The sequence below is a fragment of the Cupriavidus sp. 05N39 genome (assembly GCF_056397325.1).
Map to the genome: position 1 here is coordinate 1 of NZ_JBFTNE010000096.1, position 46,707 is coordinate 46,707.

Sequence of the window (46,707 nt, forward strand, 5' to 3'; positions counted from 1 at the left end):
CATGGGTCCCTCTTTTCCGCTCTTTTCGCCGGACATGGGTCCCTCTTTTCCGCTCTTTTCGCCGGATCCCGAGGCGCCCCATACAGCCTGGTACACCTTGACGGCTCGCTTCGCATCGCTTGGGGGGCTCGCTTCGCATCGCGCTGGGGCTACACAAACAACGTGTTGTTGGAGGTTCTTGGGTGGAGGCGCTTAGGGGGGCGGCCCGCCCTGCGCCTTCTGGTGCACGTGCAAGGCGGGGGCAGGGGGCGTTGGAAAAAGTATATGAGCATGGGCGGACGGCGTGCGCTCTGTTTCGCCGGAGCGTCATCGCCCGGCGGTGTGCAGTGCCGGCGCGGCGGCTGGTTCATGGCTCATGGCGAGTCCGCGAGCAGGGCGCGCAGTTGGTTCTTTGCCACTTTCTCCAGGGTGGACCGGGGCAGGCTCTCAACCAGCCTGATGTCATGCGGATGCTTGAAGCCCGCCAGTTGCGCCTTGCATGCGAACAGGATGCGCTCGGCCAGGGCCTGGCCGGTGCCGGCGTGCGGGATCACGAAGGCGACTGGCACTTCGTCCAGCATGGGATGCTTCTTGCCGACGACGGCGACTTCCGCTACGCCCTCGACCAGCGCGATGACGCGCTCGATTTCCGAGGCTGCCACGTTTTCCCCGCCGACCTTGAGCATGTCCTTGGCGCGGTCCGAGAAGTACAGGAAGCCGTCGTGGCCCAGGCGGACCCGGTCGCCGGTGATGAAGAGCCCGTCGTCGCGGAAGGCCGCCGCCGTCGCCGCCGGGTCGCCCGCATACTCCAGGAACAGGGAAACGCCACGCTGGCCGCCCACATGGAGGTTGCCTGTCTCGCCGGGGGAGACAGGCTGCCCGTCATCATCCAGCACGTGGATCGCATAGGCCTGGGACGGCCTGCCCATGGACATCGGGGCGTTTGCGAGGTGCGCGGAACCTATCGTGCCGTGGGTGATGGTTTCGGTCATTCCCCACCACCCGATCGTCCTGACCCCGAAGTGCGCATCCGTGGCCGGCGCGCAGACGCCGCTGCCCCAGAAGCGGTAGCTGTGGCGCGCCGGCCTGGGCTGGGTCAGCAGCGCCCGGACGCAGAACGGCACCATCGAGGTCCAGGTGCAACCATGCTTGACGGAGACTGGCCAGAAGCGTGATGCGGAGAACCGGGGTTGCACCACCACCGTGGCGCCCACCCAGAGCGCGGCTGCCACCGAGTAGATCTGCGCGTTGGTGTGGAACAGGGGGAGATGGACCAGGTGCACATCCTCGGGCCGCAGGTCCTCGTGCATGGCGGACAGGCGCGCGCCCCAGAGCGCGTTCGCATGGGTCCAGAGCACCGCCTTGGGCCGGGCCGTGGTGCCGGATGTGTACTGGATGCCGAACGGCGCCATCGGGTCGTGCGGGCGCTCGATCAGTTGCGCGGGATCGGCGGAGATGGCGGCGAACGGCTCGAACCCGGCGAGGTCCGGCCCGGCGGCGGCGCCGCAATCCGTCCCGGTGACGGCCAGCCAGGCCAGGGATGGGGCCGCGGCCTTTACCATGGCGGCGAAGCGCGGTTGGGTGATGGCGCCGACGGCGCCGCTGTGACTGGCGAAGTACGCGAGCTCGTCGGTGCTCGACCGGGTATTGGTCGACACGGCCACGGCACCCGCGTAAGCGCAGCCCAGCCAGGCGATGACCGCCTCCGGGCAGTTGTCCAGGTGGACCAGCACGCGATCCGCCGGCCGTACTCCTCGCGCCTGCAGGCCGGCCGCGAAGCGGCGCACGCCGTCGCCAAAGTCCGCATAGGTCCAGGTCCTGCCTTCGCCTTCAAAGGGTTCCCAGATCAGGAAGGGATGAGCGCCGCGACTGGCCATCCGTTCGTCGATCAGGGTGCGGAAGTCGCTGCCTTCGAAGGGCGTCAGCGGTTTGGGGCTCGTTTTGTCTGCGTGGCTCATGGCGCTCGGGCTTTCCATCGGCGGGCTGATTGGGGAAACCCGTTCAGTGTTGCGACCACCGAGTGCGTGCGCCTCGTCCAAAGCGACGAAACCTGCTTGATTGGCGTGAATCCGTGCAAGCTTTCCGCTTGCGCAGGCGCAGAGCGGGGTGAGCCGGATTCTGTCCCATCGATCCTGTAACGACGAATGAGCGGCACCGGGCGCATCCGGGTTGCTGCGTTCCCTTCCCCTGCTAGGGTCTGTCCCCGCTTTGCCGAGCCGTTACCATGGTTTCCGCCGCCGCCGCGCGGCCCGGGAAAAACGCAAGGCCGCGCACGGGCGAGATCACTGATCCTGCCAGGCGGAAGGCGTGTTTTGCCGAATGCACCGAGCCGGACGGCCGGGCAGGCGAGGGCACAAGACGCGCCCTGGCGGGCGCGACTGCCGGCCGGGCGGATAAGCCCAGCCGGCGGCTTTGGCGGAGGTGCGGCAGGCACGCGTGCAAGGGCAATGATTTTGCACGGCGCCCGGCGCTACCCCGGTGAATCAGCTCTTTGAGAAATTCAGTGCCGGCGGCGCGTTATTCGGCTTGAACGGCGAGATCGAAAGCGTCTTCCCGTCCAGGTCGAAATGCGCCAGGTCCACGACGCGCAGGGTCTGATCCTGATAGCTCTTGATGTAGTAGCGCTTTGCCCTGAGATCGGCGATCGACGACCATTGCGTATATTCGAGCTGCCCGCCTTTGGGCGCCGTGGAAATGGAGCCCACCGGAATATCGAAATTATTCAGGATATGCTCTGCGAGCTTGATCGTTTGCGGGCCGTCGGGAAGTTGTTTGGCCGACGCGACATAGCCGAGGGCCCGGATGAAGCGGGACGGCGGCGTGGGATCGCCTGGAATGCCAAGAAGACCGGATCCCTGGCCAAAAGGCTCGAAGGTTTGCCCGGCAATCTTCATCGGATCGGCATCGACAGGCGAAATCTTTACGTAATTCCTGACATTGTTGAGGTGCCAGTCAAAGGTCGGCGAGTTGGTGAGGACGCCGAGCGGGTTGTCGTAAACTTTGAACTGGCCGCCGATAGGCTCGATCACGATCGAGGCGCCGGTCGCATCATGCAGGGGAAAGTGGAAAGGCAATGCCATGTCCAGCACTGGCGCCTTGATGTCGACGATTGACACATTGTTGAGTGCCGCCTTGACTTCGGCGACAGTCGCAAAGTTTGTCAGCACCCAGGTCAGGAACTCCCAGGACGCGATGGATTTGGCCGGATCGGCCTTCGCCGGATCGGTATAGCCGGCGAAACCGGGGAAGTAGAGGTTGCCACCCGCAAGGCCCTTCTCGTTCATCCCGTCGGCAAGCACCGGCTGTCCGCCCGACATGACGCCCACCACAGCGTAACGCGACTTCCAGCGGATGCCAGGCTTGTTGCCCGGGCCGGTGCCGACATACTCGTAATTGCGGGGCACCACGACTACATCCGGCTGCAGCTCGAAGCTGTACTCCATGGTGCGCGCATAGACAGGCGTGCCGTCTGCCGCTTTCAGCAGGAAATTGGTGCAGGCATTTGCCTGTGCGCCAAAGGCGATCAGGCATGCCATTGCCGCCGCCTTCATACGACCCGAAACTTTGTGTGATTTATACGCCACGATTACCCCTTATTTTTATTTGAAGCTTGCCTGTTAGAACAACAAGAACAACATTGACGTCTCGCTAGCCGGCACCGTTCGCACACAAAGGGCAATCCGTCCCAGTCTCCAGATCATTGCGAAAACGGTGCATATGCCAAGCATGCGCATCATAGCGCATGCGCAGGAATCATCACTCAATAGGGTGGGGCTGAAGCTTGGGTCCTGGTGTTCATATGCCGTTCATAGCGTTGGTTTTGAAATGCACCGCCGGTGCCACATCGGTATTACGGCGGCGGCCAGGGTTTCTGAAACTCTGCTCGTAGTGGACTCGATAGAAGAACCGCATGATTGGTCCGTCGTGAGCGATGTGCGATATCCCGCTGCAGAAACGCCGCGACAAGGCACCGGACTCGCCAACTTGAAGAGATCCTTCCGCGCTGTGCAAGCCGCTCAATCCTTGCCAAAGCCCTGGTTGACCAGCTCGACGGCCGTCGCCAGCTTGCCGACCGCTGCCGGAATCTCCTGGTCACTGACCCCGCCATAGCCCAGGACCAGGCCGTTTTGCGAGCGTAGCGGACTGGCGTAGTAAGAAGAGAGGGGGCGCGCCACGACGCCGTGGGCAAGCGCGCAACGCGAGACCAGTTGATCATTGGCGTGGCGAAGTACCACGGTCAGGTGAAGCCCGGTATCCGTGCCGACGATCTCGGCCTCGTCACCGAGCTTGCGTCGCAGTTCCTGTGTCAGCATCGCTTGCCGTTCGCCATAGATCTTGCGCATGCGCCGCACATGCGCAGCGTAGTGGCCGTCCGCAATGAACTCGGCAAGCGCGGTCTGTACTGACAACTGTCCGCCCCGATGCAGTTCGGATTGCGCCAGCGCGAAGGCATCCACCAGGGCGGTCGGCACGATGAGGAAGCCGAGCCGCAGCCCGGGGTAGAGCACCTTTGAGAAGCTGCCGACATAGATGGTGTTTTGATGCGGGTCCAGGCCCTGGAGAGAAGGCAGGGGCGCGCCATGATAACGAAACTCGCTGTCGTAATCGTCTTCGATGATCCAGGCATTGTGCCGATGCGCCAGCTCGGTCAGCAGGCGGCGGCGTGCGAGGCTCATCACCACGCCGCTCGGGTATTGGTGAGATGGCGTGACAAAGATGAGCCTGGGGCTGACCTCGGGGGTGATCGGAGGCAGCATGCCATGCTCGTCGACCGGTACGGCATCCATCTGCAGGCTCGCCGCGCGAAACACGCTGCGCGCTCCCCAATAGCAAGGGTCTTCAATCCATACGCGATCGCCGGGATCGGCGAGCAATCGGGCGCAGAGATCGATCGCCTGGTGGCTGCCTTGCGTCACCACGATCTGCTCCGGCGCGCAATCGACCCCGCGCGCCAGTGCCAGGTACTCCGCCAGCGCACGCTTGAGCGGCCGGTAGCCATGCCGGCTGCCATAGCCCAGTTGTTCCTGGCTGGCTGACTTCCAGACCTTGGTAATCAGGCGTTGCCAGACGCCACGCGGGAATTGCCTGACATCCGGAATGCCGGGCACGAAAGCGCCTACCTGCAGGTCCGACGCGCCGGCACCCGCCAGCAACTCGCGCGCGCGCGCCGACAAGCGCGTTGCGTCGCTGGCTTGTTCAATCTTGTCCTGCTGGCTCAGATCCGGCACGCGGTCGAGCACGGCTGGGTCGGGGGCGGTATCGCCAACATAGGTGCCGCTGCCGCCGTGTGTCTGGGTATAGCCTTCGTCGGTGAGGCGCTCATACGCATACAACACGGTGTTGCGGGCAATGCGCAGTTCCCTGGCCAGTTCGCGCGTAGGGGGCAGGCGCGTACCCGGGGATAACTGGCCGGCGAGAATCGCTTCGCGGATGTCGTCAAACAACTGCCTGTTCAATGGAGCCCCTGATCGTTCGGGGTGGCTCCAGTGACTGCGCGCGAGAAGCCAGTCAATTAACGGCGTCTCTTTCAATTCCTTGGCTCCATCTGAAAATTTGTACCGGCACTATACAGTGGGGCCAGCGCGCTTGTAGAGTAGATCCCATCATGTCGCGGCATTACCACAGAAGAATTTCAATTGAATAACCGAGTGCCGCCGCAACCCGCATCCAGAGAAAATATTTACCGTCAGGTAGGTCGATGACTCGTTGTCGCGTTGCGTGGCCTCACCAGAATGGCGCATTTACCGTGCCCATTTTTGGGGTGTTTGCAGAGGCAATAAATGAAGCGTTTTGCAGTAGCAGGAATCCAGATGCCGGTTTCGGCATTTGAAGAGAATATCAGCCAGATGAACCGATACCTGGCGCATGTCAGGCACCGCTTTCCGTGGGTCGATATGGTGATGTTCTCCGAGTTGGCGGCGTATGGTCCGAGCCCGTCGAAGGCCGAGGAGATGCCCGGTGTGGCAGAAGCGCGGCTTTGCGGACTGGCGGCCAAGTACGGCCTGTGGCTGATCCCCGGATCGCTGTTCGAACGTCTGGACGGCCGTGTCTACAACACGGCGCCGGTCATCGATCCTGCGGGCAATGTGGTCGCGCGGTTTCGCAAGCTGTTCCCGTTCCGGCCTTACGAGCAGGGTATCGCCGCCGGCAATGAGTTTGTCGTGTTCGATGTGCCGGGCGCGGGCCGCTTTGGGATATCGATCTGCTATGACATGTGGTTTCCCGAAACCACCCGGACACTGGCCGCGATGGGTGCCGAGGTGATCTTGCATCCGACTATGACGGACACCATCGATCGCGACGTCGAACTGTCGATTGCGCGCGCGTCGGCGGCGACGAACCAGGTCTACTTCTTCGATATCAACGGGGTCGGGGACGGCGGGGTGGGGCGTTCGATCGTGGTCGATCCTTCCGGCTATGTGCTGCATGAGGCGGGGCCGGGCACGGCGGAGATCATTCCCGTGGAGATCGATTTCGAGAAAATCCGCCGCGAGCGCGAGCGCGGCTTGCGCGGCCTTGGCCAGGCGCTGAAGAGCTTCCGGGATCGCGAGGTCGAATTTCCGGTTTATCAGCGCGGGAGCGGCGCCGATGCGTATCTTCACACCCTTGGAAAACTCGTCAAGCCGGGGGCCATGGAAAACGCGGAGCCGGAAATAACCGGTCCCGTCGGAGAATAGATTCGCTTGCGGGAAGTCCGCCGGATTAACATTATTATGATTATAAGATTCAGGTGAATCCGCGGAGACCGCTGGATCATGGCGGGAGTGTTTTCATCAAATCGGATGGATATAATTCCTGATTGATAAGAATTAATCCAGATACAAACAAAAAAGTACCGTCATTCAATGAATTCGTTCGGAAATCCGAACGTTTTGTTGAGCCTATTTCGATAGCAGAGGAACACCATGGCACGCAGCACGGCACGCAAAGTAAAGACCGGGCAGAGTACTTCCCTGAACCGATACCGTAGCGTCTGGGAGATGCGCGCGGATGGTTGGATGAACCTGACCGACGATCTTGGACGGCTGGTCAATCTTGGGAAGGAGTGCAAGGAATTCATCGAGCGCCACGCCCGGGTGAAAGAGACGCTGACCACGCTTGAGCCGATCGAAAGGTTCTGGGCGTTTCCCGGGTACCGGCTGTTCGAGCAACTGATCCTCTGGTTCGAATCCGGTGACCTGATCCGGCTGAATATCGCGGTGCATCGCATCAATCGCATGCTGGCGAGCGATACCTATCGGCATCAGAAGCTGTCCCTGGATGCGGAATCGGAAGAGCCCTCCGAGATCGAGACCGAGGAGGAACTGCAGGCGCAGATCGCGCGGCCGTACTTTGAAGTGCTGATTGTCGACAATATGACGCGGGAAGACGAAGAAGCCCTGCGCCGGCGCGTGCAACGCAAGCAGCGCGTGGATGATCCCTTTGTCTGGGATATCGTTGTCGTGCCCAGTTTTGAAGATGCGCTGATTGCCACGCTGTTCAACTTCAATCTGCAGGCTTGCGTGATCCGGCATGGCTTTCCGTTCAAGTCGGAGTACGAGCTGGACCTGCTGCGCACGTTCCTGGAAGGCCTCGACGAGGGCATCGAAGAGCAACCCGAGTCCGAGCGTGGTCCTCTGCTGGGTCAGAAGATCGCGGAACTGCGGCCGGAGCTGGACCTGTACCTGGTCACGGACGTCAAGGCGGAAGAGATCGCGTCGCGCCTGGGTGAAGTCTTTCATCGGATCTTTTTCCGGGAAGAAGACCATACCGAGCTGTACATGTCGATCATGAAGGGCGTCTCGGAGCGCTACAAGACGCCGTTCTTCACCGCACTGAAGGAATACTCGAAGCAGCCGACGGGCGTGTTCCACGCCTTGCCCATCGCCCGCGGCAAGTCGATCATGAACTCCAACTGGATCCAGGACATGGCGCAGTTCTATGGCCTGAACCTGTTCATGGCCGAGACCTCGGCCACCTCCGGCGGGCTGGATTCGCTGCTCGATCCCATCGGCCCCATCAAGGTCGCGCAGGAGTATGCGGCCCGTGCCTTCGGCGCGCGGCGCACGTTCTTTGCCACCAACGGGACTTCCACGGCCAACAAGATCGTGGTCCAGGCGCTGATCAAGCCCGGCGACATCGTGATGGTGGACCGCAATTGCCACAAGTCGCACCACTACGGCATGGTGCTGGCGGGCGCCAAGGTCGCTTATCTCGACTCGTATCCGCTGGACGACTATTCGATGTATGGCGCGGTGCCGGTGTCCCAGATGAAGCGCACGCTGCTGCGCTTCAAGCAGGCAGGCACGCTCGACAAGGTGAAGATGGTCCTGCTCACCAACTGCACCTTCGATGGCGTGGTCTACGATGTGAAGCGGGTGATGGAGGAGTGCCTGGCAATCAAGCCGGATCTGATCTTCCTGTGGGACGAGGCCTGGTTCGCATTTGCGCGCTTTCACCCGACCTATCGCCAGCGTACCGGCATGGATTCCGCGTCGCGGCTGCGCCGCGAACTGGACAGCGAAGAGTACCGCCGCCGCTACGAAGCGTTCACCGAGTCGTTCTCCGGGACGGACTGGGACGATGAAGAGAAGGTCGTCGCGACGCGCCTGATGCCGGACCCGGATCGTGCGCGCGTGCGGGTCTACGCCACGCAATCCACCCACAAGACGCTGACCGCATTGCGGCAGGGGTCCATGATCCACGTCTGGGACCAGGATTTCAAGGACAAGGCCGAGGAAGCGTTTCATGAGGCATACATGACGCACACCTCAACCTCGCCGAACTACCAGATCCTGGCCTCGCTCGATGTCGGCCGCCGCCAGGTGGAGCTCGAAGGCTATGAACTGGTCCAGCGGCAGGTTGAACTGGCGATGACCTTGCGGGAATGGATTCATTCGCATCCGTTGCTGAAGAAGTACTTCCAGTTCCTCAATGTCTCGCGCGTGGTACCTGCCGCCTACCGGCCTTCGGGCATCGATGCGTACTACAGCCCCGAATCCGGCTGGGCGAATATGGAAGCCGCCTGGCGGGTCGACGAGTTCGCGCTGGATCCCACGCGCCTGACGCTGTCTATCGGCACATCCGGTATCGACGGCGACACCTTCAAGAACAAGTACTTGATGGACAAGTACGGCATCCAGATCAACAAGACCTCCAGGAATACGGTCCTGTTCATGACCAATATCGGCACCACGCGATCGTCCGTCGCCTACCTGATCGAGGTCTTGATCAAGATTGCCCGGGAGCTGGACGAGCGCACGGGGGATATGAGCATGATCGAGCGCCGCCTGCACGAAAAACGCGTGTCCTCGCTGACGAAGGAGCTGCCGCCGTTGCCGGACTTCTCGCATTTCCACTTCGCGTTTCGCAGCGTCTGCAACAGCGGCCAGATCGAGACGCCGGACGGCGATATCCGCAAGGCGTTCTTCATGTCCTACGACGAGGAGAACTGCGAGTACCTCAACATGGCCGAGGTGGCCAGGGCAATCGGCAAGGGGCGCGAAGTGGTATCGGCCTTGTTTGTCATCCCGTACCCGCCGGGATTCCCGATCCTGGTGCCGGGGCAGGTGATCAGCTCGGAAATCCTGGAGTTCATGCAAGCGTTGGATGTGCGCGAAATCCACGGCTACCGCCCGGAACTCGGGTTCCGCGTGTTCAACGATGGCGCGCTTCAACAGCTGGCGCTACAGGCCGCGGGTGAAGCCGCCGCAGCGGTTGCCGCCGCCGCGAAGGCGTCGGTTTCGACGGTCGTCGAGGTGTCCACGGCGACGGTGGATGAGGTTGCCTCGGCGGCGCCGGGAGACCGTCCGGCACCAAAAAAGTAGAGGCGCGGGAGGCCGGCATCGACGCCCGGCTTCCCGCGACAGAGCCGAAATCGAAAGAAGAAAAGTGCCGGACCTGGAATCCCAGGGGCCGCGGGATTCCCGCGTCCAGCCGGTGCGGCATTCGCCAGGAGAAAACCGCAATGGAAAAAGTCCGTAATGTGTCAGATCTGCGCCTGATGTTCCACCGGAACGAGAGGCCAATCTACTTTATCAGTGCCACGAACTTCAACCTCCTGGGCATCGACCAGTGGGTCAACCGCTTCAAGTACATCAACTACATCGACTGCTTCGACGGCCGCCATCCGAACGTCTTCGTCCCGCCAGCGCTGCCGCATGAAGAGTTCACCTCGATCGAGGATATCAACAACTATCTGCTCCAGCACAAGGATGTGGTGGAGTTGATCGAGCAGCGCGGCGGCAAGCCCGCCGCCACCTTCCTGATGTTCGACGAGAAGACGGAGGAGCTCGCCGACGAGCTGGGTCTCGACGTCTGGTTTCCCCCGGCGGCGCTGCGCAGCCGCTGCGACAACAAGATGGAAACCGTACGCATCGGCAACAAGGCCGGGGTGGCGTCGGTACCTAATGCGCTGGAGAAGGTCCAGAGCTATGCACATCTGATGCAGATCGCGGAACGTCACGGGCTGGGGCGCGATCTTGTGGTGCAAAGCGCATTCGGCGATTCCGGGCATACCACCTTTTTTATCGCGAACGAGGACGATTTCAACAAGCACAAGGATGAGATCGTCAACGACCCCGAAGTCAAGATCATGAAGCGCATCAACTGCCGGGGCGCGACGCTGGAAGCGTGCGCAACGCAGTCCGGCACGCTGGTCGGCCCGCTCCTGACGGAGGTGGTGGGCGCGCGGGAGCTGACCCCTTACAAGGGCGGCTGGTGCGGCAATGAGATCTTCCCTGGCGCCTTCTCCGAAGAGGTAAGGGCGAAGGCGCGCGACATGGCCTTCCGTTTCGGCAACCAGTTGCTGGAGGAGGGGTATCGCGGCTATTTCGATCTTGATTTCCTGATCGACGTCGATAGTGGCGAGGTGTATCTCGGCGAGCTGAATCCCCGCATCTGCGGCGCCAGCCCGATGACCAACCATGCGGCTTTCGCGTATGCGGATACGCCCCTGTTCCTGTTCCATCTGCTCGAGTTCTCGGGGGTGCCCTTCGATCTCAATGTGCGCGAGCTCAACGAGCGCTGGGCCGAGAAATCGTTTATCGACGGATGGTCCCAGCTCGTCATCAAGTACACCGATGACAATGTCGACGTGGTGACGCACGCGCCGCCGTCCGGCATCTACCGCATGGCTGCCGACAGCTCGGTGTCCTATCACCGCTTCGACTTCAACCGGCGCGAGATCGAGAGCGAGCGCGAGGCGTTCTTCCTGCGCATCACCGGTCCGGGCGACTACCGCTATGAGGGCGCGGACCTTGGCATCCTGATTACGCGCGGCCGCTCGATGGACGATGACTTCAAGCTCAACGAGCGCGCGCATCACTGGATCCGGGGCATCAAGCAGTACTACGCCGCCAAGCCCCTGGTGTCGTCGCAAGCCGAGATGGCGCCGCAGCCTGGTGCGTTCAAGATCTTGTAGGTCCAATCCCCCGGGGGTGAGACATTCATGCGTTGTACTTTCGAAGCGATCAGCGAGGATTTGCCCGGCGCGCAATGGCAGAACGTCTTCCGGCAGTTCTGGCCCGGATACCGGCAATGGTATCTGCGCGACGGGGACCGCGCCCGCCCGGGCTTCCTGATGTGTCGCAAAGCCTTGCGCAACCATATGCCGGAACTCGTTCCCACCTGGGAGCGGCTGGTTGAGCTTGCCGGCGGCGGCGACGTCGAGGCGCGTTTCCTGTCGATGTGGGGGCCGCCCCCCTACATCGCGGGTTGCGCACAGGCGGTCTGGTTGCCCGTGCCGGGCCGCCAGACCGCAGGCGCCACGCCGGCGCTACTGCGCAACTACGATTTCGCGCCAGCCCTGCTCGAAGGCGTGTGGCTCGCATCGAGATGGCATGGCCGTCGGGTCGTGGCGGTCAACGACTGCTTGTGGGGCGCGCTTGACGGCATCAACGAAAGCGGCCTTGCCGCTTCGCTGTCCTTCGGGGGCCGCCAGGCGGTCGGCCACGGCTTCGGCATTCCGCTGGTGCTGCGCTATGTGCTGGAGTTCGCCGAGAGCGTCGAGGATGCCGTGGAGATGCTCTCGCGCATTCCCGTGCACATGAGCTATACGGTGAGCCYGCTCGATCGCCGGGAGCACTGGGCCACGGTCTTCGTGACCCCGGACAAGCCGGTCGAAGTGGTACGCAAGCAGGCGGTGAGCAACCTGCAGCAGGGCGTCGAGTGGGCGGCGCACGCCACCGCGACGCGGGCCGAGATCAGGGAGGAAGCACTGGCGGTGGCGGTGCGGCAGGCCGAGGACTCCAAGGATGTCCTGCGCGCCTTGCTGCGGCCGCCCCTGCTTCAGACGTCCTACGGGCGCGGGCACGGCACTTTGTACACCGCGGTCTATCACCCCTATGACGGTTCCGTCGAAATGGTCTGGCCCGATTCCTTGTGGCGGCAATCATGCCAGCATTTCCTGCCGGGTGCCCGCATGATCGAGTTCGACCTGGAAGCCACGGCGCTGCCCCATGCGGTGGTGCCGGCACGCCGGTGGACGCTCGACGACGTCGGCAGCTTTCAATGAGCCTGGCGGGCGCGTAGCCATGGATGCATAGGAACGATCAAGTAGCGGCAAGGATGTGCAGCCAGGGTGCGCCCCGGCCACGCACCGGCCATCCATTACCTGGGACACAAGCAGGACGCGATCCGGACCGGACCGCGGGGGCCCCGTATTGCCTGCAAGACACGCGGTGGGTATCCACTGCGGATCACAGGCTGAAGAATATCCAAGGAGCAATCATGAAGAAGAAGCGTCCAATCACCACGTATATCGTCATTGCGATGATACTCGGCGTCCTTGTCGGCTACAGCTGTCACCAGGCATTCCCCGACCCCGGCACCGCCAAGGAGATCGCTGGCTATATCTCCGTCTTTACCGATATCTTCCTGCGGCTGATCAAGATGATCATCGCGCCGCTGGTGTTCTCGACGCTAGTGGTCGGCATCGCGCATATGGGCGACGCGAGCACGGTGGGCCGCGTTGGCGTGAAGGCGCTTGGCTGGTTTATCGTGGCTTCGTTCCTTTCGCTTTCGCTTGGGCTGGTACTCGCCACGGCCCTGCAGCCCGGACACAATATCGGCTTGCCGCTGCCGGACGTGGGCGCGGCGACCAATCTGAAGACCAACGCGTTCACGCTGAAAGACTTCATCACGCACCTGGTACCGAAGTCCGTGGCGGAGGCCATGGCCACCAATGAGATCCTGCAGATCGTGGTGTTCTCGATCTTCTTCGGCACCGCGCTGGCCGCGCTCGGGGAGACCGGCAAGCGGCTGGCCGGCGTGATCGACGATCTTGCGCAAACGATGCTCAAGATCACGGGCGCGGTGATGTGGATGGCGCCGCTGGCGGTGTTCGCGGCGATTGCCTCGACCGTGACCACGCAGGGCTTGGGCATCCTGATCACCTTCGCCAAGTTCATGGGCAGTTTCTACCTGGGTCTTCTGGTGCTCTGGGGCTTGCTGATCCTGGCTGGGGTCTTCTTCCTCGGCAAGCGGGTGTTCGCGCTGATCCGCCTGATCCGCGAACCCTTCCTGCTGTCGTTCTCCACCGCGAGTTCCGAGGCCGCTTACCCGAAGATGCTCGATGCGCTGGACCGCTTCGGGGTCAGCCGGAAGATCTCCAGCTTCGTGCTGCCAATGGGCTATTCGTTCAATCTGGACGGCACCATGATGTACTGCACGTTCGCCGTGCTGTTCATCGCCCAGGCGTACGACATTCATTTGCCGATCAGTACGCAGATCACCATGCTGCTGTTGCTGATGCTGACCTCCAAGGGCATGGCGGGTGTGCCGCGCGCATCGCTGGTGGTGATTGCGGCCACGCTGAACCAGTTCGGTATTCCGGAAGCCGGCCTGCTGTTGATCATGGGCGTCGACCAGTTCCTGGACATGGGGCGTTCGGCGACCAATGCAGTGGGCAATTCGATCGCCGCGGCGGTGGTTGCGAAATGGGAAGGCCAGCTGGCGAGCGAGTCGGAGCTGGAAGCCCAGGGCGGCGGAAATGTCCCGGATGCGCGGGCTCCGCTCGGCAAGCCGGGGGCGGCGCAGGCATAGCCGGTGCCGGTATCCGGGAGCAAACCGGGGCTGCCATATGCCATAGGCCATATCGGCAGCCTCGCGCCAACGATCAGCGTAGGAGAATCCATGCATTCCAACAAAGCACGCGGGCAAGGCCGATTCCGGCAAGCTGCGGTGTGGGCTGTCACCGCGCTGTGCGCGGTGCTCTTCACCGGAGCCGCTTTCGCGCAGCAGGCCGGGGAGCTTTCCGGTGCGCTCAAGAAGGCGAAGGAGGGCGGTACCCTGACGATTGCCTATCGCGAATCGTCCCTGCCGTTCTCATATCTCGACAAGCTGGGCAAACCTGTTGGCTATTCCATCGACATCTGCCGGGCGATCGTGCAGGCGGCGGCTGCCGAGGTGGGACGCGACGTGGGCATTCAATGGGTGGCGGTCACGTCGGAAAGCCGCTTCGACGCTGTCATCTCCGGCAAGGCCGACCTGGAGTGCGGCTCGACCACCAGGAACGGCGAGCGCCTGAAGCGCACGGCATTTTCCCCGGTGATCTTTGTCGCCGGGACCAAGCTTATGGTGCCGCGCGGCTCGCAGGTCAAGACCTTCCGGGACCTCAAGGGAAAGTCTGTCGTCGCCACCGGCGGTACTACCAATGTGGACGCGCTCGAACGGCTCTCCGCCCGTTTCGGCCTGCAGTTGAATATCATCAAGGCGCGGGATCACGCCGACGCTTTCCAGGTATTGCTGCACCATGGTGCGGATGCTTATGCGGGGGACGATGTGTTGCTGTACGGCTTTCTCAGCGGCGGTCCGGCGGCGGGGAAGTTTGTGGTGACGCGCGATTTCCTTTCGTACGACCCTTACGCGATCATGTTCCGCAAGGGCGATCCGCAGTTTGCCGCCGTGGTCGACAAGGCTGTCCGGGATCTTGCCGCGTCCGGGGAGTTGGAACGAATGTACAAGCAATGGTTCATGGACAAGCTGCCCACCGGCGAGCGCCTGGGCTTGCCGATGAGCGCGCAGCTCGATGAACTCATTCGCGCGACGCCGGATCGGGCGGAATAAGCGATGCGGCATGGCGGGACGGTCAGTCCCTCGCGCCATTCGGACGAATGATGAACAAGACAGAGCTTCTCTCAAGAATGGCGACGGGAGCCCGCCTGCGCATTTCGTGCAATCCCTGGGGCGTCCCGATCCAGGGGGCCTTCCTCGATGAGCCGGGGAGGCCGGGGGGACTGCTGCATATTCCGCAGTGGCAGATCCTCCGGCTGGTTCGTTCCGGCCTGCTGCGCTGGAGGCGCGAGCCACGGGCGGCGTCCAGCGAGCTGATTCTCAGCGCTTCCGGCCTGGCCGCCGCCAGCCGGAAGCCCGTTCCCCGGTAGCCGGGGAGCGGGGTCCCGCGGCTCAGCGGTGCCTGGCGATGAAATCGCGCAACTGCGGATAGATCTCCTCGCGCCACCGCCGTCCCGAAAAAATGCCGTAGTGACCGCAACCCGCCGCGGTGATGTGCTGTTTGCGCGTGGCCGGAATGCCGGCGCACAGGGCATGTGCGGCGGCTGTCTGGCCCGCACCTGTAATATCGTCCAGTTCCCCCTCGATGGTCAGTAGCGCCGCGCCCTTGATGTCAGCGGGGCGCACCGGCTTGCCATCGATTTCCCAGGTGCCTTCGGCAAGCCGGAATTCCTGGAACACGTCACGGATGGTGTCCAGGTAGTACTCGGCCGCCATGTCGAGGACGGCGTTGTACTCGTCATAGAAACTCACATGCGCCTGGGCGTCGTCGAGATCGCCCTCGACGAGGTTGCGGTAGTAGTCGTAGTGCGAGGAGAGGTGACGGTCGGGATTTGTCGCTACAAAGCCGGCATGCTGCAGGAACCCCGGGTAGACCTTGCGCCCGTGGCCCGGATAGTTGGCCGGCACGGTATGGATCACATTGTTCTCGAACCACCCGAAGGACTTGTCGGTGGCCAGCGTGTTCACCGCGGTCRGGCTGCGGCGCGCGTCGATCGGGCCGCCCATCATCGTCATGGTCCTGGGCGTCGTCTCGCCCGCCGAAGCCAGCAGGGAAATGGCCGCCAGCACGGGCACCGCTGGCTGGCATACCGAGATCACGTGCAGCTTCTCCGCGCCGATGTGACGGATAAAGTCCTGTATGTAGCGGACATAGTCGGTCAGGTGGAAGGCGCCTTCCTCGACGGGCACCATGCGGGCATCGACCCAGTCGGTCACATAGACCTTGTGGTTGCGCAGCAAGGTCCGCACCGTATCGCGCAACAGCGTCGCATGGTGGCCGGATAGCGGGGCGCACACCAGCACCACGGGCTCGTCCTTCAGCAGCCGGATGGTCGCAGGATCATCCGCATAGCGCTTGAAGCGTAGCAATTTGCAGAACGGCTTCTGGACAATGGTCTGCTCCACGATCGGGACGTCCCGATCGTGGCATTGCACCGACTTGATATCGAACGAGGGCTTCTTGTAATCCTTGCCCAGCCGGTAGAGCAGTTCATAGCCAGCCGCCAGCCGCGTGGCGCAAGGCACGAGCGAGAGCGGACTGAGGGGGTTGGTGAGGGTCCGCGACGTCGCTTGCGCCAGGGCGGTAAGCGGCAGCAGCATGGCGCTCTTGAGTTCGTGGAACTGGTACAGCATGAGAAATGCCTTGTGAAGATCTAGTGTGAGAAACGGGCCGGATTGCCGGCGTCAGCCGGCCGGCGGCGGGAAACGGATATGGGCTGGCGGAGTTCGGCCGCTACTCCTCCGCCTGCACCTTGTCGTAAGCGATCTGGAGCCGGCGCAGCTTGGAGTACAGCGTCTGCTTCGGTATGGACAGTGCCTTCGCGGTGGCGGCGACATCGCAGTTGTGGCGCTTGAGTTCCTCCATGACAACGACCCGTTCGAACTGCTCGAGCTGCTCGGGCAGGCTGTTGCCGGGTTCGCTGTGGCTGTGATGCAGATCGAAATCGTCGGACAAGAGGCCGAGCACGAAGCGGTCGGCGACATTGCGCAGCTCCCGCACATTGCCCGGCCAGGAATGGGATAGCAGCACGTCGAACTGGGCGTTCTCGAGCACAGGCGCCGGACGGCCGAAGCGCGTTGCCGCCTGCAGGATGAGGTGCTCGAACAGCAGCGGGATGTCTTCGCGGCGCTCGCGCAGGGGCGGCAGGTCGATGAAGGCGACGCCAATGCGATAGTACAGGTCGGCACGGAACTTCTTTTGCTCGCTGAGCAGTTTCAGGTCCTCCTTGCTGGCGGCGATCACGCGGCAATCCACCGCGATGGATTCGTTGGAGCCCACGCGCTCGATGGATCGCTCCTGCAGCGCCCGCAGGAACTTGACCTGCACCGACAACGGCATGCTCTCGATTTCGTCGAGGAACAGCGTCCCGCCTTGTGCATGCTCGAACTTGCCGCAGCGGCGGCGCGTGGCGCCGGTGAACGAGCCGACCTCGTGCCCGAACAGTTCGCTTTCGGCCAGCGCCTCCGGCAAGCCGCCGCAATTCAATGGCACGAAGTTGGCGCTCCGGCGCGCGCTGTGGTCATGTAGGCAGCGCGCGACGAGATCCTTGCCGGTCCCCGTCTCTCCGTAGATCACCACATCGGCGGGCGCATTGGCGAGGGCGCGTACCGCGCGGCGCACGCGCTCCATCTGGGCGGAACGGCCGATCAGGCAGGCCTGGATCCCGCGCCAGCCCTCCAGTTGCTCGCGCAGGCCGCGGACCTCCAGGCTGAGCTTGCGGCGGTCGGCCGCGCGCCTGACCACAGACACAAGATGATCGGACGAGCACGGTTTCTCGATAAAGTCATAGGCGCCCACGCGCATGGCTTGCACGGCCATGGAGATATCGCCATGGCCGGTCATCAGGATCACGGGCAGGTCGCTGTCGAGGCCCAGCAGCTCGCTTAGCCAGGCCACGCCGCTGATCCCCGGCAGCTTGACATCGCATACCACCACGGCGGGCGCGCCGAGGCTGATGCTGCTGCGCGCCTGCTCGACCGAGGCGAAGCCGTCGACCTCGAACCCTGCCAGCTCAAGTGCCTGCGAGCTGCCTATCAGCACATCCTCTTCGTCCTCGACGAAGATCACGCGGATGGGATGGGTGTCGGTCATTGATGTTCCCCTTTGGTGGGCGGCGCCAGCGGCAATTCGACGACGAATTCGGCACCTCCCTGCGCCAGGTTGCGGGCATACAAGCGGCCGCCGAACTCGCGCACGATGTGCGCCGAGATCATCAGGCCGAGTCCCAGGCCCTTGCCCGCCGGCTTGGTTGTCACGAATGGTTCGAACAGGCGCGGCAGCACATCGGGATGGATGCCGGCGCCCGAGTCGCGGATGGTGAGCTGGCATTGCCCCTCGTGCGCGGCCGCGTGGATGTCGATCCGCCTGGCCGCAGCGTCCGACAACGCATCCGCGGCATTGCCCAGCAGGTTAATCAGGACCTGCTCCACGCGTACGTCGTCGGCCAGCACGCTGATGTCATCCGGGGCAATCGCTACGTTGACGGTGATATCCAGTTCCCGCATCCGGCTGGTCACGACAAAGAGCGCGTCCTGTATCACCTGCCGTACTACGACCGGCCGCAAGGGTTCCTGGGACTTGTGCGCAAACACTTTCAGCTGTTGCGTCAGGCGGCCAAGACGGTTGATGAGGTTGGCAATGCGCTGGAGGTTGCCCGCGGCATCCTTGAGCCTGCCTTTTTCCAGCAGCACGGCAGCGTTGTCCGACAGCGTGCGCATTGCCGCCAGGGGCTGGTTCAGCTCGTGCACGACCCCGGCGGACATCTGCCCGAGCGCGGCCAGCTTGCCGGCATGGACGAGGTCGCTTTGCAGCGCGCGCAGTTCGGCCGTGCGTTCGAGCACCTTGGCCTCTAGGCTATCGTGGGCTTCCCGCAGCGCGCGCTGCGCGGCCTTTTGCTGTTGGGCGGCGCGCCGGCGCTGGGCAACGACGAGGATCAGCAGCAGCAGGACCATGCAGGCCAGCAGGGCGCCGATGGCGGCATTGCGGGCGAGTGTGCGCGCGGGCAGTTCGTCGTCCAGCAGCACGATGCGCCAGAGGCCGTGGTTCACCGTGCGCTCGGACGCCAGGTAGTCCACGGCATCCAGATGCACGCGGCGGGTGTGTTCGTCCAGCCTGGCGCGTACCTGCCATTCCAGCGGCATCAGGTCGGATTTGCCATAGGTTCGCGCCTGCGCGGCCTCGGCCAGCATTGCCGCCGTCATGGGCGCCAGGGGCCGCAGCCGCCATTGCGGCAGCGAGGCCAGGATCACCACATCGCGTGCGTCGACGACAAGAACCTTGCCGGGAATCTGTATCCAGTTCCGCTCCACGGCGTCGAGGTTGACCTTGACCGTGGCGACGCCGCGCTGCGTGCCGCCTTGCTGCAGCGCGTACGCGAGATAGTAGCCGGGCCGGCCGGAAGTAAACCCGACGCCATAGAAGCGGCCCTGGCCGTGCGCGAGCGCATCCCGCATGTAGGGGCGGAACGAAAGGTCGGCGCCCACTGGCGTTCCCGGCTGGTCCCAGTCCGCGGCGGCCAGCGTCATGCCGGAGCGTTGCGTCACGTACAGGTTGTCGGCGCCGGCGGTCGCGGTGATGCCGTGCAGGTAGCGGCTGACCTGATGTTTCAGCGCCGCGTCTTCGGGCCGGGCGAGCAGGTCGAAGACTTCGGTGGTGGATTCCAGCAGCGAGGGCAGGTAGTCGAACCGCGACAGTTCACCGTCCAGCCGTGCGGCGACGACGTCAAGCCGATGCTGTGCCGCAACGCGCAATTGATCGAGACCGACGCGCAACGCCATGGCATAGGAGAGCCAGGCGGACAGAGCGATCGCAATCAATGCCATACCGCACCCGATCATCATGCGCATACGGCCCAGATTCATGTCGCGTGCCCTTTCTCCGCGGTCCTCGAACTCGCAGGATGGTTCGTCCCGGTACTGGGGGGGGAGGTACAACCCTTGTCCGCCCTGATACAAGTCATGCAAGTCATGCAAATCAGGATGATCAAGTGTACTCCCGGAACCTCCCCGGGCAGCACCCGGGTAGAACCCGAAGACAGGATCTTGCGCGGTGTCGCGATGCAGCATTCTTGCGGCCCGGCTAAGCGTAGTGGAGTTCGCGCGTCTTGCCGCGGAACACCCGGTACGAGAACACCGTGTAGCCGGCGATCGCGGGCACCGAGATGCAAACGCCCACCAGGATCACCTTCAGGGCTTCCGGGCTGCTGGCGGCCTGCCAGATCGTCAAGCGGTGGATGACGACATAGGGGAAGATGCTGTAGGCCAGGCCGATGAAGCTGAGTACAAAGACAGCGATCAGCAGCACGAAGGGCAGCCAAGCCACAGGCCCGCGCACCAGCCGGGTCTTCAGCAACAAGCGCACGGCCATCAGCATGACGCCGGTTGCCATCGGGATGGCAAGCAGCGCGATGATCTGCGGCAGCACGAACCAGCGCTCGCGCACCACGGCGCTGATCCAGGGGGTGGCCACGGAGATCAGCGCGAGTCCGCAGGCCATTGGCGCCCATGCGATCTTCGCCCACTGTATGGCGCGCTGCTGCAGTTCGCCCTCCGTTTTCATGATGAGCCAGCACGCGCCGAGCAGCACATAGGCCATGGGCAGCGCAATGGCGATGGCCGCCGCGAACAGCGGGTAGTTCCAGCCGTTGCCGAAGCCGCTGATGTAGCGGCCCAGCATCCAGCCCTGCGAGACCGATGCCAGGGTCGAGCCGGCGAAGAAGAGCCTGTCCCACATCGGCTTGTGCGCGCTCCTCACCTTGACGCGGAAGTCGAACGCCACGCCGCGCAGGATCAGGCCGACCAGCATCAGCGTGACCGGCAGGTAAAGCGCGGTCAATATCAAACCGTGCGCCTTGGGGAAAGCCACCAGCAAGATGCCGACGCCGAGCACAAGCCAGGTCTCGTTGGCATCCCAGAACGGACCGATCGAAGCCACCATGACATCCTTCTCGGCGGGCGTGGCCCGGTGCATCAGCATGCCGACCCCGAGATCGTAGCCGTCGCTGATCACGTAGACCAGCATGGCCACGCCCATCAGCGCCATGAAGATGACAGGCAGGGCGTCGTCTAGACGCATCCAGGTCATAGGGGGCTCCCGGTTGGCAAGGCATGTGGGGCAACAGCGCCGGATGGCGTGGCGGGCTGCGCGGCCGCATCGCCGCCAGGCAGCGCCTCCGGCTTTTCCGCCAGGTACTTCAGTACGCTGACATAGGCAACGATCAGCGCCAGGTAGACCGCGACGAACAGGGACAGCGTCAGTGCGATATGCGGCGCCGGCACGTTCGACGCTACGTCGGCGGTGCGTACCAGGCCGTGGACGATATAGGGTTGGCGGCCGATCTCGGTGACGTACCAGCCGGCCACCGTGGCAATCCAGCCGGAGAAGGTCATGCCCGCAAAGCCCCATAGCAGCGCGCGCGGCAGGCGGTGCGGCTGCCAGCCGGCGCGGCGGTAAAGCCACCAGCCCAGCCAGCTGCTGGCCAGCATCAGCATCCCCATGCCCACCATCACGCGGAAGGCGAAGAACAGCGGCAGGACGGGCGGATGCGCATCGAACGTATTCAGGCCGCGAATCTCGCCGTCCGGGTGATGCGTCAGGATCAGGCTGGCCAGCTTGGGGATCTCGATCGCCGCGTGATTCGTACGCAACTTCTCGTCGGGGATGGCAAACAGCAGCAAGGGTGCGCCACGCTCCGTGTCCCAAACGCCTTCCATTGCGGCGATCTTTTGCGGCTGGTGTTCGAGTGTGTTCAGGCCGTGCATGTCACCCACGGCGATCTGCAACGGGATCGCAGCGGCGGCGAGCGTCAGTCCGACGCGCAAGACCCTGGGCGCCGATAGCGGCGCCGTGCCCCTGAGCAATTGCCAGGCACTCAGCCCCGCGAGCAGGAAGGCGCAGGTCAGAGTGGAAGCGAGCAGCACGTGCGCGAAGCGGTAGGGGAAGGAGGGGTTGAAGATGACCTCGATCCAGCTCCTGACGTGGAACTCGCCATTGACGATTTCGTAGCCTTGCGGCGTCTGCATCCAGGAATTAAGCGCCAGGATCCAGAAGGCGCTGAGCGTGGTGCCGAACGCAACGAAGAAGGTGGACAGCAGGTGGACACGTTCGCTCACCTTGCCGTGCCCGAACAGCATCACGCCGAGAAAGCCGGCTTCGAGAAAGAACGCGGTCAGCACCTCGTAGGCAAGCAGGGGCCCGGCAATGTTGCCCACCGTTTCCATGAAACCCGGCCAGTTGGTGCCGAACTGGAAGCTCATGGTGATGCCGCTGACCACGCCCAGCGCAAAGGTCAGGGCGAACACCTTGGTCCAGAAGCGATAGGCATTCAGCCATGCATGGCGGACCTGTGGCTTGTCGCTGGCGAGGTAGCGCCAGCGGAAGAACAGCAACAGCCAGCCCAGCCCGATGCTGATGGTCGGGAACAGGATATGGAAGGTGATGTTGGCCGCGAACTGCGTGCGTGCCAGCAGGATGGGATCCATGTGTCCGGGTCTCCTCCGTGGGGGGATGATGGGGACGCTGCGAAAGGCGCGGCGTCCCGTTGCGCGTCACTGCATATGCTGCCCACCGTTGATGGCGATATTGGCGCCGGTCACGAAGGCGGCTTCCTCGGAGGCCAGGTAGATGATCAGGCCCGCCACTTCCTCCGGCTTGCCCAGCCGGCCCACCGGAATTTGCGGCAGGATCTTCGTGTTCAGGATGTCCTCGGGAATGGCGGTGACCATCTTGGTGCCGATATAGCCCGGGGAAATGGTGTTGACCGTGACGCCCTTCCTGGCCACTTCCAATGCCAGGGCCTTGGTGAAACCATGCACGCCGGCTTTCGCCGCCGAGTAGTTGGTCTGGCCGAAGGCGCCTTTGGAGCCGTTGACCGACGACACGTTGACGATACGGCCCCAGCCGCGCTCCACCATGCCATCGGCCACTTGCTTGCTCATATTGAACAGGCTGTCCAGGTTGGTGCGCAGTACGGTGTCCCAGTTGACCTTGTCCATCTTCTTGAAGGTCATGTCGCGCGTGATGCCGGCGTTGTTGATGAGCACGTCGACCGGGCCGGCCTGCTCCACGACCGCTGCCACAGCTTGCGCGCATGAGTCGATGTCGGCCACGTCGCAGGGGACCGCAAGGATGTCGTACCCGCGTGCCTTCATCTGCTGAACCCATTCGCCATGCGTGGTATTGCCGGGCGAATAGGTCACCGCGACCCTGTAGCCGGCATCGGCCATCTTGGTCGAAATGGTTTCGCCAAGGCCGCCCATGCCGCCCGTGATCAGTACTACGTGTTGCTTGCTCATGTTTTTCTCCTTGTTGTGGGATGCTGTCTTAGCGCTCGATGGCCAGCGCCACGCCCATGCCGCCGCCGATGCAGAGCGAGGCCAGGCCGCGTTTGGCGTCGCGGCGGACCATTTCATGAAGCAGCGTGACCAGGATGCGGCAGCCGGAAGCGCCGATGGGGTGCCCGATGGCGATGGCGCCGCCGTTGACGTTGATCTTGCGGGTGTCCCAGTCCATTTCCTGGTTGACCGCGCAGGCTTGCGCCGCGAAGGCCTCGTTGATTTCCATCAGGTCGAGGTCGTTGACGATCCAGCCCGCTTTGTGCAAACAGCGCTGCGAAGCCGGCACCGGACCCATGCCCATGATGGTGGGATCGATCCCTGCCGACGCGTAGGCCGCGATGCGCGCCAGCGGGGTCAGGCCCAGTTCGCGCGCCTTGCTCGCCGACATCAGCAACACCGCCGCCGCGCCGTCGTTCAGCCCGGACGCGTTGCCGGCGGTGACGGTGCCCGCCTTGTCGAAGGCAGGCCGCAGGCCCGCCAGGGCTTCGGCCGTGGTGCCGTGCTTGATGAACTCGTCGCTATCGAATACCACCGTGCCTTTCTTTGAGACGATGGAGACGGGCACGATCTCGTCCTTGAACTTGCCGGCCTTCTGCGCGGCCTCGGCCTTCTGCTGCGATGCGGCCGCGAACTCGTCCTGCTGGGTGCGCGAGATGTTGTAGGCCTTGGCCACGTTCTCGGCCGTGGTGCCCATGTGATACTGGTTGTACACGTCCCACAGGCCATCGACGATCATCGAGTCCGTCAGCTTCCAGTCGCCCATGCGCTGGCCGTCGCGAGAACCCAGGAGCACGTGCGGCGAAGCGCTCATGTTCTCCTGGCCGCCGGCGATGACGATGTCGGCATCGCCGCATTTGATGGCCTGGGCCGCCAGGTGTACCGCCTTCAGGCCGGAGCCGCAGACCTTGCCGATGGTCATGGCGGGCACGCCGACCGGCAGCCCCGCCTTGACCCCAGCCTGCCGTGCGGGATTTTGCCCACTGCCTGCGGTCAGCACCTGGCCGAGCAGGACCTCGTCGACCAGTTCCGGCTTCAGGCCGCTTCGCTCCAGCAAGGCCTTGATCACGGTAGCACCGAGTTCCGGGGCCGGGACCTTGGACAGCGAACCGCCAAACTTGCCGACCGCGGTTCTGGCGGCGGCAACGATAACGACGTCTTCCATACGATTCTCCTGCGTAGAAAAAGAGGGACTGACGGACCGGCCGGATGTCGCCGCCCGATCCTGGAATGGAACTCAGTGCAGCTTCACATGGGGTTCCGTGCGCCGGACGATCGAGCGGGCCAGCGTGTCGAGCGCGACCTTGGCGAACCCATGCAGTGCCAGCTCGTGCATCTTGTAGAGCGACAGGTACATCAGCCTGGCGAAGCGGCCCTCGACCATCATGCTGCCGCCGATGGGCCCCCCCATCATGCTGCCCACCGTGCTGAACCCGCCCAGGGATACCAGGGAACCGAAGTCGCGGTAGCGGTAGTCCGTCAGCGGCTTGCCGGCCATGCGGCGGCGGATCTGCTTGACCATGTGCGAAGCCTGCTGGTGCGCGGCTTGCGCGCGCGGCGGCACGAAGCCCCCCTTGCCTTGATTGGCCTCGGGCCAGGCGCAGGCAGCGCAATCCCCGATGGCGAAGATGTTGTCGTCGCGGCTGGTCTGCAGCGTCGGCCGGACCATCAACTGGTTGACGCGATTGGTCTCCAGGCCCGCGATATCCCTGAGGAAATCAGGCGCTTTCAYGCCCGCCGCCCACACGACCAGTTCCGCCGCGAGGCGCTGGCCATCGCCGAGCAGTACGCCATCGGACAGCACCTCGGCGACCTTGGCGCCGGTCAGCACCTCCACGCCGAGCTTGCGCAGCAGGGCTTCCGTGGCGCTCGACAAGCGCGGGGGCAAGGCCGGCAGCACGCGGGGCGCGGCCTCGATCAGGGTGACCCGGATGTCCTTGTCCGCATCGACGCGGTCCAGGCCGAAGGCCACAACCTCGCGCGTGGTGCGGTGCAGTTCCGCCGCCAGTTCTACCCCCGTCGCGCCGGCGCCGATGATGGCGACGTGGAGTTGCTGGGCCAGCAGGGGCGTGGCCTGCGCGTGCGCGCGGATGCAGGCATTGACCATGCGCGAGTGAAAGCGCAGCGCGTCGGCGGGACATTCCAGCCGCATGGCGTGCTCATAGACGCCGGGCGTGCCGAAGTCATTGCTTTGGCTGCCGACGGAGATGACCAGGGTGTCGTAGCCAAAGGTGCGTTGCGGTGTGATCTGGTGTCCTTCATGGTCGACGTAGGGCGCCACGAGCACCTCGCGGCGTTCCCGGTCCAGGCCCACCATTTCCCCGACGCGGTAGCGGAAGTGATGCCAATGCGATTGCGCCAGGTAGCCCACCTCGTGGGCACTCATGTCCATGCTGCCGGCGGCGATCTCGTGCAGCTTGGGCTTCCACACATGGGTGCGGGTCTTCTCGATCAGGGTGACTTCGGCGTGTCCGCGCCGGCCGAGCGTGTCGCCCAGCCGCGTGGCCAGTTCAAGTCCGCCCGCGCCGCCGCCGACGATGACGATGCGATGGGGCCACGCCGTGGACGGGCTCCGATGGTTGGGGGCTGATGTCATCACGGTCCGCCGTTCACCGGTTCAATGTGGTACTGGCAACCGGCATGTGCGTCGCGGCCTGGTCGAGCACCACCTCGGGGTCGTCGGCCTCGCTGTCCGACTCGTTGTCCAGCGTGCGATGCATCCGTTCGACATCTAGGTCGCCGGTCCATTTAGCCACCACCACCGTGGCCACGCCGTTGCCGATCAGGTTGGTCAGGGCGCGCGCCTCCGACATGAAGCGGTCGATGCCGAGGATCAGGGCAAGGCCTGCTACCGGGACATGCCCGACCGCCGACAGCGTGGCCGCCAGCACGATGAAGCCGCTGCCGGTGACGCCGGCAGCGCCCTTGGACGTGAGCAGCAGCACCGCCAGCAGCGTGAGTTGCTGCGTCAGGCTCATGTCGGTGTTGGTTGCCTGGGCGATGAACACCGCCGCCATGGTCAGGTAGATGGAGGTGCCATCCAGGTTGAAGGAGTAGCCGGTCGGGATCACCAGCCCGACGACAGACTTGCGGGCACCCAGGTTCTCGAGCTTGGCCATCATGCGCGGCAGCACCGATTCCGACGAAGACGTGCCCAGCACGATCAGCAGTTCTTCCTTGATGTACCTGATGAATTTCCAGATCGAGAAGCCGTGGGCTCGTGCGATCCCGCCAAGCACGATAAAGATGAAGAACAGGCAGGTCGCATAGAACGTCGCCATCAACTGGCCCAGTTGCAGCAGCGAACCCACGCCATACTTGCCGATGGTGAAGGCCATGGCACCGAACGCCCCGATGGGCGCGACCTTCATGATGTATCCGACGATGGTGAACAGCACGTGCGAGAACTTCTCGATGAAGTCGAACACCAGCGTGCCGCGCCCGCCGAACTTATGCAGGGCGAAACCGAACATCACCGCGAACAGCAGCACCTGGAGAATCTCACCCTTGGCGAAGGCGTCCACCACGGTGTTCGGGATCACGTGCAGCAGGAAGTCCACGCGACGCCGCTGACGATCTCGAAGTACAGCAGCGCCAGCCCGCCGGTCTTGCCGACCTTCTTCATGTCCTCCATCCCGGCGATACCCACCACGACCGTGCAGAAGATGATCGGTGCGATGATCATCTTGATCAGCTTGATAAAACCATCGCCCAGCGGCTTCATCGCCTCGCCGGTCTGCGGGTAGAAGTGGCCCAGGATGACGCCGATGACGATCGCGGTGATGACCTGGAAATAGAGGGATCTGTAGAACGGCTTCGGATGATTGTCTTTGTCCATGGTGGTCTCCTGTTTTTGGTTCGCGATCGCTGTCGGCGTTCAGATGCTAGATCCCTGCCGCCTGCGCCGTGGCGCGCTGGGAGCCGGCATCGACCGTCGCCACCGCCGTCATGTTGACGATGCGGCGAACGGTCGAGGATGAGGTCAGGATGTGCACGGGGCGCGCGGCGCCAAGCAGAATGCCGCCAACCGTGATGCCGCCGCCCGCCGCGATGCGCATCAGGTTGTAGGAGATATTGGCGGCGTCGACGTTGGGCATCACCAGCACGTTGGCTTCCGTGACCAGGCCGGAGTCGGGGAACTCTTGGTCCAGGATGGGCTTGGACAGCGCCGCATCGCCGCGCATCTCGCCTTCCATGGCCAGCGACGGGGCGCGCGATTTCGCCAGCGCCAGCGCCTCGCGCATCTTCACCGCGGCCGGGGCGGTGGAGCCGCCGAAGTTGGAGTGCGAGAGCAAGGCCACGCTCGGCGTGATGCCGAAGCGGCGGACGGCTTCGGCGGCCAGCAGCGCGATGTCGGCGATCTGTTGCGCCGTCGGGTCGAGGTTCACGTGCGTGTCGCAAATGAACAGCTGGCGGCCGGGCAGCATCAACATCTGCATGGCGGCAAGCGTCTCGCTGCCGGGCTTCAGCCCGATCGTGTCCCGCACATAAGCCAGGTGGTCCTGGAAACGGCCCACGGTGCCGCACAGCATCGCGTCGGCCTGGCCTTGCCGAACCAGCATGGCGCCCAGCAGCGTACCGCGGCTGCGCACCTCCGCCTGTGCCAGCGCGCGCGAGACGCCGTCGCGGCGGCTAATCTGATAGTACGCCTCGGCAGCGTCGCGGTAGACGGCAGGATCGAGCGGATCGATGCATTCGCAATCCTCGCCCGGTTGCAAGCGCAGGCCGAATTGCGCGATGAGCTGGACAATCACGTCGGGACGGCCCACCAGCATCGGGCGCGCGATGCCCTCGTCGATGACCACCTGCGCGGCGCGCAGCACGCGCTCGTCCTCGCCTTCCGCGTAAATCACCCGCTTCGGCGCGCGCTTGGCGGCGGCGAATACCGGCTGCATGGCGCTGCGCGACTGGTAGACGAACTGGCCGAGCCGCTGGCGATACGCCTCCATGTCCGCGATCGGGCGCGTGGCCACGCCGCTGTCCATTGCCGCCTGGGCGACGGCGGGCGCGACGGCTTCGATCAGGCGAGGGTCGAACGGCTTGGGAATCAGGTATTCGGCACCGAAGCGCAGGCCGACCGCGCCGTACGCCTGGGCCACCACCTCCGGAATCTCCGCATGGGCGAGTTCGGCAATGGCGCGCACGGCGGCCAGCTTCATCTCTTCATTGATGGTGGTGGCCCCGACGTCCAGTGCCCCGCGGAAGATGAACGGGAAACAGAGGACATTGTTGACCTGGTTCGGATAATCCGAGCGCCCGGTGCCAAGGATGGCATCGGGGCGCACGGCCAGCGCATCCTCCGGCGCGATCTCTGGCGTCGGGTTGGCCATGGCCAGGATGATCGGGTCGCGCGCCATGGTCTTGACCATCTCTGGCTTGAGCACGCCACCGGCCGACAGGCCGAGAAAGATGTCCGCGCCGCCGATGATGTCGGCCAGCGTGCGCGCGGAAGTGTCCTGCGCATAACGCGCCTTGTTCGGGTCCATCTGCTCCTTGCGGCCGAGATAGACCACGCCGTTGCTGTCGGAGACGAACACATTGCCCATGGGCAGGCCCAGGCTCACGATCAGGTCCAGGCAGGCGAGGGCGGCCGCGCCTGCGCCCGACGCTACCAGCTTGACCTCGCTGATATCCTTGCCGACATGCTTCAGCGCGTTGAGGATGGCGGCGGCGGCCACGATGGCGGTACCGTGCTGATCGTCATGGAAGACCGGGATCTTCATACGCTCTCTCAGCTTCTTCTCGATATAGAAGCACTCSGGYGCCTTGATGTCYTCSAGGTTGATGCCGCCGAAGGTMGGCTCCATGCGGGCGATGGTTTCGATCAGCGCATCGGGGTCGTCTTCCGCCAGCTCGATGTCGAAGACATCGATGCCCGCGAACTTCTTGAACAGGCAACCTTTGCCCTCCATCACCGGCTTGCCGGCCAGCGGGCCGATGTTGCCCAGACCCAGCACCGCGGTGCCGTTGGTAATCACCGCGACGAGGTTGGCGCGCGACGTGAGGTTCATCGCCTCGGCCGGATCGCGCACGATCTCCATGCAGGCGTCGGCGACGCCGGGCGAGTAGGCCAGAGCGAGATCGCGCTGTGTGGCCATCGCCTTGGTGGGCGTCACGGAGATCTTGCCGGGCGTGGGATAGCGGTGGTAGTCGAGTGCGGCTTCGCGAAGGTTGTCGGTCATGGTTGTCTCTGTGGCTCGGTCGGGGCGCCGGAACGGCGGCAGACGTTCGTGCAATCTCTTGTGTGTGGCGGCACGACGCAAAGCGCTGCGTCGTGTGCCCGTGTCAATTTCCTTTTATTTCTTCTTCACCGGCGGCAGGTCGGTGCAATGGCCCTCAAACACCTCGGCGGCCATCCCGATCGATTCACCCAGCGTCGGGTGCGGGTGGATCGTCTTGCCGATATCGGCGGGCTCGCAGCCCATCTCCACGGCCAGGCAGATCTCGCTGATCAGGTCGCCCGCATGGGTGCCGACGATGCCACCGCCGATCACGCGATTCGTGGTGCTGTCGACGAGCAGCTTGGTGAAGCCCTCGTCGCGTCCGTTGGCAATGGCGCGCCCGGAGGCGGCCCACGGGAACACCGCCTTGCCGAACTGGATCCCTTCGGCCTTGCATTGCTCTTCGGTCTTGCCGGCCCAGGCCACTTCCGGGTCGGTGTAGGCAACCGACGGGATCTGGCGCGCGTCAAAGAAGGCGGGCTCGCCGTGCGCCGCCTCCGCCGCCACGTGCGCTTCGTGTACGGCTTTGTGCGCCAGCATCGGCTGGCCGACGATGTCGCCGATGGCGTGAATGTGCGAGACGTTGGTCCGCATCTGCTTGTCGACTTCGATGTAGCCACGCTCGGTGACGGCCACCCCGGCCTTCTCCGCGGCAATGGACTTGCCGTTGGGGCTGCGGCCCACGGCGACCAGCACCACGTCGTATACCTGCGGCGCGGGCGCCTCCTTACCCTCGAAGCTGACTTCGATGCCTGCCGGCGTGGCCTTGGCGCCAACCGTCTTGGTCTTCAGCATGACGTGGTCGAAGCGGTGAGCGTTTTTCTTCTCCCAGACCTTGACCAGGTCGCGGTCGGCACCCTGCATCAGGCCATCGAGCATTTCCACGACATCGATGCGGGTGCCCAGCGTGGAATACACCGTAGCCATTTCCAGGCCGATGATGCCGCCGCCCACCACCAGCATGCGCTTCGGGATCGACTTCAGCTGCAGCGCCCCGGTGGAGTCGACGACGCGTTCGTCGTCGGGCATGAACGGCAGCTTCACCGCCTGGCTGCCCGCAGCGATGATGGCCTTTGCAAACTTGACGACGCGCTTTGCGCCATCGGCTGCCACGACTTCGAGGTGATGTGGGTCGAGGAAGCTGCCCACGCCGGTGACCACCTCGACCTTGCGTGCCTTGGCCATGCCGGCCAGGCCGCCCGTGAGCTTCTTGATAACGCTGTCCTTGAACGCGCGCAACTTGTCCAGGTCGACCTCGGGCGCACCGTACTTGATGCCGTGGTCGGGCAGATGCGCAACCTCATCCATCACCGAGGCTGTGTGCAGCAGCGCCTTGGAGGGAATACAGCCGACGTTGAGACAGACGCCACCGAGCGTCTCGTAGCGCTCGACCAGCACCGTTTTCAAGCCCAGGTCGGCGCTGCGAAACGCGGCCGAGTAGCCACCGGGGCCGGCGCCTAGCACCAGCATCTCGCATTCCAGGTCTGCCGTGCCGCTATAGCTCGCGGCGTTAGGCACCGGCACGGAGGGCGCAGCCTTCGGCGGTGCGGCAGTCGGCGCCGCGCCGGCCGCCACACCCGTGGCCTCTACTATCAGGATCACCGAGCCTTCGCTGACCTTGTCGTTGACCTTGACCAGGATCTCTTTCACCACGCCGGCATGCGAGGAGGGGATCTCCATCGATGCCTTGTCGGATTCGACGGCAATCAGGCTGGTGTCCACGGCGATGGTCTCGCCGGGCCGGACCATGACCTCGATCACCGTGACGTCCTTGAAATCGCCGATATCCGGCACCTTGACTTCGACACGTTGGGTCATTGCAGCGCGCCCCTCAGAACAGCACACGCCGCAGATCGGCGAGCAGGTTGGCAAAATAGACGTTGAAGCGGGCAGCCGCGGCCCCGTCGATGACGCGGTGGTCCCATGACAACGACAGCGGCAGGGTCAGGCGCGAGGCCCAGTTCTTGCCATCGCCGGAGTGCTGCTTCCAGAAGCTCTTGCAGACACCCATGATGGCAACCTCGGGTGCGTTGATGATGGGCGTGAAGTTGATCCCGCCGATGCCGCCGAGCGAGCTGATCGTGAAGGTGCCGCCCGACATCTGGTCGGGCTTGAGCTTGCCTTCCCGCGCCAGCTTGGCCAGTTCGCCCATCTCCCGCGCGATGTCGGGGATGGACTTCTTGTCGACGTCGCGGATCACCGGCACCATCAGGCCGTTGGGCGTGTCGGCGGCAAAGCCGATGTGGTAGTACTGCTTGAGCACCAGGGTGTCGCCGTCCAGACTCGCGTTGAATTCCGGGAATTTCCTGAGCGTGGCCACCGCTGCCTTCATCATGAAAGGCAGCATGCTGATCTTGATGCCGCTCTTTTCCAGCTCCTTGTTCATCTGCACGCGGAACTGCTCGAGATCGGTGATATCCGCCTCGTCATGCGTGGTGACGTGCGGGATCACGACCCAGTTGCGGTGCAGGTTGGCGCCGGAAATCTTCTTGATGCGGCTAAGTTCCCTCCGCTCGACCGGGCCGAACCTGGCAAAGTCCACCTTGGGCCACGGCAGCAGGTCCAGGCCCGCGCCGCCACCAGCGGGCGCGGCGGCAGGCCTGGCGGCGGGCGTTATGGCGCCTCCCGAGCGGGCGAACGCCTCGACATCGGCTCGCAGGATGCGGCCATGCTCGCCACTGCCGCGCACCTTGCCCAGGCCCACGCCGGTCTCCCGGGCGAGCTTGCGCACCGCCGGTCCGGCGTAGGCGAGCGCGAAAGCGGGTTCGTCCACGCCACTCGAAGCTGGCGTAATGGGCGCAGGCGCCGCCGCGAGGACCGGAGCCGGCGCCGCGGATGCCACCGCCGGTGCGTCGCCGGTAGCCAGTGTCATGATGATGCTGCCTTCGCTGACGGTGTCGCCCACCTTGACGTGGATCTCCCTGACCACGCCGCCCAGCGGAGCCGGCACGTCCATGGTGGCCTTGTCGGACTCCAGCGACACCAGCGGATCCTCCGCCTTCACCGTGTCGCCGACCTTGACGAAGACTTCGATCACCGGCACATCCTTGTAGTCGCCGATGTCGGGGATGCGCACTTCGGCCAGCCCCGCAGGCGCGCTGAGCGGCGAGGGCGGCGCGCTTACGCTGGGCTTGGCGGTGCCGGCCGGCACCGCCAAGCCCATGCCCTCGAACTGCATCAGCAGGCTGCCCTCGCTGACGGCATCGCCCASCTTGACGTGGATCTGCCTGACCACGCCGCCTTGCGGGGCCGGCACGTCCATGGTGGCCTTGTCGGATTCCAGCGAAACGAGCGGGTCCTCGGGCTTGACCAGGTCGCCCACCTTGACGAACAACTCGATCACCGGCACGTCCTTGAAATCGCCGATGTCGGGCACCTTGATATCAATGGCTTGGTTCATAGTCTTCAATCCTTGGCGTGTCAGACCGTCCACGGCGCTGCGCGCTCGGTGTCCACCGCATACTTGGCAATGGCCTCGGCCACCACCGCCGGCTTGATCGCGCCGTTATCGCTCAGCGCCTTGAGCGCGGCGATGGCAACGTGGTAGCGGTCGACCTCGAAGAAGCTGCGCAGCCTGGCGCGGTAGTCGCTGCGGCCAAAGCCGTCGGTACCCAGCACGACGTAGCGCCGTCCCGCGGCCTGCACGTATTCGCGTACCTGGTCGGCGTAGTTGCGCATGTAGTCGGTGGAGGCGATCACCGGGCCTTCATGGCCTTCCAGGCTGGACTCGACCCAGCTCTTGCGCCGGGGCTCGGTGGGGTGCAGCAGGTTCCAGCGCTCGGCGGCCATGCCGTCGCGGCGCAGCTCGTTGTAGCTGGKGSMGCTCCAGATGTCGGCGGTGACGTTGAAGTCCGCCTTCAGCAGCTCGGCGGCGGCGATGACCTCGCGCAGGATGGTGCCGCAGCCCATGAGCTGCACGCGCAGCCCGCCCTTGCCGGCCTTGCCGCCGTCCTTGAGCTTGTAGAGGCCCTTGAGGATGCCGGCCTCCGCGCCTTCGCCCGCGTCCGCGAGGCCGGGGTGCGGGTAGTTCTCGTTCATCAGGGTGATGTAGTAGTACACATCCTCCTGGTCCTGGTACATCCGGCGCATGCCGTCGCGCACGATGGTCACCACCTCGTAGGCGAAGGTGGGATCGTAGGAAACGCAGTTTGGGATGGTGCCGGCGATGATGTGGCTGTGGCCGTCCTCGTGCTGCAGGCCTTCCCCGTTGAGCGTGGTGCGCCCGGCGGTGCCGCCGAGCAGGAAGCCGCGTGCTCGGATGTCGCCCGCCAGCCAGGCCAGGTCGCCGACCCGCTGGAGCCCGAACATCGAGTAGTAGATGTAGAACGGGATCATCGGCACGTTGCTCGTGCTGTACGAAGTCGCAGCAACAATCCAGCTCGACATCGCGCCGCCCTCGTTGATCCCCTCCTGCAGCACCTGGCCGTCCTTGGACTCCCGGTAGTACATGAGCTGATCGGCGTCCTGCGGCTTGTAGAGCTGCCCGACCGATGAGTAGATGCCTAGCTGGCGGAACATGCCCTCCATGCCGAAGGTGCGCGATTCGTCGGGCACGATGGGCACCACATGCTTGCCGATGGCCTTGTCGCGCACCAGGGTCCCCAGCATCTGCACGAAGGCCATGGTGGTGGAGATCTCGCGCTCGCCGGTGCTGTCGAGCAGGCGCTGGAACGTGGACAGCGGCGGAATTTCCAGCGCATGCGACTTGCTGCGGCGGGCCGGCAGGTAGCCGCCCAGCGCCGCGCGCCGCGCGCGCAGGTACTGCATCTCGGGGCTGTCCTCGGGCGGCTTGATAAAGGGGATGTCGGCCAGTTGCGCGTCGCTGACCGGAATCTGGAAGCGGTCGCGGAAACCGCGCAACGCGTCCTGGGTCATCTTCTTGGCCTGGTGGGCGATCATCTGGCCTTCGCCGGATTCGCCCATGCCATAGCCCTTGACCGTCTTGGCCAGGATCAGCGTGGGCTCCCCGGTGTGCTTCACGGCGGCAGCGTAAGCCGCGAACACCTTCTCGGGATCATGGCCGCCGCGCGTCAGGCCCCAGATCTCGTCGTCGCTCATGTCGGCGACCAGCGCCTTGAGTTCTTCGTACTTGCCGAAGAAGTGCTCGCGTACATAAGCGCCGCTCTTGCTCTTGAAATCCTGGTATTCGCCGTCGACGCATTCCTCCATGCGCTTTAGCAGCAGGCCGCTCTTGTCCCTGGCAAGCAGCTTGTCCCAGCCGCCGCCCCAGACCACCTTGATCACGTTCCAGCCGGCGCCGCGGAAGACGGATTCCAGTTCCTGGATGATCTTGCCGTTGCCGCGCACCGGGCCGTCCAGCCGCTGCAGGTTGCAGTTGATGACGAAGATCAGATTGTCGAGCCGCTCGCGGCCGGCCAGCGAGATTGCGCCCAGGGATTCGGGCTCGTCCATCTCGCCGTCGCCCATGAAGGCCCAGACCTTGCGCGCCGAGGTGTCCGCCAGCCCTCGGCCTTGCAGGTACTTGAGGAAACGCGCCTGGTAGATCGACATCAGTGGGCCCAGCCCCATCGACACGGTGGGGAACTGCCAGAAGTCCGGCATCAGCCAGGGGTGGGGGTAGGAGGAAAGCCCGGTGCCGCCGGTTTCCTGCCGGTACCCGAGCAACTGCTGCTCCGTGAGCCGGCCTTCGACAAAGGCGCGCGCGTAGATGCCCGGTGCGCTGTGGCCCTGGATGTACAGCAGGTCACCGCCGTGCTGGTCGGTGGGCGCGTGCCAGAAGTGGCCGAAACCGATGTCGTAGAGCGTCGCCGCCGACTGGAAGCTCGCGATGTGGCCACCGAGTTCCGACGACTCCTTGTTGGCGCGCAGGATGATGGCCATCGCGTTCCAGCGGATGATCGAGCGCAGGCGATGCTCGATGGCGCGGTCGCCGGTCGATTGCGCTTCGTCCTTGGGGGCGATGGTGTTCCGGTAGCCCGTGGTCAGCGAGCGCRGCACATAGAGGCCGTCGCGCCGCGCTTCATCGACCAGCGCATTGACCAGTTGGTTGGCCCGCTCGGTGCCGCGATGCTGCGTGACCGCCTGCAGGGACTCCAGCCATTCGGCGGTCTCGACAGGATCGAGATCGCCCGCTTCTCGTGCGCTCATATTGTCTCCACGTGTTTTGTTTTGAGGTGCGTCAGATGATGCTGCGGCAGAGGGATATAGCAATCGCCGTGCCATTGCCGGGATGGCCGCGGACGGATCGCAAGTCGTTGATTAAACGGGAAACTGTTTGTGCCGGCCGGGCGGCCCGGTTGTGATTCCATATTGCGGCGCCTGGATCGTTATGAGATTTCATGTGAGGGCATCAGGGATTACCCCAGTCTGCGCGGGGGCCAGTTGCTCCGGGCTGCCGCGCGGGTGCTTCGGCGATGTCTTCGGTGTCTTCGGTGTCCGGCAACTGCGTCGGGCTCAGTTCGCCTTCCCATTTGGCGACCACTGCCGTGGCGATGCTGTTGCCGATGACGTTGGTCGCGGTCCGGCCCATGTCGAGGAACTGGTCGATGCCCAGGATCAGCAGCAGGCCGGCTTCGGGCAGGTTGAACATCGGCAGGGTGGCCGCCACCACCACGATGGAGGCGCGGGGCACGCCGGCGATGCCCTTGCTGGTGACCATCAGGACCAGCAACATGGTGATCTGCTGCGTCAGGCTGAGTTCGATGTTGTAGGCCTGCGCGATGAACAACGCGGCGAAGGCCTGGTACATCATCGAGCCATCGAGGTTGAACGAGTAGCCCAGCGGCAGCACGAAGCCGGTCACCTTGTCGGGGACGCCGAACTTCTCCATCTGCTCCATGGTCTTCGGATAGGCGGCCTCGCTGCTGGCGGTGGAGAAGGCGAGGATGGTCGGCTCGCGGATCAGCTTGAGCAGGGTGAAGACCCGCCCGCCGAGGAACAGGTAGCCCGCGCCCGTCAGCACCAGCCACAGTACAACCAGTCCCAGGTAGAAACCGCCGATAAACTTGCCGTAGGTGAACAGCACGCCAATACCCTGTACGGTAATGGCGGCGGCGACGGCGGCAAAGACGCCGAGCGGCGCAAAGCGCATCACGAAGTCCGTGACGCGCAGCATGATCGCCACCAGTTCCTCGATCGACGCGACCAGGTGATGCCCCACCTTGCCCTTGAACGATGCAATGGCGAAGCCGAAGAACAGCGAGAACACCAGGATCTGCAGGATCTCGTTCTGCGCCATGGCTTCGAACACGCTCTTGGGAAACACGTGCGTAATGAAGTCCTTCAGGTTCAGCGACGAAGTCTTGAGATTGGTGGCGGTGCCGATCTCCGGCAATGGCAGGTTCAGCGCATGGCCGGGCTGCAGCAGGTTCACAAAGAGCATGCCGAGCAGCAGCGAGATCAGCGATGCGGTGATGAACCAGCCCAAAGCCTTGATGCCGATGCGGCCCACCGCGCTCGCGTCCTTCATGCCGGCGATGCCCGCCACCAGCGTGCCGAATACCAGCGGCGCGATGATCATCTTGATCATGCGCAGGAAGATGTCGGTGACGATCGAAAAGTAGCCGGCAATCTCTTTCGCCATCCCCGCATTGGGCGCGAGGGTGTTGCAGAGATAGCCGGTCCCGATGCCCAGGACCATGGCGACCATGATCTGGGTGGTTAACTTGTTGGCTTTCATGTTGCGGTGTCTCCGGGGATTGCGGCAGATCGTTGTCTGGCCGTCGATTTGCGGGGCGGGGGCCCGCTGCTTCTTGCGGCGCTGGGGACGCCGTGACTCAGTTCACCGGGCGCGCGGCGCCAGGCTCAGCGGAGTGGGCTGCGTCAGCACTTCCGGCCGCAGGATCTGGTCGAGTTCCTCCCTGGACAGCAGCCCCTTTTGCAGCACGATCTCGTACACGCTGCCGCCGGTGGCGTGGGCCTCTTGCGCTACCGCCGTGGCGTTGGCGTAGCCGATATACGGGTTCAGGGCGGTGACGATGCCGATGGAGTTTTCCACCGTGGCGCGCAGGCGTTCCTCGTTGGCGGTGATGCCATTGACGCAACGCTCGGCCAGTGTCAGGCAGCCATTGCGCAGATGGCTGACGCTCTTGAACAGGCTGTGCGCAATGATCGGCTCGAAGGCATTCAGTTGCAGTTGCCCGGCTTCGGCGGCGAAGCTGACGGTGATGTCGTTGCCGATGACCTCGAATGCGATCTGGTTGACCACCTCGGGGATCACGGGATTCACCTTGCCGGGCATGATGCTCGATCCGGCCTGCATGGGCGGCAGGTTGATCTCGCCCAGGCCGGCGCGCGGGCCGCTGGAGAGCAGGCGCAGGTCGTTGCAGGTCTTGGAGAGCTTGACCGCCACGCGCTTGAGGACGCCCGACAACTGCACGAAGGCGCCGCAGTCCTGCGTGGCCTCGATCAGGTTCGGCGCGGTCATCAGCGGAATGCCGGTGATCTCCTTCAGGCGCTTCAGGATCAGCGGTGCATAGTCCGGGTGCGCGGTAATGCCGGTGCCGATCGCAGTGGCGCCCATATTGATCTCGCAGATCAGCAGCGCCGCTTCGCGCAGCCGCTGCTCGTCCTCGCCGAGCATCACGGCATAGGTGCTGAACTCCTGCCCCAGCGTCATCGGCACGGCATCCTGCAACTGGGTGCGGCCCATCTTCAGCACATGCTTGAATTCCTCGGCCTTGCGCTCGAACGCCCGCCGCAACACCGACATGGCGTCCACCAGCCCGAGGATGCCGAACCAGGTTGCGACYTTGAGGGCCGTCGGGTAGACGTCGTTGGTGCTCTGGCYGATATTGACCTGCTCGTTCGGATGCAGGTACTGGTATTCGCCTTTTTTGTGGCCCAGCAGCTCCAGCGCGCGGTTGGCGATCACCTCGTTCGCGTTCATGTTCGTCGAGGTGCCGGCACCGCCCTGGATCACGTCGACGACGAATTGGTCGTGCAACTTGCCGCCGAGCAACTCCGCGCAGGCCTTGACGATGGCATCGCAACGGGTTTCATCGAGCAGGCCGAGTTCATGGTTTGCCAATGCGGCTGCTTGCTTGATATAAGCCAGGGCCTTGATCAGATCCGGATAGATAGAGATGGGAGTGCCCGTGATCGGAAAATTTTCCACTGCACGCAGCGTGTGCACACCGTAATAGACATCGGCCGGGACTTCGCGATCGCCCAGCAGGTCATGTTCGGTTCTAAAAGATCCATTCGTCATCGGTGTGCTCCTCGCAGGTTTTGATGAATGAGAGGAGTGCAAGCTTATGGAAGCCACCGGCGCGTTGCGACCTTGATGCGAATTTGTCATGACGCGCATTGAGATATGCATGCCGGCGATGCTGCGCCATTAGCGGTGCCTGCTGGTTCTACGAGACAACCCGGATGCACGTGGAGGGATGTTGCAAATTTGGAATACGGCGCCGCGAAATTTGCATCACGGTATCGGGGTTCCACCAATTATTCCGTGATCGCCTTGCCGTATGATGTGACTCAGACCTTTCGCCTTCCACCCCGATGCCGAGTAGATTCCATCATGGAAACCAAGTGGCTTGAAGACTTCCTGTGCTTGGCGGAAACGCGGAGCTTTTCACGCGCGGCAGGCGACCGCCATATCACCCAGTCAGCGTTCAGCCGCCGCATCATGGCGCTTGAAGAGTGGCTGGGTGTCAGCCTGGTCGATCGCAGCGTGCATCCGGCAACCTTGACGACCGCCGGCTGGCTGTTCCGCCGCCTGGCGGCCGACCTGCTGCGTGACGCCTATGCGGCACGCGCACTGCTGAGCAGCCGGCAGCCCCTTGCCGAGAGCGACAAGGTCATCCGGTTTTCGGTGGCGCACACGCTGGTGTTCACTTTTTTTCCGGCCTGGCTCAAGTACCTGCACCGCAGTTTCGGGGCGCTGAGTGCCTGCGTGCATGCAGTGAATGTGCCCGAAGGCGTCCAGCAACTGGTCGACGACGATTGCGACATCCTGCTGGGCTACCACCATCAGCAGTTGCCGATCCTGCTGGACCCTAACGGCTTCCCGTTCCTGAAGCTGGGCGTTGAGCGCATCCAGCCGTACTCGGCGCCGGATAAGGACGGGCAGCCGATTTTCCGCCTGCCCGGCACGAGCGCCAGACCGTTGCCGTTCATGGCCTATTCATCCGGTGCCTTCCTGGGCAATGTGGTGGAGATGATCCTGCTCAATTCACCGGAGCCTTACGGGCTGCAACGGTGCTTCGAGACGCACATGTCGGAGGCCTTGAAGGCCATGGTCGTGGCCGGGCATGGCGTCGGCTGGTTGCCGGAGAGCTGCGTCAGCGACGAGGTGAGAGAGGGGCGGCTGGTGCTGGCCGGCCCGGGGGCGTGGTCGACGAGCCTGGATATCCGGCTGTATCGTTCGGCGACCAATCCGAAGCCCCTGGTCGATGAACTTTGGGCCTTTATCAGCCATGTACCGGACGCGCAAGCGATGGGACGCCTGGCGGAATCGAGCGACTGCGGCTTGTAGGGCAGGATGGGAAAGGGCCGGGCACGACACCGTCGTACCCGGCCCCGTCCGCGCTCAACTCAATACTTCCACAGGATCTTCTGCAGTTCCTGGGTGTCGTTGGTCTTGGTCAGCGCCAACGCCATCAGGATGCGCGCCTTCTGCGGCAGTTGGTCGTCGGTCACCAGCCAGTTGTACTTGTCGTCCGGCTGCTCGGCGTTGCGGATCACCGCGCCGCTGCCGGTGCGCGAGGCGCGCACGATCTGCACGCCCTTGGCGCGTGCCGCCTTGAGCGGCTCGACCATGTAGTCGCCCACGCTGCCGTTGCCGGTGGCGGCATAGAGGGCGAACGGAAGGTCTCGACCTTGAAGGTATTGCTCTTGGTGACGTCGCGCCCGGTATGGATCTCGTCGTTCAGCACCACCAGCGTGCCCTTGCCCTTGGATTCGGGGCTGGAGGCCACGAGCACGGCGTCGTACAGGTTGAGCGCGCCGTCCGCGCCCAGGGCAGTGCCAGGGCGCATCGATCCCACCACCACCACCGGCTTGTCGCTCTTCAGCGTCAGGTTGAGGAAGTAGGCGGTTTCCTCAATGGTATCGGTGCCGTGGGTGATCACGATGCCGTCCACGTCGGGCTGCTTGAGCAGTTCCGAAACGCGCTTGCCCAGCTTCAGCAGGCGCTCGTTATTGAAGCTCTCCGAGCCGATCTGGAAGACCTGCTCGCCCTTGACGTTGGCGACCTTCGAGATTTCCGGGACCGAGGCGATGATCTTGTCCACCGGCACCACGGCCGACTGGTAGGCCGCGGTATTGGTGGCGGCAGCGCCGGCGCCGGCRATGGTGCCGCCGGTGCCGATRATGACGATATTGGCCTTGCGGGCTTCGCTGGGGGCGCTCGCCTGCGGCGGCGCGGCGGCGGGCGGGGCAAGCTGCGCATGGGCGGCGCCGGTGGTCAGGCTGGCGGCGAGCAGCAGGGCGCCGATGGTGGTGAGACGGACGGAATGCTTCATGATTCTTCTGGCTCTCTATGGCAGCAGGCAATGCTCGTTGGCCGGACTGCCGGTGAAATCCGCAGTCCGGCCCGAGGGTTTCGTTGGCGCGTGGCGCCGGGGATTTATTTTCTATCGATCAGCCAGCCGATCAACAAGCCGACGGCGGCTGCGACACCGATCGATGTCCAGGGACGTTCATGCACATAATCGTCCGCCAGGCGCGCCGTGTGGCGGCTTTTTTCGACCACGACGTATTGCACGTCCGCCATCTTCTTCTTTGCCTTCTTCAGGCGCGCCTGCACCTTGCCAGGCACTTCCTCCGCCGGCCCGCTCGCGGCGTTGGTGGTGGGTACCAGCAGGCTATCCACTTCGCGCAGGGCGTTCCCGGTATTCGACATGATTTTCTCCTCGTTGAATTGCTTGAATGCTTGGCTCATTCTGGTCAAACGGTTAATCAACTACTGAACGACTGAACTGCGGGAATACTGAATTGCGGCATGAATGAACGACTGGCCGGGATACTCAGTTGTATCCCAGCACGGCGACCGCCTTCAGCTCCTCTTCGTCTGCACTGGTGCCGCAGTCGAAAGGGTCGAACGGGGGACTCGGGAGCGCGGAGGCCTGGGGGGCCGGCATGGGTTGCGACTCTTTGATGATCAGCGGGTAGCTGCGAAGCACATGGTTGGCGATGACTGGCATGGCAAGTCGTTTGTTTCCGGATTGGCGTTCAGATCATGTCGCGAGTTCGCACAAGACGCGCGTTGGTCATGGGGGCGACGTGGTCTCCATTCTGTTTGAAGCTGCGCTTGTTCTCCCTGTGGCAGTGCCGGGGAGGGGCAGGTTCAATGCCTGCCTAGCATAAGGAAGATCCGGCGCGCGAATAAGAGCCAATCCGGAATAGTTGATGGAACCGCCTTCTTGCGTCCTGCCAGGTGGCCGGTCAGGCTGTCGCGCGGCCGGATGAGGATGCATCGAGCCCGTTACCGACGCTGTCTGGCCTGGCGGATTTCCTGATGGCCTCGATGGATTCGAACCGCTGCCTTGTTTCTTCGGGAAAGCGGGCAATGAGCGCGGCGATCAGCGTCTCGGTTTGCGCCAGCGCAGGTACCTTGGTATCGAACGGCGAGTCCGTCCGGACAAAGCTGGTGAGCGTGGCCGCGGAGAAGCCAGCGATCGGCGACTTCCATTCATCGGTGAAGAGGATGATCTTCGCGCCGAGACGTTGCGCGGCGGCGGCAAAGTCGATGACGGTTTTCTGGTATCGGCGATAGTCGTAGACGACGAGGACATCGTCGGGGCCGATGTCGACCAGCACCTCGTTCGCCCGCTCCAAAGCCGGCTCGATATGGCGGACCTTGGGCCGTACATGCGTCAGGAGAGACGTGAAGCGCGCCGCGAGGAATGCACTGGATCGCCCGCCGGTGCAGAACACGGATGATCGCGGCTCGCCAAGCAGATCGACGGCGGTATCGAAGTCTTCCGGCGAAGCGCAGTGCGCCACCCGGCTGACGGACATCGCCAGGCTTGCCAGCAGGGGCTTCTGGAAGTCTTCCCCCGGCCCACCGTGCGTGCTGGCTCCCAGCCGCGAAAGCGGTGAATTCATCGCCTCATCCACCTCCGCCAGCAGCGCCCGCTGGAACGCCGGGTAGCCATCGAACCCGAGCTTCACGACCAGCCGGTACACCGTCGGGTCGCTGACCCCCGCTTGCGCCGCAAGGTTGGAGATGGAGGTCAGCGCGGCGCTCGGATAGCTGGCGAGCAGCGTTTCCGCCACCTTCAGCTCGGACGCGGTAAAGCCGGAAGCCCGGTCTGCCAGCGTGTCTCTGATGGATAACTTGGCCACGCTCTCTCCGGGAGTGGATCATAAAAGGAATGCCAGCCTGAAAGTAATGAGCATTACAGTTCGTGGCATAAAACGGAGAATAGCACTCGCGACATTCYGGACCGATTGCGCGTAAACCCTTGGTTTCGCCAGGGAGATGTGCCGTGTATTGTCTGTCAATGTCATGTTTGTCTCACCGTGGCCCATGTCTATGTATTAGACGTTACAGCGTGCCGTGAGCCGCCGGTACCGCTGGCACGCGACGCCGAATGCGAAGGACAGCCTGTGCCGGGGCATCCTGGTAAGCAGCGTAGAGGGAGCAAGGACCTTGAAAGAGACGCCACTAATCGACTGGCTTCTCGGGCGCAGTCACTGGAGTCAACCCGATCGATCGGGGCTTCCCCTGAACCGGCAGTTGTTCGATGACATCCGCGGCGCGATCCTGGCCGGACAGTTGTCCGCCGGTACACGCTTGCCACCGACACGCGAGGTTGCCAAGGGGCTGAACATTGCCCGCAACACTGTCCTGTATGCGTATGAGCGCCTCACCGATGAGGGCTATACGCTCACGCACGGCGGTAGCGGAACGTATGTTGGCGATGCCCCTCCCGATCCTGTCCTGCGTGATTGCGGGTCCGGCGTAAGCCAGGCGGAGGAGGTCGCAGCAGTGCGCGAGGCGTCTCGCTTATCGGCGCGAGGCCGTGAGTTGCTTGACGGCGCCGGCGCGTCGGACCGGCAGGTGGGCTCGTTTGTGCTCGGCATTCCGGACGTCAGGCAATTCCCGCGCGCGATATGGCAGCGGATCATCACCCAGGTCTGGAAAACGGCTTCCCAGGAGCAACTGGGCTACGGCACCCGGCATGGCTGCCCGCCGCTCAAACGTGCGCTTGCGGAGTACCTGGCCCTGGCGCGCGGCGTCGACTGCCTGCCCGAACAGATCGTCGTGACGCAGGGCAGTCACCAGGCGATCGATCTCTGTGCCCGCCTGCTTGGCGACCCCGGCGACGTGGTGTGGGTCGAAGACCCCGGTTACTGGGGCGCGCGCAGCGTGTTCCGCGCGGCGGGGCTGAAGGTGGAGGCGGTGCCGGTGGACGCGCAGGGCATGCAGCCCCCCGTTGCGCCCGAGACCGGACCCAGGCTCATCTTCGTGACGCCGTCACACCAATACCCCAGCGGCGTGGTGATGAGCCTCGCGCGGCGCCGCCTGCTGACGGAGTTGGCGCATCGGCACAGCGCCTGGATCATCGAAGACGACTATGACAGCGAATTCCGCTACCACGGTGCCCCTTTGCCGTCGCTGCAGGGCCTGGACCCGCATCGCAATACGGTCTACATCGGCAGCTTCTCCAAGGTGCTGTACCCCGGCCTGCGGCTCGGCTTCCTGATCCTGCCGCCGGCGCTTGTGGATGCCTTCGCCGTAGCGCATTCCGAGTTGTATCGCGGCGGGCAATTGCAGATACAGAACGCCCTGGCGAACTTCATTTCGGACGGACACTACGCAGCCCATATCCGACGTATGCGGAAGATCTATGGCGAGCGCCAGGTCCTTCTGACGCAGGAATTGCAGCGCCAGCTAGGCGGCGAGATCGACATCGTCGGCACCGATACCGGGCTGCACCTGACCGTCCTGCTGCGCCGTGCCAGCGATCATCAGGTATCCCGCGCCGCGCTGGCCCACGGGATCGTGGCGCGCTCGCTGTCTTCCTACTTTGCCAATCCGCTGCGCGCGCAGAACGGCCTGGTGCTGGGTTACGGCGGGGTCAGTGAAGAGGAGATCGCGCCCGCGGTGGCCAGGCTCGCGTGCGCGATTGAATCGGTGGGGGATGGTTGACGCGTATCGCCTGTGATCCTGGGCTCCTCGTCGACCTCAACCGGATCATCGGTGGACGTTCGACGAACGTGGGCCCGGGAACCAGGGTTGACCTTGTCGGCGAAACGCACGCGCAAGCGTGCATTCTTGGATGAGATGAGTCAGATTGTTTCCTGGGGCGGACTTGGTCGCACTGATTGAAGCTCAGGGTGATGGCTTCGGTCGTCCAATGTGTGCGACCGGTCCGCAGATCCCCGTTCAGAATTTCAGGCCAGACCGGTAAATGACTTCTGGTTTTGAGTAATGCAATGCCCCCCCCCCGGCTATGATCGCCCTGCCAGTGGAGCGCCACTGGTGGCCGCTCTTGGCGAATTCCATCGGGGTCGCAGGCTTGGCCTGCACTAGGCCGGATATAAGTCTGCAACCAACCCTGATCGAGCATCGCGTGACATTTACCTAGCAAACCGGGGCGCGTTCATATAAGTGTGACCGGTGCGTCGATCACGGCTGTGACGCTGCTCGACAAGGAACATCAGCACTATCGAGATGAAGTCGGCATGTCGATGCCACCGGTTCCTCGCATGGTCATCCGGCCGGAGACGACTGCTTGCGTTCCGTGGCGTCGGTGCTGCAGTCGGTGGCAGAGAAGTATCAGATGATTGCCGGGCGCATCGGCGGTGAAGAGTTTGCGCTGCTGCGGTGCGGTTCCGCTTCGCCCTCGCTCGAAGAGGTGCTGGAGCATCTGCGCGTCGCGATTGAGGGGCTGGCGATCGAGCATCGCCATTCTCCGTTCGGCATCGTGACGGTCAGTATCGGGGCCTCGCTTACGCGCAAACAGGGGCAGGTCGAGTCGACACATCGAGAAGTCCTTGCGATCGCGGACCAGGCGCTCTATGCGGCGAAGAAGGACGGTCGGAACAGGGTGGCTTGTCAGGGAATGGCATGCATCTGGTGCCCGTGCGACGATTGCGCGACCGCCTGAATGCGAGCTGACACGATGAGGTAGCCTGATTGGACATTGTCCTTTGGCCGGTGCATAGCGTCTATCACGGCCACCGGTTCCCTTCCGCCGGCCTGGATTTCCAAAAGGCAGCCGCCCCCCCAAGTCTGGCGCTCCCAGAAGACGGCAGAACGCTGGGTCCGGCGCCTCCTCACACCACAGGCCTTCAGCAGCAGGATGAGTGTCAGCGGGGCGCCAGTCCTCTGTTCGACATGTCGAACTGGACCAGCATCGGGGTGACGGTCGTTTCTCTTACAGCGGTGCAGGCAGTGTCGCGGAGGGTTGCGCTGGCGCGGCCGGCTTCTTGTCGCTCGTGCCGCTGTAGGCGAAGTACTTGGCCTTGGCGCCCTTGGCCCAGTACGCCAGGGTGAACTGCTTGCTGTCGCGGGCGTAAAGCATCTCGAGGCTGCCGTTGGCTGCTTCCCACTCGGCGTAGCCGTTCCCGGCATTGGGGTCGGTCTTGCGCTTGGACTCGTAGCGGGCGTCGAGCGTCTTGCTGACCTCATCCATCGCGGACCGGTCGAATGTCAGGGTAATGAGCGCCACGGTGTCCTGGGCGTCGCAGTTCACGGTCGCGCGGGTCAGGCCTGGCAGATTGAAGCGATCCAGGTGCTTGATCTCGACGGTGTCACCGCCTGCCCACGGCGCCGTGCCAGTCTTGACGCGATTCGGACCGGGTGTCATCCGCGCACACTTGGTCTTGCCAAGTTCAAGGCCCAGGGGCGCCGCGTCCTTGCCGGGCGGCTGTGCGTGGGCGGTGATCGATGCCAGCAGGAGGGCGGAGAGGAGGGTGGCCTTCTTTATCATGATTTTGGCGAGATTGATATCTCGAAACGAACATGAGGGAGATTTTACGGCCTGCGGCCCCGCCGCCAGTTCGCGCATGCGTGTTTCTGATCTGGGCACGCTCCAAATAGACTGCGTTCTACAGGAATATGGCCTCGTTATGGTCACGGCCGCGTCTTGCGATTCCCCCTGGGCAGTACCTTCGCACCCGCGCAGCGGCCGTGAAACCCGCAGGGGTTCCACGGAGCCTGGCGCATTTCGTTCAGACCTTGGCGTGGGTGGCGGCCCATTGCGACGGGTTGACGTCGATGCTCAGCGGGCCGAAGCCGGAGCCGATCACGCCGACGTTGTTG

Annotated in this window: 29 protein-coding genes and 3 pseudogenes; 9 read left to right on the plus strand and 23 right to left on the minus strand. The window is 63.9% G+C overall.

The annotated features are described in order from the left end of the window. Positions 1-353: 353 nt before the first annotated feature. The 3 genes from AC1DN0_RS32255 to pdxR (AC1DN0_RS32265) form a co-directional block, all read right to left on the minus strand. On the minus strand, positions 354-1,937 hold the full coding sequence (locus AC1DN0_RS32255; protein WP_477111966.1) for an AMP-binding protein: 1,584 nt from the start codon (positions 1,935-1,937) through the stop codon (positions 354-356). Positions 1,938-2,462: 525 nt separating this feature from the next. Then, the gene (locus tag AC1DN0_RS32260) at positions 2,463-3,515 is read right to left on the minus strand and encodes a linear amide C-N hydrolase (protein WP_441633488.1); all 1,053 of its coding nucleotides are present in this window, start codon (positions 3,513-3,515) and stop codon (positions 2,463-2,465) included. Positions 3,516-3,995: 480 nt separating this feature from the next. Further along, on the minus strand, positions 3,996-5,510 hold the full coding sequence (gene pdxR / locus AC1DN0_RS32265) for a MocR-like pyridoxine biosynthesis transcription factor PdxR (RefSeq protein WP_441633486.1): 1,515 nt from the start codon (positions 5,508-5,510) through the stop codon (positions 3,996-3,998). A gap of 249 nt (positions 5,511-5,759) precedes the next feature. Here pdxR (AC1DN0_RS32265) and AC1DN0_RS32270 point away from each other — a divergent pair, with 249 nt between their 5' ends. The 6 genes from AC1DN0_RS32270 (at position 5,760) to AC1DN0_RS32295 (ending at position 15,024) form a co-directional block, all read left to right on the plus strand. Then, the gene (locus AC1DN0_RS32270) at positions 5,760-6,656 is read left to right on the plus strand and encodes a carbon-nitrogen hydrolase family protein (protein WP_477104349.1); all 897 of its coding nucleotides are present in this window, start codon (positions 5,760-5,762) and stop codon (positions 6,654-6,656) included. A gap of 321 nt (positions 6,657-6,977) precedes the next feature. Next, positions 6,978-9,785 (plus strand): aminotransferase class I/II-fold pyridoxal phosphate-dependent enzyme, encoded by a 2,808-nt coding sequence (locus AC1DN0_RS32275; RefSeq protein WP_477111965.1) that lies wholly within the window; start codon positions 6,978-6,980, stop codon positions 9,783-9,785. A 140-nt stretch (positions 9,786-9,925) separates the two neighbouring features. After that, positions 9,926-11,380 carry a biotin carboxylase gene (locus AC1DN0_RS32280; RefSeq protein ID WP_441633481.1) on the plus strand — a complete coding sequence of 485 codons (1,455 nt, stop codon included), beginning with the start codon at positions 9,926-9,928 and terminating at the stop codon, positions 11,378-11,380. Positions 11,381-11,407: 27 nt separating this feature from the next. After that, positions 11,408-12,472 carry a C45 family autoproteolytic acyltransferase/hydolase gene (locus tag AC1DN0_RS32285; RefSeq protein ID WP_477146293.1) on the plus strand — a complete coding sequence of 355 codons (1,065 nt, stop codon included), beginning with the start codon at positions 11,408-11,410 and terminating at the stop codon, positions 12,470-12,472. A 215-nt stretch (positions 12,473-12,687) separates the two neighbouring features. After that, the gene (locus AC1DN0_RS32290) at positions 12,688-14,001 is read left to right on the plus strand and encodes a dicarboxylate/amino acid:cation symporter (RefSeq protein WP_477104347.1); all 1,314 of its coding nucleotides are present in this window, start codon (positions 12,688-12,690) and stop codon (positions 13,999-14,001) included. A 90-nt stretch (positions 14,002-14,091) separates the two neighbouring features. After that, complete coding sequence (locus AC1DN0_RS32295) at positions 14,092-15,024, plus strand: amino acid ABC transporter substrate-binding protein (protein WP_441633475.1); 933 nt, start codon at positions 14,092-14,094, stop codon at positions 15,022-15,024. 339 nt (positions 15,025-15,363) lie between these two features. Here the strand turns inward: AC1DN0_RS32295 and AC1DN0_RS32300 are convergent, their stop codons facing one another. The 15 genes and pseudogenes from AC1DN0_RS32300 to aspA all read right to left on the minus strand — a co-directional run bounded on the left by AC1DN0_RS32300 (position 15,364) and on the right by aspA (position 38,694). Continuing rightward, the gene (locus tag AC1DN0_RS32300) at positions 15,364-16,605 is read right to left on the minus strand and encodes a polyhydroxyalkanoate depolymerase (protein ID WP_477146294.1); all 1,242 of its coding nucleotides are present in this window, start codon (positions 16,603-16,605) and stop codon (positions 15,364-15,366) included. A 100-nt stretch (positions 16,606-16,705) separates the two neighbouring features. Then, positions 16,706-18,064, minus strand: coding sequence for a sigma-54-dependent transcriptional regulator (locus AC1DN0_RS32305; protein ID WP_441633471.1), 1,359 nt, complete (start codon positions 18,062-18,064; stop codon positions 16,706-16,708). After that, positions 18,061-19,833 carry an ATP-binding protein gene (locus tag AC1DN0_RS32310; protein ID WP_441633469.1) on the minus strand — a complete coding sequence of 591 codons (1,773 nt, stop codon included), beginning with the start codon at positions 19,831-19,833 and terminating at the stop codon, positions 18,061-18,063. The genes AC1DN0_RS32305 and AC1DN0_RS32310 overlap by 4 nt, the downstream gene beginning before the upstream one ends. A gap of 217 nt (positions 19,834-20,050) precedes the next feature. Next, positions 20,051-21,046, minus strand: a complete 996-nt coding sequence (locus AC1DN0_RS32315; protein ID WP_441633494.1) for a cytochrome d ubiquinol oxidase subunit II — start codon at positions 21,044-21,046, stop codon at positions 20,051-20,053. Between the two features lie 5 nt (positions 21,047-21,051). Further along, on the minus strand, positions 21,052-22,452 hold the full coding sequence (locus AC1DN0_RS32320) for a cytochrome ubiquinol oxidase subunit I (protein WP_441633467.1): 1,401 nt from the start codon (positions 22,450-22,452) through the stop codon (positions 21,052-21,054). 66 nt (positions 22,453-22,518) lie between these two features. Further along, positions 22,519-23,265 (minus strand): acetoacetyl-CoA reductase, encoded by a 747-nt coding sequence (gene phbB, locus AC1DN0_RS32325; protein ID WP_441633465.1) that lies wholly within the window; start codon positions 23,263-23,265, stop codon positions 22,519-22,521. Between the two features lie 28 nt (positions 23,266-23,293). Next, positions 23,294-24,469: an acetyl-CoA C-acetyltransferase gene (locus AC1DN0_RS32330; protein ID WP_441633463.1), complete on the minus strand. Its 1,176-nt coding sequence runs from the start codon at positions 24,467-24,469 to the stop codon at positions 23,294-23,296. A gap of 72 nt (positions 24,470-24,541) precedes the next feature. Then, positions 24,542-25,900 (minus strand): NAD(P)/FAD-dependent oxidoreductase, encoded by a 1,359-nt coding sequence (locus tag AC1DN0_RS32335; RefSeq protein WP_477146295.1) that lies wholly within the window; start codon positions 25,898-25,900, stop codon positions 24,542-24,544. Between the two features lie 13 nt (positions 25,901-25,913). After that, positions 25,914-27,142, minus strand: a pseudogene (locus AC1DN0_RS32340) (dicarboxylate/amino acid:cation symporter). A 46-nt stretch (positions 27,143-27,188) separates the two neighbouring features. Further along, entirely contained in the window at positions 27,189-29,486 is a 2,298-nt protein-coding gene (locus tag AC1DN0_RS32345; protein WP_441633457.1) for an NADP-dependent malic enzyme, read from the minus strand. A gap of 114 nt (positions 29,487-29,600) precedes the next feature. Beyond that, entirely contained in the window at positions 29,601-31,343 is a 1,743-nt protein-coding gene (gene lpdA / locus AC1DN0_RS32350) for a dihydrolipoyl dehydrogenase (RefSeq protein WP_477111964.1), read from the minus strand. A gap of 13 nt (positions 31,344-31,356) precedes the next feature. Beyond that, the gene (locus AC1DN0_RS32355) at positions 31,357-32,925 is read right to left on the minus strand and encodes a dihydrolipoyllysine-residue acetyltransferase (RefSeq protein ID WP_477146296.1); all 1,569 of its coding nucleotides are present in this window, start codon (positions 32,923-32,925) and stop codon (positions 31,357-31,359) included. Positions 32,926-32,945: 20 nt separating this feature from the next. Beyond that, on the minus strand, positions 32,946-35,633 hold the full coding sequence (gene aceE / locus AC1DN0_RS32360; RefSeq protein ID WP_477146297.1) for a pyruvate dehydrogenase (acetyl-transferring), homodimeric type: 2,688 nt from the start codon (positions 35,631-35,633) through the stop codon (positions 32,946-32,948). 202 nt (positions 35,634-35,835) lie between these two features. Then, the gene (locus AC1DN0_RS32365; protein ID WP_441633449.1) at positions 35,836-37,164 is read right to left on the minus strand and encodes a dicarboxylate/amino acid:cation symporter; all 1,329 of its coding nucleotides are present in this window, start codon (positions 37,162-37,164) and stop codon (positions 35,836-35,838) included. A 102-nt stretch (positions 37,165-37,266) separates the two neighbouring features. Next, positions 37,267-38,694 (minus strand): aspartate ammonia-lyase, encoded by a 1,428-nt coding sequence (gene aspA / locus AC1DN0_RS32370; RefSeq protein WP_477146298.1) that lies wholly within the window; start codon positions 38,692-38,694, stop codon positions 37,267-37,269. A 315-nt stretch (positions 38,695-39,009) separates the two neighbouring features. On the opposite strand from aspA, the gene AC1DN0_RS32375 reads away from it, so the two are divergent. Beyond that, on the plus strand, positions 39,010-39,966 hold the full coding sequence (locus AC1DN0_RS32375; RefSeq protein WP_441633492.1) for a LysR substrate-binding domain-containing protein: 957 nt from the start codon (positions 39,010-39,012) through the stop codon (positions 39,964-39,966). A gap of 59 nt (positions 39,967-40,025) precedes the next feature. Here AC1DN0_RS32375 and AC1DN0_RS32380 read toward each other — a convergent pair. The 4 genes and pseudogenes from AC1DN0_RS32380 to AC1DN0_RS32395 form a co-directional block, all read right to left on the minus strand. Then, positions 40,026-40,954 (minus strand): annotated as a pseudogene (locus AC1DN0_RS32380) (asparaginase). Between the two features lie 104 nt (positions 40,955-41,058). Beyond that, positions 41,059-41,334 (minus strand): ElaB/YgaM/YqjD family protein, encoded by a 276-nt coding sequence (locus AC1DN0_RS32385; RefSeq protein ID WP_441637421.1) that lies wholly within the window; start codon positions 41,332-41,334, stop codon positions 41,059-41,061. A gap of 124 nt (positions 41,335-41,458) precedes the next feature. Then, positions 41,459-41,635 (minus strand): hypothetical protein, encoded by a 177-nt coding sequence (locus AC1DN0_RS32390; RefSeq protein ID WP_441637423.1) that lies wholly within the window; start codon positions 41,633-41,635, stop codon positions 41,459-41,461. Between the two features lie 241 nt (positions 41,636-41,876). Further along, on the minus strand, positions 41,877-42,779 hold the full coding sequence (locus AC1DN0_RS32395; RefSeq protein ID WP_477112181.1) for a MurR/RpiR family transcriptional regulator: 903 nt from the start codon (positions 42,777-42,779) through the stop codon (positions 41,877-41,879). 307 nt (positions 42,780-43,086) lie between these two features. On the opposite strand from AC1DN0_RS32395, the gene pdxR (AC1DN0_RS32400) reads away from it, so the two are divergent. Both pdxR (AC1DN0_RS32400) and AC1DN0_RS32405 read left to right on the plus strand, forming a co-directional pair. Then, entirely contained in the window at positions 43,087-44,589 is a 1,503-nt protein-coding gene (gene pdxR, locus AC1DN0_RS32400; protein ID WP_441637426.1) for a MocR-like pyridoxine biosynthesis transcription factor PdxR, read from the plus strand. Between the two features lie 568 nt (positions 44,590-45,157). Continuing rightward, positions 45,158-45,550: pseudogene (locus AC1DN0_RS32405) on the plus strand (GGDEF domain-containing protein); the annotation flags it as partial. Positions 45,551-45,820: 270 nt separating this feature from the next. Here AC1DN0_RS32405 and AC1DN0_RS32410 read toward each other — a convergent pair. Next, on the minus strand, positions 45,821-46,375 hold the full coding sequence (locus AC1DN0_RS32410) for a hypothetical protein (RefSeq protein ID WP_441637428.1): 555 nt from the start codon (positions 46,373-46,375) through the stop codon (positions 45,821-45,823). Between the last annotated feature and the right edge of the window lie 332 nt (positions 46,376-46,707).

Coding starts and splice junctions, on each gene's coding strand:
- AC1DN0_RS32255 (WP_477111966.1), bottom strand. CDS start 1,937: ATGAGCCACGCAGACAAAACGAGCCCCAAACCGCTGACGCCCTTCGAA.
- AC1DN0_RS32260 (WP_441633488.1), bottom strand. CDS start 3,515: ATGGCATGCCTGATCGCCTTTGGCGCACAGGCAAATGCCTGCACCAAT.
- AC1DN0_RS32270 (WP_477104349.1), top strand. CDS start 5,760: ATGAAGCGTTTTGCAGTAGCAGGAATCCAGATGCCGGTTTCGGCATTT.
- AC1DN0_RS32275 (WP_477111965.1), top strand. CDS start 6,978: ATGAACCTGACCGACGATCTTGGACGGCTGGTCAATCTTGGGAAGGAG.
- AC1DN0_RS32280 (WP_441633481.1), top strand. CDS start 9,926: ATGGAAAAAGTCCGTAATGTGTCAGATCTGCGCCTGATGTTCCACCGG.
- AC1DN0_RS32290 (WP_477104347.1), top strand. CDS start 12,688: ATGAAGAAGAAGCGTCCAATCACCACGTATATCGTCATTGCGATGATA.
- AC1DN0_RS32295 (WP_441633475.1), top strand. CDS start 14,092: ATGCATTCCAACAAAGCACGCGGGCAAGGCCGATTCCGGCAAGCTGCG.
- AC1DN0_RS32305 (WP_441633471.1), bottom strand. CDS start 18,064: ATGACCGACACCCATCCCATCCGCGTGATCTTCGTCGAGGACGAAGAG.
- AC1DN0_RS32310 (WP_441633469.1), bottom strand. CDS start 19,833: ATGAATCTGGGCCGTATGCGCATGATGATCGGGTGCGGTATGGCATTG.
- AC1DN0_RS32315 (WP_441633494.1), bottom strand. CDS start 21,046: ATGCGTCTAGACGACGCCCTGCCTGTCATCTTCATGGCGCTGATGGGC.
- AC1DN0_RS32320 (WP_441633467.1), bottom strand. CDS start 22,452: ATGGATCCCATCCTGCTGGCACGCACGCAGTTCGCGGCCAACATCACC.
- phbB (WP_441633465.1), bottom strand. CDS start 23,265: ATGAGCAAGCAACACGTAGTACTGATCACGGGCGGCATGGGCGGCCTT.
- AC1DN0_RS32330 (WP_441633463.1), bottom strand. CDS start 24,469: ATGGAAGACGTCGTTATCGTTGCCGCCGCCAGAACCGCGGTCGGCAAG.
- lpdA (WP_477111964.1), bottom strand. CDS start 31,343: ATGACCCAACGTGTCGAAGTCAAGGTGCCGGATATCGGCGATTTCAAG.
- AC1DN0_RS32365 (WP_441633449.1), bottom strand. CDS start 37,164: ATGAAAGCCAACAAGTTAACCACCCAGATCATGGTCGCCATGGTCCTG.
- AC1DN0_RS32375 (WP_441633492.1), top strand. CDS start 39,010: ATGGAAACCAAGTGGCTTGAAGACTTCCTGTGCTTGGCGGAAACGCGG.
- AC1DN0_RS32385 (WP_441637421.1), bottom strand. CDS start 41,334: ATGTCGAATACCGGGAACGCCCTGCGCGAAGTGGATAGCCTGCTGGTA.
- AC1DN0_RS32390 (WP_441637423.1), bottom strand. CDS start 41,635: ATGCCAGTCATCGCCAACCATGTGCTTCGCAGCTACCCGCTGATCATC.
- AC1DN0_RS32410 (WP_441637428.1), bottom strand. CDS start 46,375: ATGATAAAGAAGGCCACCCTCCTCTCCGCCCTCCTGCTGGCATCGATC.